We start from the raw sequence: 43,996 nt of genomic DNA on the forward strand, positions 1-43,996 counted from the left end.
ATCGTATTCAAATTCATGAATTTACGAGTCACTTGTATCTGATATGATTGTCGTCACATCACCACACAAGTGCCCACACAAATTACTTAATCTCGATTTGTTAAATAACTCGAAGCCGCTAGGGCTTTCGAAGTCGCTTAAGGTGTGTCTCCCCAAGCGAGGTGCGCATTATAAATACATCAGCCTTTACTGCAAGTACTTTTTTCAAAAAATCTAAAAGAATTTCAGTCGGTTAAAGTTTGATCAACACTACGACACAGAAACCAGGTCATGCCGATAACCACACTAGGCCTGCAGCCCGCGCCCCATCACAATTCTAGACTATGATCGGCGCCGGTCAACGCCGTTTAGCGCACCCTGCGGTATGCCAGAAACCAACAGCATCGCCTATGCTTACGAATACAGATTCTATAGATAGCAGGATGGAATGATTTCGCTTCTAAACGCCGCCGGCGCGATTGCGGTATTTGCCGCCATTCAAGCATTGTGGCTGGGAAACCTCAGCAAAAACGTGCACATATTTCGGAGCTACGCCTTCGTAAGTGTCTTTATAGCCTGTTTCCTATTCGCAACATCGGCTTGGTATAGCGCTAAAACCCTCGAACAGGCCGCACTGGCCGCGCGCTGGCAAACCTTTTCCGGACTCAGTCACGTCGTGGCCTTTACTTGGTTACTGGGGCATATGTCGCTTCTCCTGAAAAAGCGTTCAATCCAGTACGCATACGCAGTCTATACACTGGGCATGATAGCGCTCACTGCCGCCGCCCTATTAGCACCGCCACACTATTTTACCTCCAATGTCACTATCACTGGGACGACAACGATATTTTTTCAGGACGTTACGGCCTACCAGGCGCTCGGGGAGCATTCAAGCCGACTGTTTAATGGCGCAGTGTTGCTCAGTTACGCCTTTTGCTTCTATTGCACCTTTCTTATCTACCGAAATGGTCAACGTCTCAACGCGATGTGGCTGGCAAGCTATCTGGCAATCCAGGCCATTTACCTGCTCAACCGGATCCTCAGTCTCGAGCTTTCCACCAATTCATTACCAGCTGGGCTACCTCTGATCTGGCTACTCATCGTGATCTCCATTTGCTTCGGGCGAGAACACCATAATGCGATGCGCCTGCTAAGGAAGCAGGAAGAGGAATTAAAAACCCGCGCCTACTACGACAGCATCACAGGCCTACCCAATGAGCTCTGGCTCCGCGAACAATTGTCCAGCATTTTGACTACACGGCAGGAAGCCCGCGTGTTAATCATGCTACATGTCAATGAGTTCCATGCGATTCGCCGAACGTTCGGCAACGCAAACGCTGACGATCTGATCCGCCAGCTTGCTGATCGGATCCGCAATACGCTGCAACCGACCGACACGCTCGCCAGACTGCAGGACAGCACGTTCTGCGTTATCCGACATAGACTGGAAGAAAAGCACCTAAAATCAAAGCAACAGAACATCAATGAAGAGCTCACCCGAGCCTATTTTGTTGGCAGCCAGCCAGTCAATCTCACCTTCCAACTCGGCATCATTGATGTAAGCCTGCCAGACTCAGCGGAGAATGCTCTCTACCGCGGCTATCTAGCCATGCAAGAAGCCATCCGCAAAGGCAGCAACCAGGCCGTGTTTTTCGATGACCTGCTCGAGGAGCAGATCCAGCGCGATCGTGATCTCGAGGATGCCCTACCATCAGCCTTGGAAAATAATGAGTTCTCGCTGCACTACCAACCGAAGGTGGACGCCAATGGACAATGCTGCGGGGCCGAAGCGCTGTTGCGCTGGCACCACGGCAACCAGGGCCTCATCTCGCCAGCCATCTTTATTCCACTGGCGGAACGCTCCGGCTTTATGCCAAAACTTGGCGCCTGGGTAATTAATGAGGCCTGCGCCTTCCTTGGACGACTGCGCGAGCAGAACACTCACCTTCCAGGGCGACTATCTGTCAATGTCAGCCCCTGGCAACTGCGCGAGGAAACGCTGCCATCTACGCTGCAAAGCGCCCTTCAGGCGACCGCCATCCCCGCCCCCCAGATGGAAATCGAACTGACGGAATCCGCACTGGTAGATTCGCTAGTCACTGCCCGAAAGCAGCTGCAAGCTATACGGGAGCTTGGTGTCAGTATTGCCGTGGATGACTTTGGTACCGGCTACTCGTCACTCGCCTACCTGCAAGATCTGCCGCTGGACGTACTCAAGATAGACAAACAGTTTGTAGACAACCTCGACAGCACCCGAGGGCAGCAATTGGTGGAGGGGATCATCAACATCGGCACGGTATTGGATATGACGGTTGTCGCTGAAGGCATTGAAGACCGTACTCAGCTCAGCGCGCTTTGCGCACTGGGCTGCCAGTATTTTCAAGGTTACCTGTTCAGCAAACCGCTGCCGGAAGAAGCCTTTGGTGAATGGCTCCGCAAAAACCTGCAAACGCCGCTGACGACCTCTTGATCAGCAGCGTTCACCAGCAAGTTTTTACGACAGTCACTCAGGGGCTACAAAGAGGTGGTATTTTTTCTTGCCCAGCTTCACCAGATAGAAGCGTCCGAAACGCGCACTTTCAGACGCAAACAGGGCAGGAGAGTTCATCATGTCTGCAGCACCAGCGGCCACACCATTAATGACGACCGCGTTACGCCCAAGCGCATCCTTTACCTGCTTCCCGGAAGCCGCCATTCCCGCATCGGCCAGCAATTGCGTCAATGGAATGTCCGCCAGGGTAGTGCGATCCAGTGTTGAACTCGGCAAGCCATCGAGCTGCAACTGCTGGTAATCGTCCTCCGACAAAGCTTCATCATTGCCACTGAAAAGCGCCTCGGTAATGCGCTGGGCTGCTGCGAGCCCCGCGTCACCGTGAACCAGCCCGGTAACCTCGCGCGCCAAAATCCCCTGAGCCTCAGGTCGACCTTGCGCAGCCTTGTCTGCAGCCTCGATTTCATCGATCTCGGCCGGTGAGAGGAAGGTAAAGTAACGCAGGAATTTGTAAACATCTGCATCTGCAGTGTTTAGCCAGAACTGATAAAAGGCATAGGGAGAGGTTTTGGCAGGATCAAGCCAAATCGTTCCAGCCTCTGTTTTGCCAAATTTGGTACCGTCTGCCTTAGTCACCAGAGGCAGGGTTAGACCGAATACGTGTGCCCGATTCAACCGGCGAGACAGGTCGATACCACCGGTAATATTGCCCCATTGATCAGAGCCCCCGATCTGCAATGTGCAGGCGTTGCGGCGGTTAAGCTCGGCAAAATCGTATGATTGGAGAATCATGTAGGTAAATTCGGTATAGGAGATACCTTCACCTTCACGCTCGATCCGCTGTTTGACGGACTCCTTCTGTATCATCGCATTCACGGCGAAGTGCTTACCGACGTCCCGCAGGAAGTCCAACACATTGATACTGCCGATCCAGTCCAGATTATTGACCACTTCAGCGGAGTTTTCACCGCAATCAAAATCGATAAACTGGCTGACCTGAGCGCGAATTTTGTTGACCCAACCCGCCACCACATCCGGCGTATTGAGCTTGCGTTCCTGAGCCTTAAAGCTGGGGTCGCCAATCAAGCCGGTCGCACCGCCCACCAGCGCCAGCGGCTTGTGGCCAGCGAGCTGAAAACGTTTCAAGGTGAGTAGGGGCACGAGCGAGCCGATATGCAGGCTATCGGCCGTTGGGTCGAAACCGCAATAGAGTGTTCGGGGGCTTTCGTTGAGGTGCTTTTCCAGCTCCTCGTCGCTGCTCATCTGCGCAATTAGCCCACGTGCGCGCAGATCCGCGATTAAATCTTTATTTACCACGATCACACTCCGGATAAATTCTTATAGCCCCAAGCAAAAGAGCTGGCACAATACAGCACCCTCCCCGAATTGCAAGCGATGCGGGGTAAGTTGGCACTTTGCAGCTATTGTTTGATGCTTTATTAGAGGTTACCACGCTAAGTGACTCATATTGCTAAATTTAAATCTATTTTCAAATTGAAAACGACGCGTTATAGTGATGTTTAAAAAACAGCAGGCCCGACGGATGCATTTCGGAACTCGCAACAACAGACAAAATCTGCCCCACCCTCCGAAAAAGCAGGTGGTAGCAGCCATGTCGACCTTTGTCGCCGTTGTTTTACTATTGCTGCTCTTGCCCGGCGAACAGGCCGAGGCCAAACGCACCGCCATCCCGCTCTCGCTCGAAATTGCGCCTTCCGACGTAGATCGCGTGATTGTCGACATCGAACAGGAGCCGCTAGCACCGATCACTCCCTGGGATGATGTTACCGTTCAACCCGGTGATAGCCTGTCCCATATATTCCAGCGCGTCGGACTAACCGCCCGCGACGTACACGAACTGATAACCGGCACCACCGAAGTGAAGCCCCTGAGCCGGATCAAGCCCGGACAGCAGCTGTCCTTCCACATTCAGGACGGTCAATTGCTCGCCATGAAGCTCAAGCAGAATGCTCTGACTTCCCTCGTTTACGAACGCACCGCCAAAGGCTTTAGCGCCACCGAGCTGGTTCGCGAACCGGAAGTACGTCCACGCATCGCCAGCGCTACCATTTCGTCCTCACTCTATAAAGCAGCCGAAGATGCGGACATGCCAGACGGCCTCATCATGGAGCTGGCCAACATTTTTGGCGGTGTTATGGACTTTATCTATGACGTGCGGGCCGGCGATCACTTTATCGTGCTCTACGAAGAGCTCTACATAGACGGCCAGCGCTACAAGTCCGGCAAGATTCTGGCAGCCGAATACGTCAACCGCGGACGCAGCTACCAAGCTTTCCGCTATACAAATGCACTGGGCAAAACTGGCTACTATTCACTGAACGGCGAGAGTATGCAAAAGGCTTTTCTGCGTGCGCCGCTCGAATTCTCCCGCATATCCTCACCCTTTAACCCAAACCGCCTGCATCCGATTTTCAAGACCGTGCGCCCTCACCGTGGCATCGACTATGCTGCACCGCGCGGCACACCTGTCTACGCTGCTGGCGATGGCCGAATCATCGAAGCCGGATACACCAAGGCCAATGGCAATTACGTGATTATCCAGCACGGCTCCCAGTACATTACCAAATACCTGCATCTGGATCGCAAAGCCGTTCGAAAAGGTGACCGAGTTGATCAACGGCAGACCATAGGCTGGGTTGGGTCTACCGGATTTGCCACCGGCCCGCACCTGCACTACGAATTTCTGCTGAACGGGGTACACCGCAACCCGAGCACCATTATTGAGAAGCTACCCAAGGCCCGAAAGATTACAGCAACGGAAATGGCCATGTTCAAAAACTCGGTACAGGGTATGCATCTGCAGCTTTCTACCTATTCCGTTCAGGCCGGCTACCGCAGTCCGTCAACATCTTCCGTCGGCTCCGGTTAATGGGGCTTTATATTGGCATCATGTCCGGCACCAGCCTGGACGGTGTCGACACACTGCTGTGTGAGATTGGTGACGATGGCGCGCCCCGCTACCTTCACCACCTGAATACGCCGTTCCCGGCAGAGCTGCAAACGACGCTGCGCCAGCTCTGCCAACCCGGCAACAATGAGATTGAACTGCTCGGGCGGGCAGACCGGGCACTGGCCACACTTTACGCCGACTCAGTAAAACAACTTTTGGCCTCCGCCTCGCTGAATGCCCCCCAGATTGAAGCCATTGGCTGCCACGGCCAAACCATCCGGCACCGGCCACCAACGCCTGAACAGGCCGCCAGCACTGCCTTTACACTACAGATCGGCGACCCGAACACACTGGCGGCGCGCACCGGCATCTGCGTGGTGGCCGACTTCAGACGCCGCGATATCGCCGAAGGCGGTCAAGGCGCGCCACTCGCCCCAGCGTTTCACCGCGCCGTTTTCGCATCGCCCACGCACGATCGAGCGGTTATCAATATCGGCGGCATGGCCAATCTGACACTGTTGCCGGTAAACGGACCCTGCACCGGTTTCGACACCGGCCCCGGCAATGTGCTGATGGACGGCTGGATCAAGCAGCACAACGGGCAGGCGTTCGATGATCGAGGGCTATTTGCTGCCAGCGGCAAAGTCGATGCCCCGTTGCTGGATCAATTGCTGTCACATCCCTACTTCGCGAACCGACAGGGCCCACGAAGCACAGGCCGCGAAGATTTCGACCTGAAACAACTGATTGCGATCATCGATCAGACCGACAGAGACATCGCTCCAGAAAACGTACAGGCGACCTTGCTCGAACTCACCGCGCAAAGTATCGCCCGCCCGCTGCTGGCTCTGTCACCCGGCCCAAACGAAATCTACGTTTGCGGGGGCGGTGCCTTTAATACCGCACTGATGCAAAGACTGGAATCACTGCTACACCCGGCCCAGATTGCAAGCACAGCTTCACTGGGAGCAGACCCCCAACACGTGGAAGGCCTAGCGTTCGCCTGGTTAGCGTATCGAAGACTTAGGGGCTTAAGCGGGAATTTGCCGAGCGTGACAGGCGCGGCACGTGAGGTACCGCTAGGCGCGGTGTTCCCGCCCTAGCGCGACATGAAGCGCATCAGATAGAAAAGGACGAGCCACAACCACAGGTTGTACTCGCATTGGGGTTTTTGACCATAAAGCGTGAACCTTCCAGGCCTTCTTCATAGTCAACCTGTGCACCCACCAGATACTGGTAACTCAGCGGATCAATCAGCACAGCGACGTCCTCCACTTCAACCACCGTATCATCGTCGGCCACCAGCTCGTCAAAGGTAAAGCCGTATTGGAAACCGGAACAACCGCCGCCGGTAACAAACACCCGGAGCTTCAGGTCGCCGTTATTTTCCTCACTTTTGAGCGCGCGAACCTTGTCCACCGCACTCGCCGTCAGATTGATGACTGTCGGGGTAAACTGCTCGACAGATGACATACCACTCCTCGTAACGCCCGCACATCAGGGACGATTGTTAAATACCCAAGCAATTTGGTCAAGTATACCAGCTTTAGCTTCGGCCTAGGGAAAGACTGATATCGCACCCAGACCGGCACTTTCATCCAGCCCGAACATAATGTTCATGCATTGAATTGCCTGACCGGAAGCCCCTTTCACCAGATTGTCCTCTGCCACCAACACCACAACGTGATCACTGTTGGGCGGGCGGTGCAGAGCTATACGCAACTTATTACTGCCTTTTACGCTGCGAGTTTCAGGATGACTCCCCAGCGGCATTACGTCGACAAAGGGCGAATCCTTGTAGCGCTGTTCATAAAGGTACTGCAGCTCATCCAGGGCGACAGCCGGATCACGCAGTCTCGCATACAGAGTGGCGTGAATACCGCGAATCATCGGCAGCAGGTGCGGAGTAAAAATCACGTTAATTGGCTCGCCGGCTGCCCAACCAAGGCACTGGTTGATTTCAGGCAAATGTCGATGCCCGGAAACGCCGTAAGCCTTGAAGTTTTCAGCAACCTCGGCAAACAGAAACCCCACCTTAGCCTGACGCCCCGCGCCGCTCACCCCGGAGGCTGCACTGGCTATCAAGCCATCGGTGTGCACCAGCTTTTCTTCAAGCAGCGGCCAGTAGCCCAACTGAATGGACGTGGGATAACAACCTGCGCAGGCCACCAGTCGAGCAGTTTTCAGCTCATCAGCAAAGACCTCGGGCAGGCCATACACCGCCTCTGAAAGCAGCTCAGGGCAGACATGTTCCTCGTGATACCACTCGCTCCAGAGCTTAGCGTCGCGAATACGAAAATCAGCCGACAGGTCAATCACTCGTGTGCCGGTCTTCAACAGGTCAGGCACGGTGTTCATCGCCACATTGTGCGGCGTTGCGAAAAACACCACATCGCAGGCACCCAGCTTTTCGGTATCTGGCTCGGTAAAGCGCAGATCCAAGCGGCCGCGCAGGCTGGGAAACAGTTCGTCCACCGCCAGACCAGCTTCACCGCGCGAGGTAATCATGGTCACTTCTGCATCAGGGTGGTCTACCAAAATTCGCAACAGCTCAGCCCCGGTATAGCCCGTGCCACCTACAATACCAACCTTTAACACGCTTAAATTCCTGCCCGTTTTCACTAGAGATTGAATACCCCGCAAACAACGCTATTAGGCGCGCAGCGAGAAGGGCCTTTATAATACTGGATTTGACCGGCACACGCGAAGGCAGGATGACGCAGAATACGGCACCAGTAGACTTTAACTCAGGCCCAGCCTTGTGACCGAAGGCACCCTCAGCCGTTTCAGGCGCCGACTGGCCAGCCCCGAAGCCGCGCTACCCTACGCGCTGCTCGGCATCCTGTCCGGCGCCATTACCGCTGTGTTGATGATTGTCTTTCGCCTGGCACTTGAATGGCCACTCGCCCAGTGGCTTCCCGACCAATCGCCGGAAAACTTTGAAGCCCTGAGCTGGCACTGGCATTTGTTGCTACCTTTCGGCGGCGCCTTGCTGCTTGGGATATGTCTTCACTTTGTCAGCCCGGTGCATCGCTTTACCGGCATCCCCCACGTTATCGCCGCCCTGCACAATGGTCGAGGTCGTCTGCCGCCTGCCAATCTGTTTACTCAGTTTGCCGGAGGCCTTGTCGCCCTGCTGAGCGGGCAATCGGGCGGGCGCGAAGGACCCGCTGTGCATATCGGTTCTGCCGCCAGCAGTCTGTTCGGTGCGGCGCTGCGATTACCGAATAACAGTCTGCGGGTGATGACAGCTTGCGGAACAGCGGCAGCCATTGCGGCCTCATTCAACACCCCCATTGCCGGCGTCATCTTCGCGATGGAAGTGGTGATGCTGGAATATACTGTCGCGGGCTTTGTTCCCGTTATACTGGCCGCAGTGACCGCCACTACGCTGTCTCAGGCAGTTTTCGGCGCGGTGGTTTTCCTGCCCGCCACCAATGTAAACATGACCTCGCTGCTGGAATTGCCGTTTATCGCACTGCTCGGTTGTATAGGCGGCACACTGTCAGCACTATTTGTGCTTATCCAGAAGCGCTGTTTGACCTGGCTCAATAAACCGATCTGGCTCCGACTTGGTATTGCGGGCCTTGTTACCGGTGTCTGTGCACTGTTGGCCCCGCAGGTACTGGGCATCGGTTACGACAGCCTGCAAGCCGCGCTGGATGGAAGTTACTCCCTGCAATTACTGCTACTACTGACGGTTTTGAAGCTGGTGGCAACCGCCATCTCCTGCGGCATGGGAATGCCGATCGGCATTATCGGTCCGTCACTACTGGTCGGTGCCTTCGCCGGCGGTGCACTCGGCATTTTGGGCGCTGCCGCCGTTCCCGCGCTCGCCCCGGATCACAGTTTTTATGTGCTGATGGGAATGGCGGCGCTGATGGGCGCCATTCTCAATGCGCCGCTCGCTGCGCTGCTGGCGGTCATCGAACTGACACACAACCTGAACATCATATTTCCGGCTATGCTCGCGGTTATCAGCGCGCAACTGGTCCACCGGGAACTGTTTAAGCTGCAATCAGCCCACCAGACTACCCTGCTCGCCATGCAGCAGGCCGTGCGCACGAATCCGCTCACGCTCACGCTGCTGCGCACCAGTGCCGCCGCTGTGATGGATCGCAATATCAAGCATGTTTCACAAAAACCCGACCGTCATGAGCTACAGAAACTGTTGGAAAAGCCAGTGCGCTGGCTGGTGATTACCAACGCCGAAGGTCAGCGTATTATCGTGCACCGGGAACACTGGTTTCCCGTGCTTAGCGAGACGCAAGACACTGAAGCGGACACTGGCATTGATCTACTCGCCGTGCTGGAAAACCGTCGCCGTGCCGCCAACTTTGAGATCAACGGCACCCTGATGGAAGCACTCGAAACCATGAACCAGGAAGGTTTGGATAGCCTGTTTGTCAGCGCCCGAAGGCAGCGCCGAGGCCCGCCTGACGAAGGGGTTATTACCCGCGAGGCGCTATCTGATCACTACAATCTGCCAATAAGGTTTTAAACCCAATGCTCTGGATAAAGGCTTTTCACATCATCGCCATGGTGTGCTGGTTCGCCGGCATCTTCTATCTGCCGCGCCTGTTTGTTTATCATGCCATGGCTGAAGATGCGGCCACCCGCGACCACCTGAAAATCATGGAACGAAAACTGTATCGATTTATCAGCCCATTTGCGGTGCTAACGATTGTTCTCGGGCTGGCACTGCTGTCCCAGAACTGGCAGTACTATCTTTCGCAGACCTGGATGCAGATCAAGCTGATATTGGTGCTGGCACTGATAGGCTATCACCTTTACTGTGGCGTGCTCGTTAAACGATTCCTCACCGACGCAAATGTTCGCAGCCATGTGTTCTATCGCTGGTTTAATGAAGCTCCGGTGTTTGTCTTATTTGGCGCAGTCATTCTGGTTGTGGTTCGCCCGTTATAATTCTGCACCTGAAAAGTCGCCACCAATCAGCGATAATGCGCCCACGCAAAGAAGTGAGAGAAATATGCAAGGTTCAGAGAAGCTTTTCGAGGCAGCCAAACAACGTATCCCCGGTGGCGTAAACTCACCCGTTCGGGCTTTTAAAGCCGTCGGTGGCACCCCGGTGTTCATCGACCACGCCAAGGGAGCATACCTCTACGATGTCGACGGCAAACGCTATATCGATTACGTGCTGTCTTGGGGCCCCATGCTACTGGGCCACGCTCACCCCGAGGTTATAGAGGCGGTAAAAGAAGCCCTCGAAAAGGGTCTCAGTTTTGGCGCACCCACCGCCGTTGAAACCGAACTGGCAGAAACCCTGTGCCAGCTGGTGCCCGGTATGGATCAGGTGCGCATGGTGAATTCCGGTACCGAAGCAACCATGAGTGCCATCCGCCTGGCGCGCGGCGCAACCGGGCGCGACAAGATCATCAAGTTTGAGGGCTGTTATCACGGCCACTCGGATTCACTGTTGATCAAGGCCGGCTCCGGCGCGCTGACTTTCGGCGTACCCAGTTCACCCGGTGTGCCAAAATCGTTGGCGGATCACACCATCACGCTTACCTATAACGACATTGCCGGTGTAGAGCAGGCGTTTGCGGAAATCGGAAACCAGGTCGCCTGCGTGATCGTGGAGCCTGTCGCAGGCAATATGAACTGCGTACCACCAGTACCCGGCTTTTTAGAATGTTTGCGCACGCAGTGCGATAACAGTGGCGCCCTGCTGATCATAGACGAAGTGATGACCGGTTTTCGCTTGGGCACCGGCGGCGCTCAGGGTCATTATGGTGTCACCGCCGATATCACCACACTGGGCAAAGTCATGGGCGGCGGCATGCCTGTAGCGGCCTTTGGTGGCCGCGAAGATATCATGCAACAGCTCGCCCCCGCCGGCCCCGTTTATCAGGCCGGCACATTGTCCGGCAACCCGCTGGCGATGGCCGCAGGACTTACCATGCTCAAGGCCATTCAGCAGCCGGGGTTTTACGAACCCCTGTTTGCACGTACCGACCGACTGATTCAGGGGTTGCGCGACCGCGCACAGGCTGCCGGCATTGCCATGACCAGTAATCATGTCGGCACCATGTTCGGTGTATTCTTCACCGACGAGGAAGCGATCACTAACTATCAGCAGGTGATGGCCTGCGACACCGAACGCTTTAACCGATTTTTTCACGGCATGCTGAATGAAGGTGTTTATCTGGCTCCGGCCAGTTATGAGGCAGGCTTTTTGTCTGCGGCGCACACCGATGCCGATATCGACGCCACCATAGACGCTGCTGAGCGCGTCTTTAAAACGCTCTGAGACGGGACTCACTCATGACCAACCTAAGCCGCGGCCCTTTTCCCAACACCAGAATGCGCCGCATGCGCGCCGATACCTTTTCGCGTCGCCTGATGCGCGAAAACCACTTGAGCACTGACGATCTGATTTACCCCATGTTTGTGCTGGACGGTAAAAACCAGCGCGAGGCCATTGCCTCTATGCCGGGCATCGAACGACTGAGCGTCGACCTGCTACTGCAGGAAGCAAAAACCCTGATTGAACTGGGTATCCCGGCCATTGCGCTGTTCCCGGTAGTCGACGCGGCCGGGAAATCCGAACTCGCCGAAGAGGCCTACAACAGCAACGGTCTGGTCCAGCGCTGCGTCAGTGCACTAAAGGACAGGTTTCCGGAGCTCGGCGTTATCACCGATGTCGCGCTCGACCCCTACACCACCCATGGGCAGGACGGCATCATCGACGATAAGGGCTACGTTCTGAACGACCGCACTGTCGATACACTGGTAAAACAGGCTTTGTCCCATGCCAACGCCGGCGCCGACGTGGTCGCGCCGTCGGACATGATGGATGGGCGCATCGGCGATATCCGTCAGGCACTGGAAGCAGCGGGCCATGTCAACACCCGTATTCTCGCCTATTCCGCTAAATACGCCTCCAGCTACTACGGGCCTTTCCGCGATGCAGTGGGCTCTGCCGGCAACCTTGGCAAAGGCAACAAATACAGCTACCAGATGGATCCCGCCAACGGCGATGAAGCCTTGCATGAATGTGCACTGGATCTTCAGGAAGGCGCGGACATGATCATGGTAAAACCCGGCATGCCCTACTTGGACATTGTGCGCAGAGTCAAAGATGAGCTAGCCGCCCCCACCTACGCCTATCAGGTGAGCGGGGAATACGCCATGCATTGCGCTGCATTTGAGAAGGGCTGGCTGGATCGCGATGCCGTGATTATGGAATCCCTGCTGGCCTTCAAACGCGCCGGCGCCGATGGAATTCTGACCTACTTCGCCAAAGAAGCGGCCATGCTGCTAAACACGCAGGCATAGGTTAATGCCCAAAAATAGCGCGCGACGCTAGGAAATGTCATTTTTTTTGAATAAACTCGCTCCATAACGCTCCATAATTGAGGATACATAACGTGAATAAGAAACTGCTCGCCGCACTGGCGCTTGCCCTGCCCTTCTCTGCATCAGCCGACATCCTCGGTGTCACGGCTGGCGTTTACAACTGGAGCCAGAATTTTTCTGGAGACCTGAGATCTGAACAAACAGGCAGTGATGAGATTGACCTGGAAGATGACCTGAATTTTGACGATGACAGCGCCAACGTCTTTTTCGTTGCCCTGGAGCACCCGATTCCCGTTCTGCCCAACATCCGCATCGGCAGCACCGGCATCGAAGTTAAAGAAACCGGCACTGTATCTCGCACCTTCAACTATGAAGGGCAGACCTATACTCAGGGCCAGCAAGTGACGTCCGATATCGATCTGAGCCATGTCGATGCCACCCTGTATTACGAGATTCTGGATAACTTCGTATCGCTGGATGTCGGCCTCACCGCGCGCAAATTTGACGGCGAAGCCACTATCTCTGATGGTCAGAAATCAGCGTCCTCCGAAATCGAAGGCACGCTGCCCCTGCTCTACGCCAATGCACGGGTATCATTGCCCTTTTTGCCGGGCCTCTACGCGTCTGGTGAACTTCACGGCATCGGCTACAGCGGCAATTCACTGATCGACACCAAAATTGGTCTCGGCTACGAAATCATGGGCATCGTTGGCCTTGAGCTGGGAATGCGCAGCTTTGTACTGGACCTGGAAGGTGATGATGACGAAGAGTTCAACATGACAGTAGATGGCGCGTTTATCGGTGTCGTCGTCGACCTGTAAGCAATTTCGACAGTCACCAGAGCCCGGCACAAGCCGGGCTTTTTTTATGTCTGGCTTTTCGACACCCGGGGCTTGAGCTGCCGCCTGCCTTTAAAGTAGTCTTTGGCCGCTTGGTAAAAGGTGATTCATGGCGGCACTTCGATTTCTTACATCTTTTGTACTGCTGATACTGGCAACTCACAGCCATGCTTGTCGCTGCATCTGGGAAGGCAACTTCACCCAACTTGATTTAACTGGAAAAACCATCGTACTGGGCACCGTTACCCAGCACAGCGGTAATTCCATGGATCTAGCAGTTTCCGACGTACTGCAAGGCAAATTATTTCAGGAGCAGATTCGCATCTGGGGCGCTATCGGCAATTTGTGCCGGGCGGATGTAAAAGAATTCGAAGATGGCAGTCAGTGGCTGATGGTGCTGGAGTCCATAGAGGAAATTCCGGACTGGGGTTTTAACCCCAGCACGCCAAACTACAGCTTCGGCCGAAAAGGCGACTATACCTTGAGCCGCTGCGGCGTCTACTGGCTCAAACACCACAATGGCTACCTCAGTGGTAACGTGGATGATTCCCGCCGCTGGCTCTATCTCGACAAAAAGAAATCGCCAGTGAGCTTGAAGCTGATAAAGGCCTTCATTGACGGCCGTGCGGACAAAACTTTGCTGGCCGAAGCCGCCAAACCGTCGGAAGACAAGCAGGAACTGCTCACAGACACCCGCGTATTTCTGCGCCAGCAAATCCGGGAAGAGCTGCTGGAGGAAAAGCTGGAGTCACTGCAGGAGACCGAGTAACTCATCCAGCATCATTAACGACAACCCCCAGATTTGCCTTTCCCGGTAGTGATAACAGGGCAGGCGCATGGCCATCCGGCCGCGTCGCCAGGTCATTTCGGTACGATTATTGTGATCGGCCAGAAAGGCCAGCGGCACCCAGATCACCTCAGCCACTTCATGATTGGGTTTAGGCTCTGGCAGTCGCTTAACCGTATAAACATATGGGGTAATCACCATTGGTCGGTAGCCACTGTGGGGGCTGGTGGCGATATCGGACAAGCGGCCAATGCAACGACCAAAGTTTTCCGGATCGACCCCGATTTCTTCCCGGGTTTCTCGCTCGGCCGTTTCCTTGCTGTGGTCATCATCGGTTTCCATACGTCCGCCCGGAAACCCCATGTGACCAGACCAGCGGTCACCCTCGCGGTCAGCGCGCTTGATCATCAACACTTCAGGGCCCATCTTGCCATCGCGCACCAACAAGGCCACCGCCGAGCGCTTTACCCAGCGCCGCCACCAACGCTTGCGCGGACGAAATTGCGCCAGCCTCTCTTGGATAGCCAAAAGCGAACCGAAATTTGTGTTATTCGAAGACATTACGAAACCACTGCCAGAGATCAGGTAAGGTGCGCACACAGCGCGGTGATTCAACGGTTGGCCAACTGCCACCAATAAAAGGCATTTGTCGCGCCCCTTCACACCAGGCGTGACTGCCTTTGCCATTTTCCGGATCTATCCAGCGGTAGGAGACACCTTCTACCGGCTGAAAAACCATTGGCTCATGACTCGCATTGGCCATAAAGTTGCGCCAGACTTTGAGCGCACCGCTAGCGCCCGTCAACCCCGAGGGTTTATTGTCGTCATGCCCCAGCCACACTGTTGCCACGTAGTCTCCCGAAAACCCGGCAAACCAGGAATCGCGGAAATCATTACTGGTGCCGGTTTTACCCGCCACGCGAAAATCCGGATCCAACACCTGATATACAGAACGACCCGTGCCCTCACGCACCGTTTCAATCAAAGCATATTGCAGCAGGTGTACCGCTGCTTCGTCCACCGCACGCTGTGGCTTCTGTGGGTAGCGCGCCAGCAGGTGCCCCTTAGGATCAGTCACCGCGTATATGGCACGCATCGCCTGCGCCCGGCCGCCCGAGGCAATAGTCTGATACATCGCATTGACCTCGATCGGTGACAGCTCAGCGGCGCCCAACAGCAAGGCGGGCACCTCGGGCACTGGCCGGTGCACCCCCAGCGATTTCAGCGTCGCCACTACCTGACCCACCCCCAGCTCCAAGCCCAAGCTTGCCGCTGCAAGGTTATAGGAACGTGACAGCGCCTCGTGCAGCATGACCCGGCCATGCACCTCATTGTCAAAGTTACTGGGTTGCCACAAACTGCCATCCGGGTTGCGCAGCGCAATTGGGCTGTCGTCAACAAAGCTGGCTAAGGTGAATTTCTGAGGTTGCTGCAAAGCCGCCAGATAAATCGCGGGTTTGATCAGCGATCCGATGGGGCGCAGAGCATCCAGCGCACGATTAAAACCGGCAAAACGCGGCCGCCGACCACCAACCAATGCCACCACGTCGGCGTTTGTCACCGAGGTTACCGCCACCGCGCCCTGCACTTCCGAATAGTTTTTACCCAGACCTTCCAGTGTTTGAGTAAGTGCCCGCTCCGCATGACGCTGTACGATCGGGTCGAAAGGCGTAAAAACCCGCAACCCTTGGGTTTGCAGGTCGCTGTTTTGGTAGTCACGCCGCAGCTGGCGGCGCACCAGATCCACATAGGCGGGAAACACACCGGCAACCGCACTGCTTTTCGCCAGGCCCAGTGGCTCTCGCTCCAGTGACGCCAGTTGAGCTGGGGTTAACCATGCCTGCTCAGCCAATTCCGCCAGTACCAAATTACGCCGGGCCCGGGCACGATCACCGTGCCGCCACGGGTCATAGTACGACGGTCCTTTTACCAACCCCACCAACATCGCAGTCTGCGGCAAATTCAGCTCGTCTAGCGGCTTATTGAAATAGTGCCGCGCAGCGAGGGCAAAACCGTGAATCGCGCGGGAACCTTCCTGACCGAGATACACCTGATTGATATAAGCTTCTAGTATGTCATCCTTGCTGTAGTGCAGCTCCAGCAACACCGACATGATCATTTCCTGAAACTTCCGCCACAGGCTTCGCTCACGGGTTAACAGCACGTTTTTGACCAGCTGCTGGGTGATGGTGCTCCCGCCCTGAACGGTGCGACCAGCTTTCAGGTTGGCCAGCAGTGCCCGAGCAATACTGCGCGGTGAAATACCAAAATGCTGGTAAAAATCTTTGTCTTCAACCTGAAGCAGTACTTCAAGCAACATCCGCGGCGTATCTTCCAGCCGGATGAGTAAGCGGTCCTCGTGCAGGTTCGGATAGATACCACCGATGACGGTGGGCTCGAGTACCGCTTCTTCCAGCTGACGTCCCGACATCGACTCCACCCGCTGCACGAACCCTCTTGGCGAGAAGTGAATTAGCACACTCCCCGCCGGGCGACGCTGCTCTGGAAACGCGAATTCGCGATAGTGGATAGCCAGGGTATTATTCTGTCGGTAGTAAGAGCCGGGGTAACGCAATGCCGCATCGACCTGGTATCCCAGCAGGCCAAGCTCATATTCAAGGTCACTCGCACCGACCGTGACCCCTGGCGCCAGTATCAGAGGCCGCGCATATACCTTGGCTGGCTGCTGCCAGCTCACCTCACCAAAGGCGCTGCGCACCTGAATATCGCAGTAAACAACAAAGGCGAGCCCCACCACCGCCGCCACTACCAGCAGCTTGAACAGGGTCTGCCAACGAAAAAAACGGCGCGATGATGTCGCTTTTCGGGTACTTCTCTTCTTTGCCATTAGCTCAAATCTATTGGGTTAGGTCGCTTTCGGTTTAGGCGCATTATTGCAAAACCCGGGTCAAACCGGATAATGCTGCTTTCTTACAAAATACAGCGAAAACATCATGCGCAAATATCATGTTTACGGCCTTGGCGCGGCACTGGTCGACACCGAAATCGAAGTTAGCGATCAGGATCTCACCATGCTGGGAGTCGACAAGGGCGTGATGACCCTGGTAGACCGGGAACGCCAGGAAACGATTCTGAATACCCTTGAAGGTCACCTGATTCACGCCAAACAGGCCAGCGGAGGTTCTGCCGCAAATTCCATCATCGCCGCCAGCTATTTTGGCGCAAAAACCTTTTATTCCTGCAAGGTTGCCGACGACGCGCTGGGTGAATTCTACATGAACGACCTGCGCGCAGCAGGCGTGGATGCCAATTACAGCCAGAAAAGTGTTGAAGGTGTGACGGGCACCTGCTTGGTAATGATTACCCCTGATGCCGAGCGTTCGATGAATACTTATTTGGGCATCAGCGAAACCCTGTCGGCCAGCGAGCTGCATCATGCTGCCCTGAAAGACTCGGAATACCTTTACATGGAGGGCTACCTGGTAACCTCTCCTACCGGGCGCGCCGCGGCCATAGAAGCGCGCGAAATGGCACAGGCCAACGGCGTCAAAACCGCCCTGTCGTTCTCAGACCCAGGCATGGTGGAGTTTTTCCGCGACGGCCTTCAGGAAATGCTGGGCGGCGGTGTCGACATGATATTCTGCAACCAAGATGAAGCCCTCGGCTGGGCTCAATCAAGCACGCTTAATGACGCGGTGGCGGCACTGAAGAAGGTCGCTCGCACCTTCGCCATTACCCTCGGCGCCAAAGGTGCACTGGTATTTGATGGTGAACAACTGATTGAAATAGAACCACGCGCAGTGTCAGCCGTCGACACCAACGGCGCAGGTGACATGTTTGCAGGTGCATTCCTCTACGGCATCACCAATGGCTTGAACTTTGCCGACGCAGGTCGACTGGCCAGCATCTCGGCGGCCGAGGTGGTCAGCAACTACGGGCCACGACTGCCAGCGGCCAAGCACGGCGAACTGTTGGCAACGGCCTAAGGCCTTTCCGGTGAGGGCCAAACCAAGCCCTCATCGGAACCAAGCACTATGCCTAGCGCAACGTAAATGCCAGCAGCTTTGGATCACTAAACAGCCTTTGCAGCGCTGCTGACAAAGTCTCATTGATCATTTCTTCATTGCGATCCCTGCCAGGAACTGTGGCGTAGGTCTTGGTGTTTTTCACCTGATAACGCCCCGTGTAACTGTCACCGTTTTGGGTTGCCTCAACACGCAACAGGCTCTCTAGCTCAACCTCGAAACCCACACTGGACTTTTCTGGATCGCGATAGCTTAGGGTCTCTACCACTATACGTATGTCGGCGCTGGCAAGCGGCATTGTCTGCACCACAAAGCCCATCTCGCGAAACTTGCGCGTTGATGCCGCCAGAATCGCGTCCGCCAGATCATTGGCCGGCGTGATCAGGCTGGTGTCTTTATAGAGGCCTCCGCGACTGCCAATGGCCTCCTTCCCTCGATTATCCACCACCTCAAGATAGAGGGTTCGGCCTTCCCCGATATTACTTTTCGACGGCTCCAGGGTCGGGTTGATGGTGACCTGCTGCGGCGACAGTGCACAGGCACCCAGCAACAGCGAGAGAGAGACGAGACTGAATAACTTGAAACGCATGATTCATCCTTTGGACAAAAGTTCACGAAGATCAATAATGGCCGCATTGGCCCGGGAAATATAAGATGCCATCACCAGTGAGTGGTTTGCCAATACGCCGAATCCGCTGCCATTAAGCACCATCGGGCTGTACATGGGCTGCTGGGTTTGCTCCAGCTCACGGATAATCTGCTGCAGACTCACGCGCGCATTTTTATTGGCAAGCACGTCTGCAAAATCTTTCTCAATAGCACGCAAAAACTGTATCAGCGCCCAGGAACCTCCGCGCGCCTCATAAAAAATGTCATCTATTTGCAGCCACGGTGTTTTTATCATCATCTCCGACGGAGTCGCGGTAGACTGCCGCGCAGAAGGGTCATTGGCCAAATCGGTATTCAGGCGACGCTGCCCAACGCTTGCACTGAGCCGCTGAGATAGACTGCCCAAGCGTGACTCAACACTCGCCAGCCAGTAGCGCAAATTGTCAGCACGCGCATAAAACTGGGCCTGAGGGTCATCTACCCGCGCCAGCCGATCGCGATAGCGCTTCAGGTACTTGATGCCGTCGCGATACTCAGATTCAGAAGCTGGAACGGCCCAGCTATTGTTAGAAAAATTAAACCGAGGCTCAGCCTTGGCAAGATCGACATCTTCGGTCGATTGAGACTGCGAGCGACTGAAGCTCTCACGCATAGCACGGGTAAGATCGCGAACCTGAATCAAGGCCCCATATTCCCACGCCGGCATATTATCGAGCAGCACACCAGGCGGCGTAATATCGTTACTGAGAAAACCGCCCGGCTTATCAAGCAAAGCTTCACTGACCCCAATGAGCATATTTGTGGTCACGGTGCCGACAACCATGGGCCGGTCACCACTATCATAGAGTGCGATATCACTCGGCTCCCGGCTCCAGTATATGCCCAGAACCAACACCAGAAGAAGATACGCAACAATAGCAGTCAGCAGCCATTTGAAGGTCTGCCGCCCCCCCATCCAGTCTTCGGCGGCCTCACGCATTATCTGCCAACGTTCTGCCAACCTGCCTTTAACCATACCCACTCTCCTCAACTCTCGTGGTACTGCTCGATGGTGGTACCGCTCAATGGTGACGGTGCTCGTTTATCACACTCACTACGGGAAACGTTACCGAGGTAATATCACCTTTGTCATTCTCGAAACAGAGCGCAACCTCCTGCCCCTCCCGCAAAGGTTGTTTTAGCCCGATCAGCATCAGATGCAAGCCGCCCGGCTTGAACACTACCTCGCCGCCAGCCGGAACTGTCAGGCTCTTGCGCTGTCTCATTTGCATCATCCCGGCGCTGTGCACGTGTTCGTGAATCTCTACCGACTCCGCAATATCCGAGTATACCGCGGTCAGGGTCCAGGCCTCAGCGTCCGGGTTACTGACGCGGAAAAATGCAGCGGTGGCTGACTGCGTGGGTGGCAACCCGCGCACATAGGCCTGATGAAATTCCACCGCAGACACCGGCAATACCGGCAATATCAGAAAAAACAGCAATACACGTTTAAACATGGGCTCTCCGGCCAGTAGAACACACAGTGGCACCCGCGACTGCAACTTGTCGTGCGATATCCATTACAATGCCGACAGAGCTGCGTTGGGGCTTGCTACCCGACGCTGTATTTTACGCACTTTTAAAGAGTCATGATGCGTCTATATCAACAGTTTACCCTACTGCGCACGTTACTTCTGTGCAGTTTATTTGCGAGTTTTCCGCTATCGGCAAGCCAGACGGATACGCCGTGGAATAACGACGATCCTTTTGCCCAGCAGGCACCAACCTTTTTACCGGTTACCGAAGCCTACGCGCCCCTGCTATCTCTAACGGGTGATAATGCCTTGCAAATCAATTGGCAAATCACCGATGGTTACTACCTTTACCAAAAACAGTTTGCGACCCAACTGTTTGCCGCCGGCGACCACAGCCGCCATACCCTCGACTACGGCGACGCCATCGTCAAGGACGACCCGTACTTTGGCCCAACGCCGGTCTACTACAACTTCGCCAACGCCACCCTGAAGCCACTGCCCGACGCCAGCACCTTGCTGTTGAAACTGACCGCCCAAGGCTGTGCTGACGCCGGCCTGTGCTACCCCCCGCACGACTGGTTTTTCAAAATCTCCAAAGGCGGCCCGATCGATTCGACCACCGAATCGGTCTGGAATACTGCCGCCAGCAGCCGTTCCGCGCTGCCGCAAAATGCACAGGCCAGTGGCCTGTGGCTAATGCTGATCTTTGCCCTTGCCGGTGGCATCATCCTCAACCTGATGCCCTGCGTTTTCCCGGTATTGGGCCTCAAGGTACTGAGCTTCACCAACTCTGGAGTGGGCAAAGCACCCGTTCACGGCGCCATCTACAGCGCCGGCGTAATCATCAGTTTTCTCGTCGTTGCGCTGGTACTGGTCGGCCTTAAAAGTGCGGGGGCTGCTGTGGGCTGGGGATTTCAGCTACAAACGCCCTGGTTCGTGGCCCTGCTCTCCTGCGTATTTTTTGTGCTTTCGTTAAACCTGCTGGGCGCATTTGAATTCAGTTTCATCGGTGCGACACCCGGCCAGACACTCAGCCAGCGCAATGACTACGTGGGCAGTTTTTTTACCGGAGTGCTGGCCACCGTTGTCGCAACCCCCTGCACCGCACCCTTTATGGGAACAGCACTGGGTTTTGCGGCGACCCAGACCACTCTCGTATCGCTACTGGTCTTTGCCGCTCTCGGCATTGGCATGGCACTGCCCGTGTACCTGTTGACACTGTTTCCCCGAGCGCTCAAAGCCCTGCCCCGATCAGGCCCCTGGATGGAACACCTGAAACAGTTCCTCAGCTTTCCGCTGCTGGCCACCGCCATTTGGTTGTGCTGGGTCATCGGCCGGCAAACCGGTGTCAACGGCATGGGGCTAACACTACTGGCATGGCTCGCTCTGGGGCTCACCATCTGGTGCGTTGGGCTGCGCGGCAAAGTCGCCATTGTTGTCGCCGTTCTGGCACTGATTACAGCCATCGCACTGGTCAACCAAACGCGCTCCCTCACCCCCGAGGCGCAAACAGCTGCACAACGTAGCGACGGCACGCTCCCCTACAGTGCAGCCACACTCGCAGAGTTGCGCGCCGCCGGCCGCCCCGTATTTATCGACATCACCGCGGACTGGTGTATCACCTGCAAAGTTAATGAGCGTGTAGCACTGCACACCGATGCTGTTCGCAGCGCCTTTGCCGAGAAGAACGTGGCCTATGTGATTGCCGACTGGACACGATACGACGCCCACATTACCGCCTTGCTGGACGATTACCAGCGCAACGGCATTCCGCTTTACCTGCTCTATGTGCCCGGAGAGGAACGCGCCCGAATACTGCCGCAGATCCTCACCGAATCGCTGGTTTTGCGAGCGATCGAAACGCTCTGAACAGCGCCTCAGTGTTAACACCGAAAACAATAAAATCGTCGAAATTCACAATATCTTCTTAAAACACGCTGGCATTTGACCGCAAAATTGTGAAAAAATGGCTCCCATGCGTGGACGAGCCGGTTTGTTTCAGGCAGAATCAAAAGAATTAACGATAACTTACTGTTTTTAAAGACTATGGCATCAATTCTGGTATTGCATGGCCCCAACCTGAACCTGCTGGGCACCCGCGAGCCTGGCATTTATGGTGCCACCACGCTGAATGAAATCAATCAGACGCTTAAAGACGCCGCCGAATCCGCAGGCCACCACCTGCAATACCTACAGAGCAACGCCGAATACGAACTGATCGAACGCATCCATGATGCCCGTCACGAAGGCATCAATTTCATCCTGTTCAACCCCGCAGCCTTCACCCATACAAGTGTTGCGCTGCGCGACGCACTGCTGGCAACCGACATTCCATTTATTGAAGTGCACCTGAGCAACGTTCACGCTAGAGAGCCGTTTCGCGCGCACTCCTATTTTTCAGACATCGCCGTTGGCGTGGTCTGTGGTCTTGGACCACAGAGCTATCGACTGGCACTGGAGGCGGCCATTGCCCGCCTTGACGAATCCAAAACCCAATAATCCTTACTTCTATTTAGAGAGCGTATATGGATATTCGTAAAGTCAAAAAACTGATCGAACTTCTCGAAGAATCGAACATCGACGAGATTGAAATCAAAGAAGGCGAAGAGTCTGTCCGCATTAGCCGCAACGCAGGCGTACCCATGGCCTACGCCCCGCAATATGCGGCGCCGGCTCCCGCACCAGCACCTGCCCCCGCTGCCGCCGCGCCCGCAGCAACGCCGGCCGAAGAGGAAAGCGCACCAGCCAAGACCAATGGTCACGTTATCAAGTCTCCCATGGTTGGCACCTATTACAGCGCCCCTTCACCCGGCTCACCGGCATTTGTCCAGATTGGTCAACACGTGAAAGCCGGCGACGTAATCTGCATTGTCGAAGCCATGAAAATGATGAACCAGATCGAGGCAGACAAGTCCGGTGTTGTAGAAGCGATACTCGTGGACAATGCCCAGCCGGTGGAATTTGATCAACCGCTGATCACCATCGTTTAAGGCCCACCACGCGCGACAACAGGACGACGCCACACATGTTGAAAAAAGTAGTGATTGCCAACCGCGGCGAAATCGCGCTGCGAATCCTGCGAGCCTGCAAGGAAATGGGCATAAAGACCGTTGCGGTGCACTCTCAGGCAGACAAAGACCTGATGCACGTGCGCCTGGCTGACGAGTCAGTCTGTATTGGACCGCCCTCCTCAACAGAAAGTTACCTGCACGGGCCCGCCATTATTTCAGCCGCTGAAGTGACCGATGCGGTAGCCATCCACCCGGGCTACGGATTTCTGGCCGAAAACGCTGACTTTGCTGAACAAGTAGAAAACAGCGGCTTTATATTTATTGGCCCCAAAGCCGACGTAATTCGCCTGATGGGCGACAAGGTCTCAGCCATCAAAGCGATGAAAGCTGCCGGCGTTCCCACCGTGCCGGGCTCCGACGGCCCTCTGACCGAAGACGGCGACCGCACGCTCGAGATTGCCCGCAAGATTGGCTACCCCGTTATAATCAAGGCAGCCGCTGGTGGGGGTGGTCGCGGCATGCGCGTGGTGCACAGCGAAGCTGCACTGCTCAACGCCGTGTTTGTCACCCAATCGGAAGCCAAAGCCGCTTTCGGAGACGGCACCGTCTACCTTGAAAAATTTCTGGAGAAACCTCGCCACGTCGAAATTCAGGTGCTGGCCGACGGCCAGGGAAACGCTATTCATCTGAACGGGCGCGACTGCTCACTGCAGCGTCGCCACCAGAAAGTGCTTGAAGAAGCACCGCCACCCTGCATTGATCTCGACGCGCTGAACGAAACCGCTCAGGCCTGCGTAGATGCCTGCATCAAAATTGGCTATCGGGGCGCCGGCACATTCGAGTTTCTTTACGAAGACGGCGGTTTCTTCTTTATTGAAATGAATACCCGCATCCAGGTGGAGCACCCGGTAACCGAAATGATTACCGGCATCGACCTGATCAAGTGGCAGCTGCGCATTGCCGCCGGTGAAAAGCTCAGCATCAAACAGGAGGATGTGATTGTTCGCGGTCACGCCTTTGAAGCCCGCATCAACGCTGAAGACCCGAAGACCTTCATGCCCTGCCCCGGCACGGTAAAACACTACCATGCCCCCGGCGGCTTTGGCGTGCGAGTTGATTCGCACCTGTACAGCGGCTACACGGTTCCTCCCTACTACGACTCCATGATCGGCAAAGTGATCACCTACGGTGAAACCCGGGAGATCGCGCTGGCCCGCATGCAGCACGCGCTGGAAGAGCTGGTCGTAGACGGCATTCGCACCAATATAGACCTGCACAAGGATCTGGTGCGCGACGGGGAATTTCGCAAAGGTGGCGTAAGCATTCACTACCTGGAGAAAAAGCTGAAAGACTAACCCCCGCCTTCTGGAGCCAGCCGGACAACCTTCGTCCTGGGCGAAATAGCTTGAACCTATTTTCGCCGACACCGCTGGCTCCCACGACCCGCTCCCTCTGTTACAATCGCCCGCACTTTTACAACCGGAGCCATTCAATGCCCTGGCTACAGCTCAAGCTTGACGCCGATCGCGACAACGCCGAACCGCTCGAAGACGCCCTCCTCGAATTGGGAGCAGCCGCGGTCACGATGGAGGACAGCGCCGACCAGCCGCTGTATGAGCCCGGCCTGAATGAACGCCCTGTTTGGAATCGCACCCGGGTAACAGGCTTGTTTGATGCCGGTACCGACATGGCCGTCGTGGTTGAGTCATTGACGCGCAATTACCCCGCACCGCTGCCCCCCCACCGGGTAGAAATTCTGGAAGACAAAGACTGGGAACGTGAGTGGATGAGCCACTACCAACCCATTCAATGCGGCCAACGACTCTGGATATGCCCCAGCTGGCGAGAGCCGGTTGACCCGGCGGCGGTCAATCTCAAACTCGATCCCGGCCTCGCCTTTGGTACTGGCACCCACCCCACTACCTTTCTCTGTCTGCAGTGGCTGGACAGCCAGAACCTCGACAACACCCACGTGGTGGATTATGGCTGCGGCTCAGGCATTCTTGGCATTGCCGCGCTGCTGCTCGGCGCCAAACGGGTCACCGCGATCGACAATGACCCGCAAGCACTCATTGCCACCCGTGACAACCTGCAACGCAATGCACTAAGCGAAGACCGCCTGACCTGTCATTTGCCAGACAAGGCGGACAAAGATGGCAAAGCCGATATCGTGGTCGCCAATATCCTCGCTGGCCCACTGATGGAACTGGCGCCGCGCCTGTCCGCCTATCTCGAACCCGGGGGACGGCTGGCATTGTCAGGTATTCTCAGCGAGCAGGCAGAAACCCTGCGCAACCACTACGCGCAATGGTTTGACCAGCTGAGCGTGGTGGAAAAAGACGACTGGTGCTGCATTTCTGGTATTCGCAATTCCACTTACACCGGGTAATCACGTAAACTCCGTGCAAAAATAAACCAGCAGGAGTTTGTCATGGCCGCCAGGGCCACGCGCTGCCCCCACTGCCAGACCAGTTTTCGGGTTACCGAAGCCCAGCTCGCCACCGCGCGCGGCCTGGTGCGCTGTGGCGCCTGCCTGGAAGTCTTTGATGCGCGCAACAATTGGGTAGAAACCACCCCCCTCGAAGACACCGAGGCACTCAAGGCAGAGCCCGGTGATGAAGCGAATACAGCTTCCGGCGACAACCCGCCCGCGCCAGTACAAGATGGCGCCGAACCGACTAGCGATTCGGCCGAGGCTACACGCCACTTTTCGCCACAGTCGCCCCCGACTGAAGCCGAGACGCCTAACAAGGTGACTCCGGCTATACACGTGGACACACCCGCAACGGAGCATCTGAACACACACGATAGCGCCGCCGACGATGACGCCGGAGACAGATTACACGAAGATTTATGGGAAGACTCGGACACAGAGAACGACGCCGCGGACGACCCAAGCGATGCATGGCAGCCAAATGAGCGCCTGAAAGCCAGCAGGGAAACTGACGAGACCGACTACGACTCTGAAGAAACTGCAGCACACGACTACCTGAGCACCACCGACACTGACGACGAATTCGACCAACTGGTCGACCGACACAAACGCCAGATACGCATCAACCGTCAACAGGCCGCATGGTCGCTGCTGAGTATTCTTGCGCTAGCCGCTTTACTGGGGCAGATGATTTACACCAACTTTAACAGCCTCGCCCAGTCCGCCCACCGGGAAAAACTGGCCGCCACCTGTCGCGTGGTGAATTGGCTCGGTGGCAGTGAAGCCTGCCGCCTGCCACCGCCACAGAATTTGGCCCGCATTGAGTCACGCGGGCTTAATGTGCTGTCTCACCCCGAGTACGCCAACAGCCTGCTTATCGATGCGGTCATCATTAATACCGCCAACTTCAGCCAGCCCTTCCCGGCCCTTGAGTTAGCCTTTACTAACGAGCGAGGCGCTGTCGTCGCCGCGCGTCAGTTCCTTCCCCGGGAATACCTGCACGGCGAACTCGCCGGCGAATCGATGATGCCAGTCGGGCAAAGTGTAAGAATCCAGATTAGCGTGCTCGATCCCGGCAGCTCCGCCATCAACTACCAGATGCATTTTTACCCCGCGCAACAGTCGATGTAAGCGCGCTATACATTGATCAAAAGATAAACACAAGCCTTTATCGGCGCGGCGCAAAATAGTATGATTGCGCCCTGTTTTTCGCACTCTCTACGATGTTCCACGGAACCCGACCATGATCCGGATTGGCCGCTTCACGTTGCCCGGCAGAGCTGTTCTCGCGCCCATGGCAGGTGTCACAGATTTGCCCTTCAGGCGACTGTGCCGCGAGTTTGGTGCCAGCCTCACCACCTCGGAAATGGTCATCAGCAACAGTGAGCTTCGAGGCAGCCGAAAAACACAACTGCGCCTGGCTCACGACGTGGGGGAAACACCCCGGGTTGTACAGATTGCCGGCGCGGAACCGGAAGCCATGGCCGAAGCAGCGCGCTATAACGCCAGTCTCGGTGCCGATATTATCGATATCAACATGGGCTGTCCGGCCAAAAAAGTGTGCAAGCGAGAAGCCGGCTCCGCATTACTGCGCGATCCGGTACTGGTACGCCAGATTTTGGAGGCTGTGGTCAACGCCGTCGAGGTCCCGGTTACCCTGAAGTTTCGTACCGGCTGGTCTCCGGAACACCGCAACGGCTGCGAAATTGCGCGCATTGCCGAGGACTGTGGCATTCAGTCTCTCGCCGTGCACGGACGCACCCGGGCTTGCCGTTACCACGGCGCCGTAGAGTACGACACGATAGCGGCCATAAAACAGCAGGTATCACTACCGGTTTTTGCCAATGGGGACATTACCAGCCCCAGCGCCGCAAAAGCGGTATTGGACTATACCGGCGCAGACGGCGTAATGGTTGGCCGAGGTGCCCAGGGGCAACCCTGGTTGTTCCGGGAAATAAACCATTTCCTGGCCACAGGCGAGGCACTGCCTGGCGCAACGCTTACAGAGCGGTGGCAAACCATGCTTCGCCACGTACAGCATTTGCACACGTTTTACGGCGAAGCACAGGGTGTGAAAATCGCCCGCAAACACGTGTCCTGGTATGGACAGAGTATTAACGGTTTTGAACAAGGCCGCCGGCTCTTCAATGGGTTGACCTCAGCCGGCGAACAAATTGACGCTATCCATCGCTTTGGCGAAGAGTGGCAGCAGATTGATACAGGGGAAATAGCAGCATGAACGCCAGCGCCGAAACAAAACTTGAGTTGGTCGACAACTCACGTACGGAATCCTTCGCAGCGATCGCCGAAACACAGTCACTGCGCGAAAGCGTAGCAGTAGCGGTCAAAAACTACTTTGACCAACTCGACGGTCAGGATGTCACCGACGTCTATGAAATGGTCCTGTCTGAAATGGAAGCACCGCTTCTGGAAAAAGTCATGACCTATACCCGCAATAACCAGACCCGAGCCTCGCAGGTATTGGGCCTGAACCGCGGCACGTTGCGCAAGAAGCTGAAAAAGTACGGTCTGCTTTAAGCACTTAGGACCAACAACTCTCTCTTCCATTTTTAAAATTCAAGGGTATCTGAGCCTCAATGAGCACAGCCGAACTACCTCGCCCAGTCAAACGGGCACTGATCAGCGTTTCCGACAAAGCAGGCATCGTGGAATTTGCCGGCGCGTTGCGCCAGCGCGGTGTTGAACTTCTTTCTACCGGTGGCACCTTTCGCCTACTGAAAGACAACGGCCTCGACGTTACCGAAGTTTCCGACTACACCGGCTTCCCCGAAATGATGGATGGCCGCGTTAAAACCCTGCACCCAAAAGTGCACGGCGGCATTCTGGCACGCCGGGGCACCGACGAAGCTATCATGGGCGAACACGGCATCAGCGCGATTGATATGGTGGTGGTAAACCTCTACCCCTTCGAACAAACCGTTGCCAAGCCTGACTGCTCTCTCGAAGATGCCATTGAGAATATCGATATCGGCGGCCCCACCATGGTACGCGCCGCGGCCAAAAACCACCGCGACGTGACAATCGTCGTTAACGCCGCCGACTACCAGCGAGTCCTCGAAGAGCTGGACAGCAACAGCGGTTCCACCACCTATAACACGCGCTTCGATCTGGCTATCAAGGCCTACGAGCATACCGCCGCCTATGACAGCGCCATTGCCAATTATTTCGGGCAAAAGGTTGCTGGCGGTAGCGACAATTTTCCACGCACCTACAACGTGAACTTCGTCAAACAGCAGGAACTGCGCTACGGGGAAAATTCTCACCAGCGCAGCGCCTTTTACGTGGAAAAGAACCCGGTGGCCGGCTCCATCGCCAGCGCTCGGCAGTTACAGGGCAAAGAATTGTCCTACAACAATATCGCCGACACCGACGCCGCGCTCGAAACCGTCAAACTATTCGACGAGCCCGCCTGCGTTATCGTCAAGCACGCCAACCCCTGTGGTGTTGCCATTGGCTCGAGTTTGCAGGAAGCATACGACAAGGCCTTTGAAACCGATCCCGAATCTGCCTTCGGGGGCATCATTGCCTTTAACCGTGAGCTTGACGGTGCCACTGCCGCCGCCATCTGCGAACGCCAGTTTGTAGAAGTGATCATTGCGCCCTCTGTCAGCCTGGAAGCCAGCGACGCCGTGGCCGCGAAGAAAAACGTCCGCCTGCTGGAATGTGGGCAGTGGACTGACAGTGTGGCCGCACTGGATTACAAGCGCGTTACCGGCGGCCTGTTATTGCAGGACCGTGACCTGGGCATGGTCAGCGCTGCCGATCTGAAAGTGGTCAGCAAACGCCAGCCAACCGAAGAAGAAATTCGCGACCTGCTCTTTACCTGGAAAGTGGCCAAGATGGTCAAATCCAATGCCATTGTGTACGGTCGCGACGGCCGCACTGTCGGCGTAGGCGCAGGCCAGATGAGTCGCGTTAACTCTGCCCGCATTGCCGCCATCAAAGCCGAGCATGCCGGCCTTGAGGTCAAAGGCTCTGTCATGGCTTCCGATGCTTTTTTCCCCTTCCGCGACGGCATCGACAATGCAGCCAAGGTGGGTATCAGCTGTGTTATACAGCCCGGCGGCTCAATCCGCGACGAAGAGGTGATTGCCGCTGCTGATGAAGCGGATATGGCCATGGTCTTTACCGGAATGCGGCATTTCAGGCATTAATGACAAGCGAGCGTCCGGCGCCTGACGCCGAACGCTACGACAAAGCGCTTAGCATGCGATAACAAAGAAAGGTAATTATGAAAGTCCTAATCATTGGCAGCGGCGGTCGTGAACACGCCTTGGCTTGGAAGACCGCAAAATCCAAAAACGTGTCCAGGGTTTACGTTGCACCCGGCAATGCCGGCACCGCGCGCGAAGCCAATATGGAAAATGTCCCCCTCGACGTTATGGATTTCGAGGGCTTGGCGGCCTTTGTAAAAAAGGAACACATCAACCTCACCATCGTAGGCCCTGAGGCACCGCTGGTAGAAGGTATTGTGGACTACTTTCAACAACGCGGCCTAAGCTGCTTTGGCCCCAGCAAGGGCGCAGCCCAGCTTGAGGGCTCCAAAGCCTTTACCAAGGATTTTCTCGCTCGCCACAAAATCCCTACCGGTGCTTACAAGAACTTTACGGAAGTAGAACCCGCACTGGCCTACATCCGCGAACAAGGCGCGCCTATTGTCGTCAAGGCTGATGGTCTGGCTGCCGGCAAAGGTGTTATTGTAGCCGAAACCGTTGAGCAGGCAGAGGCTGCAGTGCGCGACATGCTGTCAGGCAACGCCTTCGGCGAGGCCGGCTGCCGGGTTGTCATCGAGGAGTTTCTCGAGGGCGAAGAGGCTAGCTTTATCGTGATGGTAGACGGCGAAAACGTACTGCCCATGGCCACCAGCCAGGATCACAAGCGCGTAGGTGACGGCGACACTGGCCCCAATACAGGTGGTATGGGCGCCTATTCACCGGCCCCGGTGGTGACCCCGGTGATTCACCAGCGCATCATGGATCAGGTGATCATGCCCACCGTTCAGGGCATGGCAAAAGAAGGCCACCGTTATGTCGGCTTTCTGTATGCCGGATTGATGATCAGCCCTCAGGGCGAGCCCAAGGTGATTGAGTTTAACTGTCGCTTTGGTGACCCTGAAACCCAGCCAATCATGCTGCGCCTGCGCTCGGACTTCGTAGAACTCATCCACGCAGCGCTGGATGGAAAGCTCAACGATACCAAAGCACAGTGGGATGCTCGCAAAGCGGTCGGTGTCGTACTGGCAGCGGGCGGTTATCCGGGCAACTACGAAAAAGGAAAAGTAATCAGTCTGCCGGGCGACGCCAGCGATAGCAGCGAAAAGGTGTTCCACGCGGGCACCAGTCTCAAAGACGGCGAGGTTGTCACCAATGGTGGTCGCGTACTATGTGCCACCGCGCTCGGATATTCTGTTACCGAAGCACAACAAAAAGCCTATCAACTAACCGAGAAAATCACCTGGGATGGTGTCTACTACCGCAAGGACATCGGCTATCGCGCCATCGCGCGCGAAGCAGATAGTTAAGCATTGGCTTTGTCTGCTAAGCCTGTGGCTGGCCTTGCCCGCCCTGGCGGCAGACATTCTGCGTATTCCCGCCGATGGACAGTTCGATCTGCCTATCGGCGAACAGCTCGACCTCCTTGTTGATCCACAGCGCAGCTACACGCTCTCACAAGTACAACACAGCCGGGATTTTCGGCTGGTGCGAACCAACGATCTAACGCTAGACTTCAATCGCGGTCGCTACTGGCTTCGTTTCGGACTCTCTAATAGCAGCACCCAGGAGCGAAATGCCGTGTTGCGCATTCGCCCCTCGCACCTGGATCATCTGCGACTGTTTACCCTCGACGGTAGAGAAATCCAGCCTGTGAACACCCGGGGCATCGCTCGCAGCCCCAACCTGTTCTCGCTGAGCATAGCGCCACAACAACAAGTTCTGTTTTACCTGTGTATCGATGGCGTCGGGCTTACGCCCACCAGCTTGAGTTTGACTGATCTATACCCCTTTCTGATCGAATATCGCTACGAATTATTCGGCAACGGAATCGGTATTGGTCTGCTATTTGCCCTCGGCATCGCCAATTTTGCTGTGTTTTTTGTTTACCCGCGCATACGTCTGTTTGTGCTGCTCGGGTGTTACTCTCTGTGTAACATGAGCGCTATTGCGGCATCCTGGGGCTATATTCTTCTTTCCGAGCATGCGAGCTCATTGTTTTCAAACCCGGCATTCGTGGTACTCACCCACCTCAGCATGGCCATCGCCATCCTCATTGCCAACGAATTTCAATTGCGTACCGCTGAGCCACAGTTGCGCTGGCGCCGCCTTATGCAAGTGCTCGTCGCGATCAACCTGATGGCAGCGGCCGTCGCCACCCAGTTGGCAGTGTCCTATTCCAGCATCGCCATGGTAGCGCTGGTAGGTATTTCGGCTACGCTGATAACCTTGCGGCCCTTGCTCACCTACTTTCAATCGCAAGACCGAGCTGCTTTCGAATACCTTCTCTCGCGCGCCTGGCTTGTAGTGTTTGTTACGGTAATCTCGTTAACCTATACCCACCTTAGCGCCAGCACTGAAACCATCAATATGCTGATGCTGTTCGGCACTGCAACTGAAGTACTAATCCTGTCGCTTCTGGCCCTGATAGACCGGCAGCGAAGTCTTGTGGAAGGGTTTAAACATCGTCTGCGAGTGTCGACACTGGAAGCCGAAGTTCGCAGTGGTAATGAAACCCTGCGCCGCTTCAATCACGGCCTGATAACACCGCTGAGTGCAATCTTTGGCATTGCCGAAATGCTGCGCAATTCACGGCTAAGCCCGCAACAGCGAGACTACGTACAGAGCCTGCTGGCGGCGAGCCAAGACATGCTCGGTATCGTTGAGAATATCCAGTCACAGGACTTTCTCGACAATGAAACCCCAACCACGCCAGAGTTGCTGTTTGATCTGCCACCTCTGCTACAGGATTTTGCTGATAGTCATATTGGCGAACTCACCGCGCTGTCATTAGACGATGACATGCCCGGGCAAGTACTGGGCGACCCGGGCCGTCTGCGTCAGCTACTGTCCCAACTCCTGCTGGTCACCACCTACTTCGCGACAGAACCGGGCATTCGGCTGAGTGCGCGCTGGCACGAAAAATTGTATCTGGATTTTAGCTACCGCGGTCGTAAGGCGCTGCTGCTATTGCATTTGGGGGATACCGCGAGTGAGTCGCGCGAGGCCCTGCAAACTCGCGGCGAGATTGTCAGTCAGCTGGTGCAGGCGTTAGGCGGCAGCCTGCGGCTGCAATCACTGGGACCCAACCAGCATATTCATGTCGTGGTGCCGCTCACGCAATGGGAACACGAACAGAAACTCCCCCAGTTACTGCAGCTAAAAGCCCGCCGCATACTCATCGTCGAGGCCAATCGCCACTTTGCATTGCAACAGAAAAAGCACTGCGAGCAGTGGGGGATGATCGCCTTTGTCGCCCACAACGACCGCCAGGCAATCGCCCTGCTGCGTAATCAATGCACACTGCGCGCGCCCATTCATGTCCAATTGATCAGTGATTCCAGTCCAGACCCGGTACGTGTCAGTAACCGATTGCGGCACGAAGCTGAACTAGCGCAGCTGCCTCCACCGGGAACCATCTTCCTGCTGGAAAATGGTCGTGATGTGCCCGCAGACGCGACGGGGCCCTATCGCCAGATGAGCAAGCCGTCAGCCAGCTTTACCCTGAAACGCCTGATCATTGAGATTCTCGAAGAGCAAAGCGCCCAAACAGAACAAATCGGGTAGAATAGCGCCATGACTCGACACCACAGTTTCCTCGATAAACTCCTTATTTCGGCTGACCGCGGCCTGAAAACACTGGTGCCCGGCAGCAGCCGGGCGCGCCGTTTCAACCCGGCCGATAAACACCAGGACACCCTTATTGACGACAGCCCGCGCCACACCGCCGGGTTGATGCGCATAAACCACACCGGTGAAGTCTGCGCTCAAGCGCTGTATCACGGCCAGGCCATTACCGCCAAAGACCCGGCGGTCAAATCAGCCATGCAGCATTCTGCGGACGAAGAGATTGACCACCTGGCCTGGTGCGAACAACGTTTACGGGAATTGGGCAGCCACACCAGTCACCTGAACCCGGTGTTTTACTCCGCCTCATTTCTGTTGGGTGCACTGGCGGGCGCCCTGGGTGACCGCATCAGTCTCGGCTTTGTCGCTGCCACCGAAGAACAGGTATGCCAACATTTGCGTGAACACCTGACACAATTGCCCCCCGAGGATGAAAAGTCACGCGCAATCCTGGAACAGATGCTGCGCGATGAATCAGAGCACGCCAGCATCGCACTGGCCGCTGGCGGCAAGGACTTTGAGCCCCGCATAAAAGAGTTGATGACGCTGGCCTCAAAAGTGATGACCCGTTCAACCTATTACATCTAAACGCTAGCGCGGCACGCCGCCGGCAAAGTACTGCTGCCGAAACTGCTTTGGCGTTACCCCGGTCCAGCGTTTGAAGGCACGACCGAAGCTCGACTGCTCCGAGTATCCAAGATTTGCCGCCACATCATCCAGTGACAGAGTTTGTTGCTTGAGATAGCTTTGCGCCAGGCCCACGCGCTGCTCTTCCAGAATATCCGAAAAGCTTAGATCGCTGTCGCCCAGCTTGGACTGTAGAGTTCGCACCGACATATCCATTTTCTGTGCGCAGCGCTCTATCGTGCAATTGCCTGTAGGTAGAGAGCTGCGCACATAATCCTGGACTCGATCTGCCAAACTGGTGCGCGCGGCCTCTTTCACCTTACTCAAATAGCCGCCAACCAGCTTGAACAACAGCCTGTTGGCACTGGCAATACGCCGATCGAGAATCTCCACGGGGAAGGCAATAGCATTCTCTGTAGCAGAGTTGTGAAAACGGCAGCCCAGTTGCCGCTCCAGCTCTTCGATATCGCGGTTGCGCGCATCAACAGCCAAATTGACGTAATGCGGTTGAAAATCCTTACCCCCCAGTTGCCGCAACAATTTCACATTGAGCAGCGCTGCGTGATAGTTCGCCTGCTTGTTGCAACCCAGATCAGTACGCACTCCCCAACGTAATTCCGCAATCTTATCGCCCACATAAAGCTCTTGAATCGCCGCTGGCGAATGGGTCACCGGGATATATTCAACGAGACACTCAATCGCCTCGCGCACGGTGGCGGCAGCCCGGCAGAGCGCAGTGACACACCCATACACATCCGGCTCCTGCAATTGCGCCAGCTGCAAACCAAACAAGGAATCGTTGAAGGTGGCACTGCAGTCTTCCAGCAGGTCCACAAAATCCTGACAGTCGATGTAGTGATCCGGATCGCGAACCACCAGCGGATCTATATGATGCCGCTCCAACAGGGAACGGGGATCGGCGCCACGGGTCCGCGCCAGTGACGGGAAAGCCCCCAGATTGGCAATACGCATCTGCCGCTCCGTGGGCATCAGTTCAAGGGGGCCGTCCAGGCTGTAGAAATGGTTATCACTCATAGCCTTACCTCTTATTCACACCGTTGAAGACAATCCGTCTGCGTCAACTGTGCATTGTTTTGACGCCTACTGTCAGGAAGCTGTCGAGGCTGCGTGGAGAATCAACACAGCCCGCTCTGGCTGGTTGGTGGTCGCAACATACGCGGCAACCAGCGGGTGTTGTGGTCTTCACAGCCAATCGATACTACTATTCAACAATGGTGTTGTATAGCTGAGTAATTGTACAGTGTCCCGTCATTTGTTGGAGGAACCCATGAGCGCCTTACAGGGAATTCGCGTATTAGAGCTGGCCGAATCAGTCGCCGGCGAGTACTGCGGCAAGCTACTCGCCGATTTTGGCGCCGAAATCATCAAGATAGAAAAACCTGGCAGCGGCAGCCCAACCCGTGCACTGGGGCCATTCAAAGACAATAATCCAGCGCCGGAGCACAGCGGTCTGTTCGCCTATCTAAACACCGGCAAACACAGTGTAGCCCTAGATCTTGATACTGCAGGCTCAACACTGGATACGCTGCTGGCAAATGTGGACGTGGTCATTGACGATCATCCGAACGATTGGCTTACCCATCACACCCTGACATTCGACCGCGTCGAACGCGACTTTCCAGCGCTGGTGTTCTGCTCCATCACCGATTTCGGGCTCACCCCTCCCGATGATCGGCTACATGCCACTGACCTGACCGTGATGAACAGCGCTGGCTGGGCTTACCACACGCCGACCGGAGCCGACCCTTCACGGCCACCACTGAAGGGCGCTGGACGCTTTATGGCGAGTTACGAGGCTGGCTTGGAGGCCGCGCTGTGTATCAGCGCCTGTCTGTGTGATTCCAGCGGTGGTCGCACAATCGAAATATCCAAGCAGGAGGTGTTGCTGTCTCGCCTTGATTACGTGCTTGCGCAGATGGTCAGTGGCGAAATGAACGTCAGCGCCGAGCGCGATGCCTTTGATCTGGCTGGCCCCGCTGGCATCTTTGAGTGCCGGGATGGCTTTGCCTATATCTGGATGTCCGCGCCTAGCCACTGGCAGGCTTTGCGGGAGTTGCTGGACGATACCACCTGGATGAACGATTTCCCCGACAACTGGCTGGAGCGGGGCTGCACGGCCGAGCGGGTTACCCTGTGCCGCCAGCATCTCGGCGCCTGGCTCAAAACCCAGAACAAGCACGACGCCGCAGCCAGAGCCCAACAACTGGGCCTAACCCTGGTCGCCGTTAACAATGCCGAAGACCTGCTGGCCTGCGAGCAATACGAATATCGCGGATTTTTTACCGAACTCCGCCATCCGATCATCGGCAACGCGCGCTACCCTGGTACCCCCTACCAGTTGAGCAAAACCCCGACCTATCCACAAAGCCCCGCGCCACTGCTCGGCCAACACAGCCAACACCTTGCCACGGTCACCGGGGGTGCGCTATGACCCAACAACGTGGCGGCCCCCTGCAGGGCATTCGAGTTATCGAACTGACTAAGGTATGGGCCGGCCCTTACGCGGGCAAACTACTGTCTTTTCTGGGTGCAGAAGTGATTCGCATTGAAAGCGAAGGTTCTCTCGATGTAACCCGTATCTACGGTGTCGACGACCTGAACAAAGCCCCCGGCTTTATGGCGGTCAATCCGCAAAAGCTCAGCGCACAGATCAATATGAAAAGCGAACAGGGTATCGCGCTGCTACTGGACCTGCTGGCCAAATCTGACATTCTGATTGAAAACCTGCGCCCGGGAGCAATTGAGCGCCTGGGCTTGGGTTACGAGCGTGTGAAAAACGTCAATCCCGGCATTATTTTCACCTCGATGGGGATGTATGGCGCCGCCGGACCACTGGCTTACCAAACGGGGTATGCCCCCTGCTTCGCCGCCCTTAGCGGACTCAGCTCGGTGGTAGGTTATGAAGGCGAAGCTCCAGGCGGCATGAATGTCCGCTATGCCGATTCCACCTTTGGCACAGCCGCCGCACTGGCCAGCGTTGCAGCCTTGCGCCATCGCAATCGCACTGGCGAGGGACAGTTTATCGATGTCTCCGCCGTGGAAACCATGACCAGCATGATGGGCGACGCCATCATGAAATCCACGCTCAACGATGAAATCCAGGCCTGCGACGGGAACCGCCACGCCGAAATGGCTCCCCATGGCGTGTACCCATGTCAGAACAGCGAATGGCTGGCATTGGCGGCAAAGGATGACGACGCCTGGGCTGTCATCGCAAACACCATCGCAGCCAGCGTCGGCAAACCCGAGCTCGCCACCGACCCGCGTTTCGCCACGCTGGCCGCGCGCAAGCAACACGAAGCTGAGCTCGATAGTCTGATCAGCCACTGGAGCACCTGCCAGGACGCCAGCGAAGCAGCCGCTGAACTGCAGCACGCGGGTATTGCCGCCAGTAAGAGCTTTACCTCTCTGGATCTGATTTCCGATCAACACCTTTGGGCCCGGTCTTTTTATCCGGAAGTGAGCACCTCTGACGGCAACAGCCGCGCGATCGTTGGGCCCGGCTGGAAAATGAGTCGAGCTGCCCAGATTCATGCCGGTGCCCCGCGCCTGGGTGAACACAATCACTATGTGTTTGGCGAGATTCTCGGACTGTCAGAAGGTGAGCAGGCAAAGCTGGCAGAAGCCGGCGTTACCCGCTGATACAGGTCCGCCGCCGCCAGCTGCGCGAAATGTTGAAGGATTATCGCAAAGTGGTGAGAGCCCCGTGCAGCGCCCTTCTATAGTTCAACACCTATGTTGAGCAAATACCAACCATAACAGATTGCACACACGGGATAGCCAGCGAGGTGAACCATGTCTGAAACACTCTTTGCTTTTGACGAGCGCAACTACCAACAATGTCAGGACGCATTTCGCGGCACTAACAACCAGGAATACTATCTGGGCGATTACACCATTGAAGCCGGCTCCCAGATTGATGTACGCGCCGAACGAAAAGCCGTGGGATCGTGCTCCATTATCCAGCTGCGCTCAAAAACCCGACTGCGCTTCCGTCGCACCTGGGCACATATTCGAGAGGACGCCACCGATGTGGTAGTACTGTGGTTCGTCAAACGCGGCACCCTTAACGTTTCCCATCAGTGCGGCACCAGCACGGCCCGCGCCGGCGATTTTGTCATTACCAAATCCATGTCCCCGTTTGCAATCGAGTGCCGCCCCGATGACAACGCCCAGCATGAGGTGCTGCATGTCGTCCTGCCGACGCTGGCCTTTCGCCAGTATATCCCGCAAGAGATCAAGGCTGGCTACAACGTTCCCGCCGACGGACGTGAATTCCTGATCGCGGAGCGCATGCTGACCGATGTGTTTGAAGATGCTGACGAGCTGGCAGATCACATCCAGCAAAAGCTAGTGGACGCCGCACTGTACGTTCTCACCGACGCGATTAAAGGGCGCGACGATCTGGCCCAGGAGCGTCAATCATTATCTGAGAAGCGCCTGCAGGACGTTATGCGTTTTATCGAAAAACACCTGTCAGATCCGAAGCTGAACGCCTCGATGGTTGCCGAAGCCTGCGGCATTTCGCCGCGCTACCTGTCTCACCTTCTTCGACAAAATGGCACTTCATTTTCAACACTGGTCTGGGACTGGCGTCTGAAAACCGCGCACAAATGGTTATCAACCACTGCGCCAAACGAAATCTCCATTGCCGAAGTGGCCTTTCGTGTTGGCTTTAAAAGCCCGGCTCACTTCAGTCGCCTGTTCAAACGGGTGTATGAGGTCTGTCCCCGGGAGTATCGCGCGCAGGCACAACCGGCACCAACCGACACCAAAGACTTTTTCATCGGAAGCCCGAGCGCTCTGCAGTAGCAGCGCGGCTTTCCCGGTTTACTATAAAAGAGGCGATCATGACCGACGCAGCCACCTGCCCATACAGCGGTAAACCCCTGAATGAACTCACACTGACCGACCCACTTATTCAGGCGCAACCAACGGAATTTTACGCGCGCATGCGCGCTGAAGATCCAGTGCACTTTGACGAAAAACTAGGCATGTGGCTGGTGACTCGCTACGACGATATTGTGGAGCTGCTGCGCGATCCGGAAACCTTTTCCGACAAGCATGGCTACGAAAAGCAATACGCCAGCGGCTACTTTGAAGAGTTCAAACAGATTCTGGAAACCGAGGGCGGTGGTTTCTTCTCCGACGCCATCAAAAGCGACCCACCCTACCACACCCGCATCCGCAAACTGCTGGACAAGGCGTTTACCGCCCACCGCGTGAAATCGTTAGAGCCCGGCATCACCAAGGTCATCAGCAACGCCGCTGACAAGCTGATGGAAAAAGCTGCCAACGGTGAGGTCGTTGACGGTGTGCGTGAGTACGCCATTCCCCTGACCATCGCCGTGATCTGCGAGCAGATGGGCATCGAACAATACAACGGCGAGAAAATTTCTCGCTGGTCCGAAGCCATCACCGCCCAGATTGGCCGCATGCAGGATCACGACCAAATGGTGGCCAACGCCAAGGAAATCTGTGATCTGCAGAACTTCATCATCGCCCAGATGAAAGACCGGGAAGCCAACCCTAAAGAAGATATGATTTCGGATCTGGTACACGCTACCACTGAAGACGGCGAGAAGCTCACCTTTGCCGAAGCCGTCTCCCTGATTCGCGCCCTGATCATTGCCGGCAACGACACCACTGCCACCGCCATCGGCAACCTGATATTTATTCTGGCCAGCAAACCCGATCTTGCCGACGAGCTCTACAACAACATGGACGATCGTCGCTACATGAATCGCTTCGTGGAAGAGCTGCTGCGCTATGCACCGCCGGTTCGCGGCTTGGCCAAGATGACCACCCGTGAATGTGAACTCGGTGGCCAGAAATTGCCGAAGGGCGCCCACATGCTGGTGATGTATGCCTCCGGTAACGACGATGACAGCAAGTTTGAATGCCCACGGGAATTCAGTACCGAGCGCCCCAACCACGGTTCACACCTAGCCTTCGGTGTCGGCATTCACCGCTGTGTGGGTGCCTCGCTGGCGCGCATGGAAATCAACGTGGCCGCGAAAGAACTGATCAAACGCGCCAAGCGTTTGCATCTGCAAGTCGCACCGGAAGACCTGACCTACCAGCCCACGGTCGCTACGCACACCATTGCCAAGCTGCCGTTAACGCTGGAACCACGCAGCTGATCTCATAAAAGGAGAGACAGATGAATCAGGATCTGAAGGGCAAGGTCGCCGTCGTGACCGGTGCCGCCAGCGGTATCGGTGAAGCCACCGCTGCCCTGTTTATTGAACAGGGCGCACGTGTGGTTATTGCCGATATCAACGAAGACGCCGGGCAGGCCCATGCCGACAAACTCGGCAAGCAGGCCCGCTTCAAAAAAACCGACGTCTCCAACGCCGATGATTTGCAGGCATTGGTGCATTTCGCCGTCAGCGAATTTGGCGGTCTGGACATCATGTTCAACAACGCTGGCATTTCCGGTGCCCAGCACCCGCGTTTTCTCGACGACGATTTGAGCGATTTCGACAGAGTTGTTGGTATCAACCTGTTTGGCGTCATGAAGGGCACTCAATGCGCCGCCAAGTACATGTCCAAAAATGGCGGCGGAGTCATTCTCAATAACGCCTCCATCGCCGGCATACTGCCCGGCCAGGCCCTGATGAGTTACCGCGCTACCAAATCAGCGGTGATTCACTTTACCAAGTCCGTTGCCATTGATTTGGCCGAATATAATATCCGTGTCTGCGCCATGGCGCCCGGTCATATCCGCACCCCGCTCACCGCGTTCAACATTCCCGGCATGACACCCGAGCAGATGATCCGCATCCGCGATGCACTCGCACCGGTGTGGGATTCCAACCAACCGCTCAAGCGCCACGGCAGTCCGGCAGATGTCGCCCAGTCCGCCCTGTTCCTGTGCAGCGAACGCGCGGCCCAGATCACCGGCATCGTGATGCCCATTGACGGCGGCATCACCGCCGGTGACCCGGTCAATCACCTGCAGGAAATTTTTGATGCCCGCGCCCGTGCGCTGGCCAATAGCTGAAAAAGAACGACCGTTCACCTAAGGATAAAAAGCATGGACGATTCACAGCATCTCAATAACCAGATTAAACCTGTGGTTGCTGCACTGAATCACAACACCGCAGCCACGCGTGAGCCGCGCATTGACAGCATGGGGCTGCCCTACACTTTCTGAAATATTGCCCTGCAACGGCAGCGGTACTTCAAGGAGCACATTGATGAACGAATCCTATGATGTCGTGGTGGTCGGCTCAGGTGCGGCCGGAGCGGTTGCTGCACTGCGCGCCGCCGACCTCGACCTCTCCGTACTGATTGTTGAAAAGGCGGCCAAGTATGGTGGCACCTCGGCGACCTCGGGCGGGGTCATGTGGATTCCGAACAATCAATTAACACCCAACGACGACAGCCGCGAAAAAGCCCTGACCTACATCGACAGCCTGCTGCGTGGTCCCGTACAACGCGACCGGCTGGAAGCCTTTATCGATCAGGGGCCGGAAATGACCCGTTACCTGCAAAAGGCGGGCGTGCCGGTAATGCAGGCGCAGTGGCCCGACTACTTTGCCGCCTCCCCCCAGGCCCGCGCCGACCGTTCGGTCCTATGCGATACCTTCGATGGACGAGAACTCGGCGATAACTTCGTGTTTATGCGCGAGCAATTCAACCGTTTCAAGCCCTTCGGTCGCTACGCCATGGATATCGGCCAATTCTTTTCCATCTCCACCCAGTCACCGCGTTGGTTGATGACCTTTGTAAAAATGTTTTTCACCTACTGGACTGACATCGGCACCCGCCTGATCGGCAAACGCGACCGCCGCTTTCCGCAAGGCGCCGCGCTGATGGGCAATATTTTCAAGCAGCTTTTTGATCGCGGCGTAGAAGTGCGCCTAGATACTCCACTGACGGAACTGGTGGTGACCGACGGCAAAGTCGCGGGTGTTAAAGTCAGTAATTTTGGTCGCGAGTACGAAATAGCAGCCAAGCACGGTGTGGTACTGGCCGCAGGTGGCTTTGAGTGGAATCAGGAACTGCGCAACAAGTTCTTTCCTGTGGCGGGTTCCATTCGCTACAGCAGCACGCCGGAACACTGCAACGAAGGTGACGCACTGGTGGCCGGCATGAATATTGGCGCCGCTACAGAACACACCGACGGTGGTTGGTGGATGCCCACCATGCGCTGGCCGATGGCCAGTGCCGCCAACTTTGAGGAAACCTGGCAGACCGCCTTCGATGTGGGCCGCCCCTCGAGCGTCTGCGTTAACCGAAACGGCGTGCGCTTTGTCGACGAAGCCTGCAGCTACGACGAGTTCGGTTTAGGTATGCTGGAAGACCAACAGAAAAGCGGCGCCAACACGCCTTGCTGGTTGGTGTTTGATACTACCTTTCGCAAAAAGTGGACGGTTGGCGGCCTGATGCCTTCCATCATCATGCCCGATGCGCTGGTACCCAAGGATTGCTGGGATCACTACGTGTTCAAGGCCGACACCATTGAAAAACTCGCCCACAAAATCAAGGTGCCAGTCGATGCGCTCAAGCAAACGGTCACCAATATGAACGACTATGCCAAAACCGGTGAAGACCCGGAATTCGGGCGCGGCAGCAACGCTTACGATCAAATGTTTGGCGACCCGACCGTGACACCCAACCCCTGCCTGGGCCCAATAGAGAAAGCCCCATTCTATGCAGTTCCTATCAATCTCGGCGACCTCGGCACCAAAGGCGGCCTGAAAGCCAACGCCAATGCGCAAGTACTCGATGAAAACAACAATCCGATCCCCGGTCTGTACGCAGCCGGTAATAACGCGGGCAGCCCCTTTGGCAACCTCTACCCCGGAGCCGGTGGTACAATAGGCCCCGCCGCAACCTTTGGTTTTGTTGCCGCCAACGATATTGCAGAGCGCGCCGGCAAACGCGCCGGCCAATCACAAGAATAGGAAGCAGTAATGAGCAACGATGCGCCAGTACCACATTATGAAACCCTGATACTTGAACGCAGCGGGCGCCTGTTGACCATCACAATCAATCGCCCGGAACTGTTCAATGCGGTAAACCTGAAACTGCACGAAGAACTGGCGGAGGTCTTCACCTTCGCCACCGCCGATGCACACTCCGATGTGGTGGTGCTGACCGGCGCCGGCAAGGCCTTTTCCGCCGGCGGCGATATTAATCACATCACCAACAACGCCAATAACCCGGAGCTGTTCGACGAGGAAGTCCGCCTTGCCAAGCGCATTGTATTTTCCCAACTCGATCTCGACAAACCCTTAATCTGCAAGATGAATGGTCACGCCGTGGGTCTGGGCGCCTCACTGGCTCTGTTTTGCGACATTATTTACGCCGCTGATCACGCCAAAATCGGCGACCCCCACGTGAATGTCGGGCTGGTTGCTGGCGACGGCGGGGCCATTATCTGGCCGCAGCGCATAGGTCTGTGCCGCTCCAAGGAATTTCTGCTGACGGGCGAATTGCTGACAGCCAAAGACGCAGCTGACATCGGTCTTATTAACGCTGCCGTTCCGGCAGACGAACTCGATGCGAAAGTCGACGCTCTGTGCCAGAAACTGCTAAACGGTGCCCAGACCGCGATTCGTTCAACCAAAGTCTTGCTGAATATGGAAACCAAACGT

37 protein-coding genes and 1 pseudogene are annotated in these 43,996 nt (G+C 56.0%); 29 read left to right on the forward strand and 9 right to left on the reverse strand.

Going from position 1 to position 43,996, the window contains the following annotated elements; genetic code table 11:
- Nucleotides 1–1,120 precede the first annotated feature (1,120 nt).
- The gene (locus AC222A_RS09880; RefSeq protein ID WP_486774928.1) at nucleotides 1,121–2,449 is read left to right on the forward strand and encodes a putative bifunctional diguanylate cyclase/phosphodiesterase; all 1,329 of its coding nucleotides are present in this window, start codon (nucleotides 1,121–1,123) and stop codon (nucleotides 2,447–2,449) included.
- A 33-nt stretch (nucleotides 2,450–2,482) separates the two neighbouring features.
- Here AC222A_RS09880 and tyrS read toward each other — a convergent pair whose 3' ends face one another.
- A complete protein-coding gene (gene tyrS, locus AC222A_RS09885) occupies nucleotides 2,483–3,793 on the reverse strand; it encodes a tyrosine--tRNA ligase (RefSeq protein WP_486774917.1) in 1,311 nt (436 codons plus the stop codon).
- A 220-nt stretch (nucleotides 3,794–4,013) separates the two neighbouring features.
- Between tyrS and AC222A_RS09890 the strand changes: the two genes are divergently transcribed.
- Nucleotides 4,014–5,360 carry a peptidoglycan DD-metalloendopeptidase family protein gene (locus tag AC222A_RS09890; protein ID WP_486774918.1) on the forward strand — a complete coding sequence of 449 codons (1,347 nt, stop codon included), beginning with the start codon at nucleotides 4,014–4,016 and terminating at the stop codon, nucleotides 5,358–5,360.
- Nucleotides 5,360–6,484, forward strand: coding sequence for an anhydro-N-acetylmuramic acid kinase (locus tag AC222A_RS09895; RefSeq protein WP_372747666.1), 1,125 nt, complete (start codon nucleotides 5,360–5,362; stop codon nucleotides 6,482–6,484). Before AC222A_RS09890 ends, AC222A_RS09895 begins: the two co-directional genes overlap by 1 nt.
- Before the next feature lie 16 nt (nucleotides 6,485–6,500).
- Here the strand turns inward: AC222A_RS09895 and erpA are convergent, their stop codons facing one another.
- On the reverse strand, nucleotides 6,501–6,854 hold the full coding sequence (gene erpA, locus AC222A_RS09900; protein ID WP_372747667.1) for an iron-sulfur cluster insertion protein ErpA: 354 nt from the start codon (nucleotides 6,852–6,854) through the stop codon (nucleotides 6,501–6,503).
- Nucleotides 6,855–6,938: 84 nt separating this feature from the next.
- Entirely contained in the window at nucleotides 6,939–7,979 is a 1,041-nt protein-coding gene (gene argC / locus AC222A_RS09905) for an N-acetyl-gamma-glutamyl-phosphate reductase (RefSeq protein WP_372747669.1), read from the reverse strand.
- Between the two features lie 163 nt (nucleotides 7,980–8,142).
- Between argC and AC222A_RS09910 the strand changes: the two genes are divergently transcribed.
- The 6 genes from AC222A_RS09910 (at nucleotide 8,143) to AC222A_RS09935 (ending at nucleotide 14,309) form a co-directional block, all read left to right on the forward strand.
- Entirely contained in the window at nucleotides 8,143–9,882 is a 1,740-nt protein-coding gene (locus tag AC222A_RS09910; RefSeq protein WP_486774919.1) for a chloride channel protein, read from the forward strand.
- Between the two features lie 5 nt (nucleotides 9,883–9,887).
- Nucleotides 9,888–10,307, forward strand: coding sequence for a CopD family protein (locus AC222A_RS09915; RefSeq protein ID WP_372747671.1), 420 nt, complete (start codon nucleotides 9,888–9,890; stop codon nucleotides 10,305–10,307).
- Nucleotides 10,308–10,371: 64 nt separating this feature from the next.
- Nucleotides 10,372–11,652 (forward strand): glutamate-1-semialdehyde 2,1-aminomutase, encoded by a 1,281-nt coding sequence (gene hemL / locus AC222A_RS09920; protein WP_372747672.1) that lies wholly within the window; start codon nucleotides 10,372–10,374, stop codon nucleotides 11,650–11,652.
- A gap of 14 nt (nucleotides 11,653–11,666) precedes the next feature.
- Nucleotides 11,667–12,680, forward strand: coding sequence for a porphobilinogen synthase (hemB, locus tag AC222A_RS09925; protein WP_372747673.1), 1,014 nt, complete (start codon nucleotides 11,667–11,669; stop codon nucleotides 12,678–12,680).
- A gap of 92 nt (nucleotides 12,681–12,772) precedes the next feature.
- Complete coding sequence (locus AC222A_RS09930; RefSeq protein WP_372747674.1) at nucleotides 12,773–13,522, forward strand: TIGR04219 family outer membrane beta-barrel protein; 750 nt, start codon at nucleotides 12,773–12,775, stop codon at nucleotides 13,520–13,522.
- 127 nt (nucleotides 13,523–13,649) lie between these two features.
- Nucleotides 13,650–14,309 (forward strand): hypothetical protein, encoded by a 660-nt coding sequence (locus tag AC222A_RS09935; RefSeq protein WP_486774920.1) that lies wholly within the window; start codon nucleotides 13,650–13,652, stop codon nucleotides 14,307–14,309.
- On the opposite strand, the gene AC222A_RS09940 is transcribed toward AC222A_RS09935, so the two are convergent.
- Both AC222A_RS09940 and mrcB read right to left on the reverse strand, forming a co-directional pair.
- Nucleotides 14,289–14,888 (reverse strand): NUDIX hydrolase, encoded by a 600-nt coding sequence (locus AC222A_RS09940; protein ID WP_372747676.1) that lies wholly within the window; start codon nucleotides 14,886–14,888, stop codon nucleotides 14,289–14,291. The genes AC222A_RS09935 and AC222A_RS09940 overlap by 21 nt on opposite strands.
- Nucleotides 14,875–17,175, reverse strand: coding sequence for a penicillin-binding protein 1B (gene mrcB, locus AC222A_RS09945; protein ID WP_372758915.1), 2,301 nt, complete (start codon nucleotides 17,173–17,175; stop codon nucleotides 14,875–14,877). The genes AC222A_RS09940 and mrcB overlap by 14 nt, the downstream gene beginning before the upstream one ends.
- Nucleotides 17,176–17,281: 106 nt before the next feature.
- Here mrcB and AC222A_RS09950 point away from each other — a divergent pair, with 106 nt between their 5' ends.
- On the forward strand, nucleotides 17,282–18,274 hold the full coding sequence (locus AC222A_RS09950; RefSeq protein ID WP_372749723.1) for an adenosine kinase: 993 nt from the start codon (nucleotides 17,282–17,284) through the stop codon (nucleotides 18,272–18,274).
- A gap of 52 nt (nucleotides 18,275–18,326) precedes the next feature.
- On the opposite strand, the gene AC222A_RS09955 is transcribed toward AC222A_RS09950, so the two are convergent.
- Genes AC222A_RS09955 through AC222A_RS09965 form a run of 3 tightly spaced genes read right to left on the reverse strand, consistent with a single transcriptional unit; the run spans nucleotide 18,327 to nucleotide 20,418 of the window.
- Nucleotides 18,327–18,902, reverse strand: coding sequence for a YajG family lipoprotein (locus AC222A_RS09955; protein ID WP_486774921.1), 576 nt, complete (start codon nucleotides 18,900–18,902; stop codon nucleotides 18,327–18,329).
- Between the two features lie 3 nt (nucleotides 18,903–18,905).
- Nucleotides 18,906–19,937 (reverse strand): DUF2333 family protein, encoded by a 1,032-nt coding sequence (locus AC222A_RS09960; protein WP_372749725.1) that lies wholly within the window; start codon nucleotides 19,935–19,937, stop codon nucleotides 18,906–18,908.
- Nucleotides 19,938–19,983: 46 nt separating this feature from the next.
- On the reverse strand, nucleotides 19,984–20,418 hold the full coding sequence (locus tag AC222A_RS09965) for a copper chaperone PCu(A)C (RefSeq protein ID WP_372749726.1): 435 nt from the start codon (nucleotides 20,416–20,418) through the stop codon (nucleotides 19,984–19,986).
- A 132-nt stretch (nucleotides 20,419–20,550) separates the two neighbouring features.
- Here AC222A_RS09965 and AC222A_RS09970 point away from each other — a divergent pair, with 132 nt between their 5' ends.
- The 12 genes and pseudogenes from AC222A_RS09970 (at nucleotide 20,551) to coq7 (ending at nucleotide 34,328) form a co-directional block, all read left to right on the forward strand.
- Nucleotides 20,551–22,305: a protein-disulfide reductase DsbD family protein gene (locus tag AC222A_RS09970; protein ID WP_486774922.1), complete on the forward strand. Its 1,755-nt coding sequence runs from the start codon at nucleotides 20,551–20,553 to the stop codon at nucleotides 22,303–22,305.
- Nucleotides 22,306–22,482: 177 nt separating this feature from the next.
- The gene (aroQ, locus tag AC222A_RS09975) at nucleotides 22,483–22,935 is read left to right on the forward strand and encodes a type II 3-dehydroquinate dehydratase (protein WP_372749960.1); all 453 of its coding nucleotides are present in this window, start codon (nucleotides 22,483–22,485) and stop codon (nucleotides 22,933–22,935) included.
- 26 nt (nucleotides 22,936–22,961) lie between these two features.
- Nucleotides 22,962–23,426, forward strand: a complete 465-nt coding sequence (gene accB / locus AC222A_RS09980; protein ID WP_372749959.1) for an acetyl-CoA carboxylase biotin carboxyl carrier protein — start codon at nucleotides 22,962–22,964, stop codon at nucleotides 23,424–23,426.
- 35 nt (nucleotides 23,427–23,461) lie between these two features.
- The gene (gene accC / locus AC222A_RS09985; protein ID WP_372759432.1) at nucleotides 23,462–24,802 is read left to right on the forward strand and encodes an acetyl-CoA carboxylase biotin carboxylase subunit; all 1,341 of its coding nucleotides are present in this window, start codon (nucleotides 23,462–23,464) and stop codon (nucleotides 24,800–24,802) included.
- Nucleotides 24,803–24,939: 137 nt separating this feature from the next.
- Nucleotides 24,940–25,836 (forward strand): 50S ribosomal protein L11 methyltransferase, encoded by an 897-nt coding sequence (prmA, locus tag AC222A_RS09990; protein WP_372748841.1) that lies wholly within the window; start codon nucleotides 24,940–24,942, stop codon nucleotides 25,834–25,836.
- A gap of 42 nt (nucleotides 25,837–25,878) precedes the next feature.
- Nucleotides 25,879–26,973, forward strand: a pseudogene (locus AC222A_RS09995) (DUF3426 domain-containing protein); the annotation flags it as partial.
- Between the two features lie 151 nt (nucleotides 26,974–27,124).
- Nucleotides 27,125–28,120: a tRNA dihydrouridine synthase DusB gene (dusB, locus tag AC222A_RS10000; RefSeq protein WP_372760201.1), complete on the forward strand. Its 996-nt coding sequence runs from the start codon at nucleotides 27,125–27,127 to the stop codon at nucleotides 28,118–28,120.
- The gene (gene fis, locus AC222A_RS10005; RefSeq protein ID WP_372748844.1) at nucleotides 28,117–28,419 is read left to right on the forward strand and encodes a DNA-binding transcriptional regulator Fis; all 303 of its coding nucleotides are present in this window, start codon (nucleotides 28,117–28,119) and stop codon (nucleotides 28,417–28,419) included. Before dusB ends, fis begins: the two co-directional genes overlap by 4 nt.
- A 59-nt stretch (nucleotides 28,420–28,478) precedes the next feature.
- Complete coding sequence (gene purH / locus AC222A_RS10010) at nucleotides 28,479–30,056, forward strand: bifunctional phosphoribosylaminoimidazolecarboxamide formyltransferase/IMP cyclohydrolase (RefSeq protein WP_486774923.1); 1,578 nt, start codon at nucleotides 28,479–28,481, stop codon at nucleotides 30,054–30,056.
- Between the two features lie 77 nt (nucleotides 30,057–30,133).
- On the forward strand, nucleotides 30,134–31,423 hold the full coding sequence (purD, locus tag AC222A_RS10015; RefSeq protein ID WP_372748846.1) for a phosphoribosylamine--glycine ligase: 1,290 nt from the start codon (nucleotides 30,134–30,136) through the stop codon (nucleotides 31,421–31,423).
- Nucleotides 31,362–33,680, forward strand: coding sequence for a 7TM-DISM domain-containing protein (locus AC222A_RS10020; RefSeq protein ID WP_372798067.1), 2,319 nt, complete (start codon nucleotides 31,362–31,364; stop codon nucleotides 33,678–33,680). Before purD ends, AC222A_RS10020 begins: the two co-directional genes overlap by 62 nt.
- Before the next feature lie 9 nt (nucleotides 33,681–33,689).
- Nucleotides 33,690–34,328, forward strand: coding sequence for a 2-polyprenyl-3-methyl-6-methoxy-1,4-benzoquinone monooxygenase (coq7, locus tag AC222A_RS10025; RefSeq protein WP_372750688.1), 639 nt, complete (start codon nucleotides 33,690–33,692; stop codon nucleotides 34,326–34,328).
- Nucleotides 34,329–34,331: 3 nt separating this feature from the next.
- On the opposite strand, the gene AC222A_RS10030 is transcribed toward coq7, so the two are convergent.
- Nucleotides 34,332–35,402, reverse strand: coding sequence for an AraC family transcriptional regulator (locus AC222A_RS10030; RefSeq protein WP_372759516.1), 1,071 nt, complete (start codon nucleotides 35,400–35,402; stop codon nucleotides 34,332–34,334).
- 253 nt (nucleotides 35,403–35,655) lie between these two features.
- Between AC222A_RS10030 and AC222A_RS10035 the strand changes: the two genes are divergently transcribed.
- From AC222A_RS10035 to AC222A_RS10065, 7 genes are all read left to right on the forward strand, one after another.
- Complete coding sequence (locus AC222A_RS10035; RefSeq protein WP_372759059.1) at nucleotides 35,656–36,819, forward strand: CoA transferase; 1,164 nt, start codon at nucleotides 35,656–35,658, stop codon at nucleotides 36,817–36,819.
- The gene (locus AC222A_RS10040; protein ID WP_372748949.1) at nucleotides 36,816–38,030 is read left to right on the forward strand and encodes a CaiB/BaiF CoA transferase family protein; all 1,215 of its coding nucleotides are present in this window, start codon (nucleotides 36,816–36,818) and stop codon (nucleotides 38,028–38,030) included. Before AC222A_RS10035 ends, AC222A_RS10040 begins: the two co-directional genes overlap by 4 nt.
- 153 nt (nucleotides 38,031–38,183) lie before the next feature.
- Nucleotides 38,184–39,200 carry a helix-turn-helix domain-containing protein gene (locus tag AC222A_RS10045; protein WP_486774924.1) on the forward strand — a complete coding sequence of 339 codons (1,017 nt, stop codon included), beginning with the start codon at nucleotides 38,184–38,186 and terminating at the stop codon, nucleotides 39,198–39,200.
- 38 nt (nucleotides 39,201–39,238) lie between these two features.
- Nucleotides 39,239–40,531, forward strand: coding sequence for a cytochrome P450 (locus AC222A_RS10050; protein ID WP_486774925.1), 1,293 nt, complete (start codon nucleotides 39,239–39,241; stop codon nucleotides 40,529–40,531).
- A gap of 20 nt (nucleotides 40,532–40,551) precedes the next feature.
- The gene (locus AC222A_RS10055; RefSeq protein WP_372748952.1) at nucleotides 40,552–41,394 is read left to right on the forward strand and encodes an SDR family oxidoreductase; all 843 of its coding nucleotides are present in this window, start codon (nucleotides 40,552–40,554) and stop codon (nucleotides 41,392–41,394) included.
- A gap of 196 nt (nucleotides 41,395–41,590) precedes the next feature.
- Nucleotides 41,591–43,303, forward strand: coding sequence for an FAD-dependent oxidoreductase (locus tag AC222A_RS10060; RefSeq protein ID WP_486774926.1), 1,713 nt, complete (start codon nucleotides 41,591–41,593; stop codon nucleotides 43,301–43,303).
- Between the two features lie 9 nt (nucleotides 43,304–43,312).
- On the forward strand, nucleotides 43,313–43,996 hold a 684-nt coding region (locus AC222A_RS10065), incomplete at its 3' end, for an enoyl-CoA hydratase/isomerase family protein (protein WP_486774927.1).

Source organism: Litorivivens sp. (assembly GCF_057445395.1).

Coding starts and splice junctions, on each gene's coding strand:
- purH (WP_486774923.1), top strand. CDS start 28,479: ATGAGCACAGCCGAACTACCTCGCCCAGTCAAACGGGCACTGATCAGC.
- purD (WP_372748846.1), top strand. CDS start 30,134: ATGAAAGTCCTAATCATTGGCAGCGGCGGTCGTGAACACGCCTTGGCT.
- AC222A_RS09915 (WP_372747671.1), top strand. CDS start 9,888: ATGCTCTGGATAAAGGCTTTTCACATCATCGCCATGGTGTGCTGGTTC.
- erpA (WP_372747667.1), bottom strand. CDS start 6,854: ATGTCATCTGTCGAGCAGTTTACCCCGACAGTCATCAATCTGACGGCG.
- hemB (WP_372747673.1), top strand. CDS start 11,667: ATGACCAACCTAAGCCGCGGCCCTTTTCCCAACACCAGAATGCGCCGC.
- AC222A_RS10040 (WP_372748949.1), top strand. CDS start 36,816: ATGACCCAACAACGTGGCGGCCCCCTGCAGGGCATTCGAGTTATCGAA.
- AC222A_RS09960 (WP_372749725.1), bottom strand. CDS start 19,937: ATGGTTAAAGGCAGGTTGGCAGAACGTTGGCAGATAATGCGTGAGGCC.
- AC222A_RS09935 (WP_486774920.1), top strand. CDS start 13,650: ATGGCGGCACTTCGATTTCTTACATCTTTTGTACTGCTGATACTGGCA.
- accB (WP_372749959.1), top strand. CDS start 22,962: ATGGATATTCGTAAAGTCAAAAAACTGATCGAACTTCTCGAAGAATCG.
- AC222A_RS09970 (WP_486774922.1), top strand. CDS start 20,551: ATGATGCGTCTATATCAACAGTTTACCCTACTGCGCACGTTACTTCTG.
- AC222A_RS10050 (WP_486774925.1), top strand. CDS start 39,239: ATGACCGACGCAGCCACCTGCCCATACAGCGGTAAACCCCTGAATGAA.
- aroQ (WP_372749960.1), top strand. CDS start 22,483: ATGGCATCAATTCTGGTATTGCATGGCCCCAACCTGAACCTGCTGGGC.
- AC222A_RS09955 (WP_486774921.1), bottom strand. CDS start 18,902: ATGCGTTTCAAGTTATTCAGTCTCGTCTCTCTCTCGCTGTTGCTGGGT.
- AC222A_RS09895 (WP_372747666.1), top strand. CDS start 5,360: ATGGGGCTTTATATTGGCATCATGTCCGGCACCAGCCTGGACGGTGTC.
- AC222A_RS10020 (WP_372798067.1), top strand. CDS start 31,362: ATGGTGTCTACTACCGCAAGGACATCGGCTATCGCGCCATCGCGCGCG.
- dusB (WP_372760201.1), top strand. CDS start 27,125: ATGATCCGGATTGGCCGCTTCACGTTGCCCGGCAGAGCTGTTCTCGCG.
- AC222A_RS10045 (WP_486774924.1), top strand. CDS start 38,184: ATGTCTGAAACACTCTTTGCTTTTGACGAGCGCAACTACCAACAATGT.
- AC222A_RS10055 (WP_372748952.1), top strand. CDS start 40,552: ATGAATCAGGATCTGAAGGGCAAGGTCGCCGTCGTGACCGGTGCCGCC.
- coq7 (WP_372750688.1), top strand. CDS start 33,690: ATGACTCGACACCACAGTTTCCTCGATAAACTCCTTATTTCGGCTGAC.
- hemL (WP_372747672.1), top strand. CDS start 10,372: ATGCAAGGTTCAGAGAAGCTTTTCGAGGCAGCCAAACAACGTATCCCC.
- AC222A_RS09890 (WP_486774918.1), top strand. CDS start 4,014: ATGCATTTCGGAACTCGCAACAACAGACAAAATCTGCCCCACCCTCCG.
- AC222A_RS09950 (WP_372749723.1), top strand. CDS start 17,282: ATGCGCAAATATCATGTTTACGGCCTTGGCGCGGCACTGGTCGACACC.
- AC222A_RS10060 (WP_486774926.1), top strand. CDS start 41,591: ATGAACGAATCCTATGATGTCGTGGTGGTCGGCTCAGGTGCGGCCGGA.
- mrcB (WP_372758915.1), bottom strand. CDS start 17,175: ATGGCAAAGAAGAGAAGTACCCGAAAAGCGACATCATCGCGCCGTTTT.
- AC222A_RS09965 (WP_372749726.1), bottom strand. CDS start 20,418: ATGTTTAAACGTGTATTGCTGTTTTTTCTGATATTGCCGGTATTGCCG.
- accC (WP_372759432.1), top strand. CDS start 23,462: ATGTTGAAAAAAGTAGTGATTGCCAACCGCGGCGAAATCGCGCTGCGA.
- fis (WP_372748844.1), top strand. CDS start 28,117: ATGAACGCCAGCGCCGAAACAAAACTTGAGTTGGTCGACAACTCACGT.
- prmA (WP_372748841.1), top strand. CDS start 24,940: ATGCCCTGGCTACAGCTCAAGCTTGACGCCGATCGCGACAACGCCGAA.
- AC222A_RS10035 (WP_372759059.1), top strand. CDS start 35,656: ATGAGCGCCTTACAGGGAATTCGCGTATTAGAGCTGGCCGAATCAGTC.
- AC222A_RS10030 (WP_372759516.1), bottom strand. CDS start 35,402: ATGAGTGATAACCATTTCTACAGCCTGGACGGCCCCCTTGAACTGATG.
- AC222A_RS09880 (WP_486774928.1), top strand. CDS start 1,121: ATGCGCCTGCTAAGGAAGCAGGAAGAGGAATTAAAAACCCGCGCCTAC.
- AC222A_RS09940 (WP_372747676.1), bottom strand. CDS start 14,888: ATGTCTTCGAATAACACAAATTTCGGTTCGCTTTTGGCTATCCAAGAG.